Below are 57,671 nucleotides of genomic sequence, written 5' to 3' on the forward strand. Positions count from 1 at the left end.
TGAGCGACAGGTCGGTTTCACTGAGGATCGACAGCTGACCACTGGAAAAGGACGCGGTGACACCGTTGAAGTCGTTCACGAAGTCTTTCAGATCGTCAACTGTCGTGTCGTCCTCAATTTCAAGCGAGCCGAGTTCGAAGTTGTTTCCGTCCGTCAGGGTCAGCGTGTCCCCGACTGCAAAGGAACCGGAGTCGACCAGAACCTGGGTTGCTTGCGTAAAGGCTGTCGCGGCAACAGTACCGAAACCGGCGGCGCCTGCTGTCCCGGTGGTCAGTTTGAGGTCTTCATCACTGTAGACCGTCAGCTCTCCGGTGGTGTTGTCGAATTCGGCGCGGACGCCTGAAATGCCATTCAGATTGTCGACGAGGCTTTGCACCGTGTTGGTGCCGACACTCAGTGTGCCACCAGTAATCGCAGCAGCGGTTGCCTCGTTGTTGACGGACAAAATGGTGTTGCCCGCCGTGAACAGGCTGGAATCCGACAGCAGGGAGCTGGTGTTAAGGCCTGCACCGAGGGTGATGACCGTTTTGCCGCCCTGAAGGTCGAATGCGGTTGCACCGCCTTGCCCTTCGGCGAGATCCGACAGGTTGAGGCCGTTGGACAGGGTGGTGTCCGTATAGTCGACGGCTTCGATGGTCAGTTTGGAAGTGGCATCTTCGTTGAAGATTGTCGTTAGGTCGTTGCCATCACCGGCCAGAAGGTTCTTGCCCTTGTAGGAGCTGTCCTTGGCAACATCTTCAATCTGTTCCAGAAGATCGTTATATTGCTTGGCGAAGGTCTTGCGCTCGTACTGACTCTGGGTCTGCAGGGCCTGGTTGGCTTTAGCTTTGGCCGCTTCCACCAAATCGGTGATTGTCTGGATCCCTTTGTCGGCTGCCTTGATGGTCTGCAGGGACTGGCCCATGTCGTCCAGCAGGTTGCTGAGGTCACCTGCGCGGGAGTTCAGGCCGGAAGCCGTGAAGAAGGAATTCGGATTGTCTAGGGCCGAATTCACTTTCAGGCCGGTCGCCAGTTTGTTCTGGACACCGGACATCATGTCGGCTGTAGACTGAAGCGTGAGGAGGTTCTGCCGCACGGCAGCTGACAGGGTAATGTCCTGCATCGTAATATCCCTTTCCTGGGTCACATGTACTGCTGCTCGTCCTGAGCAGGTTGATTAGGATCATCTCCTGTTAACCCTAATCATTGGTTAATTGCATCGCATTTTAGGGTTAACGAGGTGTTAACGTGTTGATTTTTCGCGAGAAACAGCGAAAATCTGTGCGATTGCACTGAGCAGTGCGGGAGTGTGTTGGAAACGGGGAGGGGAGTTTTTTTGACGTGAGGTTACAAAAAAGGCGGGCCTGAGCCCGCCTTCTTCGATGCTTTGGAGTGTGTGGTGCGCTCTTTAGAAGAGCCGCAGCACGTTCTGGTCCGCCTGGGCTGCCAGGGACAGGGAGGTGGAGGCGAGGGACTGCTGGGTCTGCAGAGCCAGAAGGTTCGCGCCTTCCTCGTTGGTGTCCGCAAGGGTCAGCTTTCCGGCGCCTTCTTCCAGCGTGTTGATCAGGGACGTTGTGAAGTCCTGACGGTTTTCCACGATGGACAGGTTGGTACCGAATGTAGACGCCTGCGAACGCAAGGTGTCCTGGGCTGACTTCAGGTTGGTCAGCGTGCTTTCGATTGACGAGTCGGTTGCAAAGCTGGAATCCGTGCCGTTTGTGGTCAACGCAGCATTTGAGTTGAATGCCGTGTTGTCGGAACTGATCGACAGCTTGAAATCCGACGTGGTGGTCAGCGTGCCGCTGGACAGTGCAGCGCTGGCACCGTCAATGCCGTCAATGGCCGATTCCAGATCGGAAACCGTGGTGGTTGCCGTCACCTCAAGCGTGGCCAGCTCCGTGCCATTGGCATCGGTGAAGGTCAGGGTATCGCCTGCAGTGAATTCAGAATCAGCCGTCAGCAGGCTGCCAGCGGTCAGCGAGGTTGTCGCTGTGCCGTTGGTGAGCGTGATCGCGGAGGTGCCGGAGGTAGCTTCAGTCAGATCGGACAGGTTCAGACCGGTGGACAGGGTCGTGTCGGTATAGTCAACCGAAGAGATGGACAGGGATGAGCTGCCATCTTCGTTGAAGGTCACCGACAGGTCGTTGCCCGTGCCGCCGAGCAGGTTCTTGCCCTTATAGCCGGAATCCTTGGCGATATCTTCGATCTGCGTCAGCAGCTCGTTATATTCCTTTGCGTATTTGTTACGCTCGGACTGGCTGGAGCTCTGCTGGGCCTGGTTGGCCTTTGCCTTGGCGGCGTCAACGAGATCGGAGATGGCCTCAATCCCCTTGTCCGCTGCTTTCAGGGTCTGGACCGACTGGCCCATGTCATCAAGCAGGTTGGACAGGTCACTTGACCGGTTTTCCAGGCCCTTTGCTGTGAAGAAAGAATTCGGATTGTCGAGAGCCGAATTGACCTTCTTGCCCGTAGCAAGTTTTTCCTGCACGGAGCTCATCAACTGAGATGTGGACTGGAGAGCATTAAGGTTCGAGCGCACTGCGCTCGACAGAGTTACATCACCCATTTGAGTTTCCCTTCTAGGAATACGATTTACAAGGACCCTTCCTGGATCCGGGGATGATGAAACGGCTGAATCTGATAACAGGCCCTAAAGAAAGATGGTTAGCGTCATTTAACCTTAATGCTTTGTAACGAAAGGAAAAGCGGCAGACTAAGCTGCCGCTTTTCAGATTTTGTTCGGACCTTGCGATCCGCACTTGAGCTCTTAGAAGAGCCGCAGCACGTTCTGGTCCGCCTGGGCTGCCAGGGACAGGGAGGTGGAGGCGAGGGTCTGCTGGGTCTGCAGAGCCAGAAGGTTCGCGCCTTCCTCGTTGGTGTCCGCAAGGGTCAGCTTTCCGGCGCCTTCTTCCAGCGTGTTGATCAGGGCATTGGTGAAGTCCTGACGGTTTTCCACGATGGACAGGTTGGTCCCGAATGTGGACGCCTGCGAACGCAAGGTGTCCTGGGCTGACTTCAATGAGCTGATCGTGCTGTCGATTGACGAGTCGGTTGCAAAGCTTGAATCCGTGCCGTTTGTGGTCAACGCGGCATTTGAGTTGAATGCCGTGTTGTCGGAACTGATCGACAGCTTGAAATCCGACGTGGTGGTCAGCGTGCCGCTGGACAGTGCAGCGCTGGCACCGTCAATGCCATCAATGGCCGATTCCAGATCGGAAACCGTGGTGGTTGCCGTCACCTCAAGCGTGGCCAGCTCCGTGCCATTGGCATCGGTGAAGGTCAGGGTATCGCCTGCAGTGAACTCAGAATCAGCCGTCAGCAGGCTGCCAGCGGTCAGCGAGGTTGTCGCTGTGCCGTTGGTGAGTGTGATCGCGGAGGTGCCGGAAGTGGCTTCCGTAAGATCGGACAGGTTCAGACCGGTGGACAGGGTCGTGTCGGTATAGTCAACCGAAGAGATGGACAGAGAGGACGTGCCATCTTCGTTGAAGGTCACCGACAGGTCGTTGCCCGTTCCGCCGAGCAGGTTCTTGCCCTTATAGCCGGCGTCCTTGGCCAGATCCTCGATCTGCGTCAGCAGCTCGTTATATTCCTTGGCATACTGGTTGCGCTCGGACTGGCTGGAGGTTTGCTGGGCCTGGTTGGCCTTCGCTTTTGCAGAATCCACGAGATCGGAGATGGCCTCGATGCCCTTGTCCGCTGCTTTCAGGGTCTGGACCGACTGGCCCATGTCATCCAGCAGGGTCGACAGATCGCCCGCACGGTTCTCCAGGCCCTTGGCCGTAAAAAACGAGTTCGGATTGTCGAGAGCCGAATTGACCTTCTTGCCTGTCGAAAGCCGTTCCTGGACCGAGCTCATTAGCTCGGACGTGGCCTGTAGGGAGTTGAGGTTCGTGCGCACGGCGCTCGAAAGAGTAATTCCTGCCATTACAGAGTTCCTTCTGTTCTAAGACGCCATTCTTCCTGAATGACAGATGAACTCTGTCTCGTGACATTGTATTAACTGCTAATTTATTTGGTTATTACGACTTAACCTAAAGTACTTATGAATCAAGATCGTAAATATATTTGGTTAATTGGTTAATTTGTTTAAAATCAATGTTTTAAGTCGCCTTTTGCCGCAACTATAAATAAGCTTTCTTGCCGCATTTGCAACTAAAGCAGGGGGGTGGACCGGGTTCTTCGGGGTGGCTAACTTTAGGAAAAGTACGGTTGGGCGATGTGGTTGGTCAGGTGCGGTCCGTCGCGGGCCCCTGAATGTGGTGCATCAGGCAAAGCATGCGCTGGCGCAGGTCTGGTTTCCAGCCCTGTCCCGTTACAACTTCCTGTCTTTTTGCAAGGCGGCCGTTTGGGCTCTCAGCCTGGCCGGAAGGCTCAGCGGGCCCTTCTGCCGATGGGGCATGAGGTGAGGCTTGGGGGGGGCTACGGCCCTGAGCAAGAATGTCCTGCACTCGGGCAGGGCGCCGGCCTTTTGAGGGGAAGGGGCGGTATGGGAGGGCGCCGCTCGACCGCGGGATTGCGCCCGGGTTTTTGCAGGCACGGACCGCGTTCGCCCGGTTTCAGGCCGCTTTACCTTTTGCTGCCTGAAATCAGAGATTTCAACGCAAAAGACAAAGCAGTTTTAATCCGGAAAAACGCGACACGCTCCAAGCGTATCGCGCGACCTGGTCTGATTGACCGGATAGGCGGTGCAACGGCGTCCGTTGTCAGGAATTGGGGCACCGGAGGCCGCGCTCGGAGAGGCTCGCGACGTTGTCGCACGTCTGGCCCGAGACCCCGTATCGACCTGCGGCGCGCTTTTGGCCGAGGCCTCTCCAAGCGCGGTCAAATGGGTCGTGAGCAACTGCGCTTGGGTTTAGGCGGTCCGCTGGAAATTGGCGGTTGTGGTCTGGGCTGTCTGTGTCTCGATGGACTTGGTATAGGCCCGCAGGCGCCGCAAAGTCTCGCTCGGTACCTGCCGCACAACCTCACCGGTATCGGTGTTCGTTGCTGTATAGACAACGCTGTCGCTTTCAGGATCCACCACGTTGCGGCGTTCCAGTTGCGGAGCCACTGTTTCAAATAGCGACTTTGACTCGCGGCTGTTATTGGCCGCCCGCGTGTCTTCGCTTGTTTCCTCAGCCGGTTTGACTGTGTCTTCGACCGGCAAATCAGTATTCGCGGCGGGCTCGTTCTTTTCCGGGGCCCGCGCTACCGGCGTGATCGCCGTGTAGGTCGGCGATGGCGGCCGGGCAATTCCCGTATCCAACATCTCATCCTCCGGGGTACGCATTACAGTCCCGTATATTGTTGAATATAACGTAGGGGAATGAATCGTTTCTTAACGAAATGATTAGGATTTGATGTGTAGGCGCTTTTATTTTCAGATGATTCGCGCTGGCTGTCCCGAAGATAAAAAAGGCGCCTGAGCCGCTGCGGGGACAGCTCTGGACCATAACGGAAAAAGGCCCCTTCGAAAAGGAGCCGTTTTCTAGAAACTTACCGGGAAAGGGTCAGAGGGAATGGTTCACCGCGATACCGTGAGCTGAGTGCGGTCCGTTTGGTGCTGAGCCGGTGCGGCCATAGGTGGTTGGCGCATTGGCGTTCTTGGCGCCGGCGGCCTTCGCCACCGTTGAGACGAGGGAATTGGCCACATCCCGTGCCGTTGACAGGACGGCAAGATTGATCCTGAGGACCGGCTGGAACTCACCGTGCTGGCGGCGCAGGGACTGGGTGGCGGCTGGTGAGAGGTTGCCAAGCGCAACGGCATGTTCCTTCGCGGTCATCATGCCCTTGGTATATTCATGGATGAGCCGGGCCTTGTCTGGCTGCAGGTCTCCGGCTTCCTTCAGCCTTCCGGAGCGCACAAGATCTGTTTCCATCTCGATGACCGACAGAAGGGCCTCCATGGTTCCGGACAGGGCCGAGCAGAAGGCCTCGGCTTCCTGCTTGCTGGTGGGCCGGTCCAGGGAAAAGGGAAACGTGTGGGGGCTCGTCTGGGCGGTCATCTTGATCCCTCCTGCAGGGCGATCAGCTCCCGCTCGACACTGTCGGCGAGGCCAATACCACCTGCTTCAGAAATTGAATGGGCATATTCGTCGATCAGAAAGCTCTGCCAGGCGTCTGAGCCGGTGCCGCCGCCCCAGGTGCCGCCTTCCTGAAGGCCGGTGAACATGTTCTGCAGCATCGTGTTCAGGAACACGGCTTCAAACTCTTCTGCTGCGGCCCGCATGCTCGATTTGTCTGACGTGTTCACGCCGCGCAGCGAATCCATCGGATTGGGTTGGCTGGTGACCGGAGCAACAGCGTTGAGCATCACAGCACCTCGATTTCTGCTTGCAGTGCCCCTGCAGCCTTGATGGCCTGCAGGATGGAGATCATGTCGCGCGGGCCGATGCCCAGCGCATTCAGCCCGTCGACGAGCTGTTTCAGTGTGATCGTCTGCGGCACGATCGCAAGTTTGGAGCCGTCCTCGTTCACAGAAACTTCCGAACGCGGAACCACAACTGTCTCGCCATTGTCAGCAAAAGGCAGGGGCTGGGACACCTGGGGAGATTCTGCAATTGTCACGGTGAGATTGCCCTGGGCAATTGCGACCATGGAAACTTTTACTTCCTGGCCCATGACGATGATCCCGGAGTTTTCGTCGATGACGATTCGGGCGGCCAGATCCGGCTCGACAATCAGCTGTTCGATGTCGGTCAGGAGGTCGACGATGTTGCCGTCATACTGCTGGGGCAGGTCCAGCTGTACGGTGCCCGGATCCAGGGGCTCGGCGGTGGGCAGGCCGATCAGCTCGTTGATGGACAGGGCTACGCGCCGGGCCGTGGTCAGGTCCGGATTGCGCAGGGCCAGGCGCAAGGTGGTGAGGGAGGCCAGCTTGAAGTCCAGTTCCCGCTCGACCAGGCCGCCATTTGCGATCCGCCCGGCGGTGGGAACTCCGCGCACCACGGAGGCGGCGTCTGCCTGCGCGGAAAACCCGCCAATGGCAACGGAGCCCTGGGCAATGGAATAGACCTCTCCATCCGCGCCAACCAGCGGCGTGACCAGCAGCGTGCCGCCCTGCAGGGAATCGGCGTCGCCGAGTGCGCTGACATTCACATCAATGCGCGTGCCCTGGGTGGCAAAGGGTGGCAGGTTGGCGGTCACCATCACCGCGGCCACCGTGTTCGTGTTCAGCGAGATGTTGCGGGTGTTGACACCGAGCCGTTCCAGCATGGCCTGAAGGCTCTGCTGGGTGAAGGGCGTGTTGTTGAGGGAATCACCGGTGCCGTTCAGGCCGACCACAAGGCCGTAACCGATCAGCTGGTTTTCCCGGATGCCTTCGAAATCGGCGATGTCCTTGATGCGGGAGGCCGCCTGGGCGCTTGTCAGCCCGCCCCCCAGCGCAACGGTGGCCAGGACCGCAAGACGGCACAGCCCTGCCAGCCAAGAAGTATGAACATCACTCATGTGTCGCATCGCCTGTTCCAGCCCAGTTTTTCGAACCGGCCATGCGCCGGCTCAAGAGAATGCAGCATGCAGAATGCGAGAGGCGTGCCAGTTTGGTGAGGCGCAGCCGTCTTTTTTTAAAAATGGCAGCATTCGGCCGAAAAACCCGTAAACTTGCAGCTTGGCGCCGGGAAGATGAGGATTTAAGTTAATGAAACCTTTTTCCGGAGCGGCAAATATTGCCTGCCCTGCAAGGACTCATTTACCCTTCGGGGCAATTTCTGACAACGGGCGGCGCAGTTCGGCAAAAACTCCGGCAAGACCCAACGATGTCGGGCAAGGTGGAACAAGACATGCGCATTACAGGCAACAAACCGATTACCGGCGTTCAGGGCAGCAAGGGCGGTAAGAAGCGGGTGTCCTCCGGCTCCCAGGAATTTGCACCGGATCTCGGGGGCGACGTATCTCACTCGGCTCAAACCGCAGGCGGACCCTCCATTCAGGGGATGGACGCTCTGCTGGCGCTGCAGGAAGTTGATGAGCGGGAGGCCCGCCGCACCAAGGCGGCCCGGCACGGCCATACGCTGCTGGATTCTCTGGAGAGCATCCGGGCGGACCTGCTGGCCGGGGTGGTATCTGAGGACCGGCTGGAGGCCTTGGCCCGGCAGGTGGAGAACCGCCAGAGCAGTGGCGATGAGCGGGTTGATTCGGTGCTCGAAGAGATTGAATTGCGCGTGAAGGTGGAGCTTGCGAAGCTTGGGCGTTTCGTGGATCCGTGATTGCCGCAAATTGCGGAAAATCGCAGTAAAACGACCCCAATCTTACGCAACGAATTGAAAGATATGACGTTTCTTTAATGCTGTTTTTCAGAAATGAACCGTTGTCGGCTGGCGGAACCGGCTATATATTGCGCCCGGCCAAACGGTAATCCGGAGCTATCGATGACGGTTGAAATTGAGTCTGACTATCGACCCTCGGAAGACGAGCCGTTCATGAATGACAGGCAGCGTGAATATTTCCGAAACAAGCTGCTTGCGTGGAAAGACGACATTCTGAAGGAGAGCAAGGAAACGCTCACCAACCTTCAGGAAGAAAGCCAGAACCATCCTGATTTTGCCGACCGCGCGTCCTCTGAGACGGACCGCTCGATTGAGCTGCGGGCACGGGACCGCCAGCGCAAGTTGATCTCGAAGATCGATGACGCTCTGGAGCGGATTGCAGATGGGAGTTATGGCTATTGCGAAGAGACTGGCGAGCCGATCTCGCTCAGGCGTCTGGAAGCCAGACCGATCGCCACCTTGTCGATCGAGGCCCAGGAAGCCCATGAACGCCGCGAAAAGGTGTATCGCGACGACTGATTTCCAAAAAACGGCTGGCGTGCCCGCCCGGGGCGTCCGAGAACTTTTTCAGCCTTCCCGCCCGGGAAGGCTTTTTTCTTGGTCCGGGCGGGGGGGACAGGTGGCAGGTGGCGTCCGGCTGCTCCGGGGAGGAACCGGGCAACCTCAATTGCCGATTTTCTCGGCCATGACCGAAATGGTCTGCACGTAGACGCTGGCCTTGTTCCATTCCTTCAGAACCCGGTAATTCGCGGTTCCGGGCCCCCAGGGCTGACCGCTGCGCCAGCCTTTTTTCTGCAGGTAGTTTGCCGTGGATGCCAGGACATCGGGGATGGAGCGGATCAGATCCCGGCGGCCGTCCCGGTCGAAGTCGACGGCGTATTTGACATAGGACGAGGCCAGAAACTGGGTCTGGCCGATTTCACCGGCCCAGGCGCCGCGCATGTCAGCCGGGGCCATGTCGCGCCGCTGCACGATGATCAGCGCATTGATCAGCTCATTGGTGAAAAATGCGGACCGGCGGCAATCATAGGCAAGGGTGGCGAGGGACTGGAGGACCGGCATGTTGCCGGTATAGCCGCCAAAATTGGTTTCAAGGCCCCAGATGGCCAGAATGACCGGTGCCGGAACACCATATTTCCGCTCGATCCGGCTGAAGAGCCGTCGGTAGGTCTGGCCGAGCCTTTGCCCCTTGCGGATCATCGCTGTATTGACCCGCTTTGCATAAAATTGCTTGAAGCTCAGTTTGAAGGATTTCTGATTCCGGTCGAGGCGGACAACCTTGGAATTGTAGGTCACGTTCTGAAGCGCGTTGCGGACCGTACGGGTCTTGAGCTTGTACCGGGGCGCGCTTTCGACAAAGGCCTGTTTCCAGGCTTGGAACCCGTCCGGCCCGTTGCCGCAGCTGGCTGCTGCGGCGGGTCCGGCCGAGACAAGACATAAGCAAATGGCGGATGCAAGCAGACGGCGCATGAAACCTCCGGGCAAGGGGCAAATTTGATCCGGGGCTCAGTTTAGTCCGAAATTCCGCAACGGCATATCTTCTTTGCAAATCGGCTGATCACAAAAGAGAACGGGCACGGCACTCGGGGAGCGAGATGCCGTGCCCGTCATCAGCCGCTGCAGGAAAAGCTTCTAGAACACTTGGCCTGCAGCTGGCCGGGGGACTGAAAAAGAGACGCGGTCAGAAGGGCAGGAGAATGTCCATCACCTGATTGCCAACGCGCGGTTGTTGAACCGTGGTGATCTGGCCGCGGCCGCCATAGCCGATGCGCGCTTCTGCGATCTGCTCGCTGGCAATGCGGTTGTTGGCGGTGATGTCCTCAGGCCGCACGATCCCGGCGACGATCAGCTCGCGGATTTCGAAATTCACCCGGACTTCCTGCCGCCCTTCGATAACCAGATTGCCGTTGGGCAGTACCTGGGTCACGACGGCCGCGATGGTGGTCTGCAGGTTTTCTTCCCGGTCAACCTTGCCTTCGCCCTGGAAGCTGGAATTGCTGTTGACGCTGCCAAGATCGCTGGCGGCCATGCCTGCGGGCATGAAGATCGTGTCGATAGCCGTGCCAACCGCACCGCCGACGCCAGCGCCGCTTGATTCTGTGCGGCTGCGCTCTGTGCTGTTGTCGAACTGGGCTTCATCATCGATGGTGACCACAACCGTCAGGATGTCACCCACCTGGCTGGCCCGCTGGTCCTTGAAGAAGGCGCGGCTGCCCGACTGCCAGAGGGAGTTCGGATTGTAATGCGCCTGTTGCGGTTCCGGCATGGGCATTTGCACGGGCCGGTATCCCGGTGTGGTGGTCGGGTCCTGGATGGCATTGAGGGCGGGCTGCTTGCCCACTTGGGCGAGCTGGTCAGCCGTGCCGCAGCCTGCGGCCAGAGCCGCCAGGGTCAGGCTGGTCAGCACTTTGCTTGTAAGAGAAAACGGCATCAGTTGGTCTCGCTGTTCAGGCTGGCGACAAGGGGGCTTGCGGTGTGAACGCGTACTCGACCGCGGGAGACGACAGTTGCCGGCACAACGCGCCGGGATTGCAGGTTCATCACGTCGATCACGTCGCCTTTGGCGCCGCTGTCAAGCGCCTTGGCCCGCGAGGTGAGCTTCAGGCCCGGCATGTCGAATGTGACGGTGACCTTGTCCCCACGGCTGATAAGAACCGGACGCTGAAAGGTTCTGCGGGAGAGGGGGGAATTGGAGCGGATATTCGTGGTCGCTTCCTTGCCGACAATCTCCTGCGCGCGGGTGACGGCGCTTGAGGGGACACGGGCCCTGGCCATGCGGATCGTGGTCAGGTCGTCTTCCCGCAGAATGTCTCCTCGGCGCAGGGGCTGAGCGAGGGCGAGCACTTCCGTCATTTCCTGGGCGATGCCGGTCAAAGTGAGCTGCCGGGTGCCTGTCTCAACGGCCACCGTGGCCCGGAGAACAAAATTGCCGCTGGCGTCGGACCAGTCGACGGAGGTGACCCGTATGGGCTCCTCAACGCTCGGATCTGCGAGCACCCGGTCCGGGGCTTGCAGCAATTTGATGTCAAGGTTCTCCGGCTGAAGGCCTGCGTGGCGTTCTACCAGAGCCTTGCGTACAAGCCCGGCCAGCTGGTCGCGTTCGAATTTGGCAGCGCCCCGGTGGACAACGACGGTTCTGAGACCGTCGGTTCCTGCGCTGTCCAGGCCCGCCGCCCGGGCGCGCTCGGCAACAAGGCTGGCGGGCACATTGCCAGAGGTGCCCATGTCCGGTGAGCGGAACAGCGGTTTGGCCGCAAATGCGCCTGAATTGGAATAGAAGTCGCCAACGGTGACAATGTCCGACAGGGTCATGACCTGTGAGCGCAGTACCGGCGGATCTCCAGCGGCTGCCGGGCTGCCGGCCAGGGCCAACAAGGCCAGGCCGAGGGCGGATTTCAGAAAAGTCTTCATCATTTCAAGCCCCCTGATCAGCGCAGGTTGGTCGTGGTGGAATACATCTCATCGGCGGCCTGGATGATCTGCGAATTCATTTCATAGGCGCGTTGGGCGGCAATCAGATCGGAGATCTCGGTCACCGCATCGACGTTGGACATCTCCAGGAAATACTGCTGGACGCTGCCGAAGCCGTTGTCATCCGGATTGCCGGTCTCGGCGGCCCCGCTGGCGTCGGTTTCCAGGAAGAGGTTGTCGCCGATGGCTTCAAGGCCGGCCTTGTTCACGAACCGCGCAAGTTGAACCTGGCCAAGTTCCTGTGTGGCGCCCGTGTCGTCCACGCCCTGAACCGTGCCGTCATTGGCGACCGTCAGATCCTGAATGTTTTCCGGAATGGTGATGCCCGGATTGACCGGATAGCCATCGACGGTCACCAGCTGGCCATCCGCGTCCCGCTCGAACGAGCCGTCCCTTGTATAGCCTGTGCGTCCGTCCGGCAGGTCGATCTGGAAAAAGCCTTCGCCGCGAATGGCCATATCCAGAGGATCGTCCGTCTGCTCCAGCGAACCCTGGGACATGATCCGGGTCGTGGAGGCCAGTTTCACACCGGAGCCGATCTGAACACCGGTCGGCACGATCGTGCCCGCATCGGAGGTTTCCGTACCCATGCGGCGCAGGTTCTGATAAAGCAGATCCTGAAAATCCGCCCGCTGTTTCTTGAATCCCGTCGTGCGCATATTGGCAACGTTGTTCGAGATGACTTCAACGTTAATTTCCTGCGCCTTCATGCCGGTCGCGGCGATCTGGAGTGCTTTCATGGTCTTGGTTCCCTAAAGCCGTCAGGTCTTGATCTGTCCGAGTGTGGCGATGGCCTGCTGGCGCAGTTCATTGGCATCCTTCAGCATCTTCGACACGGATTCGTATGATCTTGTGATTTCAATCAGGCGCGTGACTTCAAAGACGCCATCCACGTTGGACTGTTCCAGAGCGCCCTGAACGACTTTGGTATTGGCCGGGACAAGGGGGTTCTCACCGGTAAAGGCCGTCTCCCCCAGTTTCTGGAGGGCCTGCGGATCTTCGAAACTGGCAATGCGCACCTGGCCGCGAATGCCGAGATCTGTGGCGATGGTGCCATCAGACGCGATCTGGATCTGGCCATCTTCCCGGCTGAAGGTCAGCGGACCGGCAGATGTGAGGACCGGCCGTCCTTCAGAGGTGACCAGCTGGCCATTGGCGTCCAGATGAAAGGCGCCGTTGCGGGTATAGGCCTCGGTGCCGTCATCCATCTGGACGACGAAGAAGCCTTCTCCTTCAAGGGCCATGTCCAGCTCGTTGCCGGTCATCTTGAAGCTGCCATTTTCAAAGTCGGTATGCGTCTGATAGTCCAGCACATAGGACAGGGTCCGGTCTTGTGCCTCAAACTCGGTCGCTTCGGCGACCGGCATCAGATATTCCTCAAACAGCAGGTTCTGCGACTTGAAGCCAGCCGTGTTGATGTTCGCCATGTTGTTGGCGACGACATCCAGCTGATTCCGCAGGGCGGTCTGCCGTGACAAGCCAATAAGCTGTGCGTTCTCCATATGAACGGTTCCTTTTGCTCCCCGATGAGCCGTCCGGTCTCCCCAGACCTGCGGGCTCGGTTATGGTTAATGCACGGGGCATGCCAGTTTTTAAATCCTTGGGAAATCTGGGTAAAAACGAAAGGGGGAGGATGCGCGCGGCAAGAGATTCCGGCAGAAGTTAACCACTTGGCAATTTTTGCCCGGTGACTCGCGTTAATGGGGCGGTAACCATTCGTTAACCATTAACTCTTTAGTAATAAATAACGCGCGCGGGCGTTGTTTTAATGCGGAGTGCGGAATGGCTGATGAAAGCACTGCTGCCGGTGATGAAGCCGAAGAAGGGGCTGATGGCGCCGCAGGAGGCGGAAAGAAAAAGCTGTTTCTGTTTGGTGGGATCGGACTTGTTGTCCTGCTCGCCGCAGGCGGGGCTGCTTATTATTTCCTGATGGGCTCGGACGCTCCGATGCCTGCGCTGGGAGATGGTGAGGCGCCGGCCGAGGTTCAAAAGCCGGTCGTTTTTTACGACCTGCCGGAAATGACCGTCAATCTGGCCACGGAAGGGCGGACAACCTATCTGAAGGTACGCATCGCCCTGGAGGTTGAGAACCGGGCAATGATCGATCAGATCCAGCCGTTCCTGCCGCGTATCCTGGATGCGTTCCAGATCTATTTGCGAGAGTTGCGCCCTGCGGACCTGGAAGGGTCTGCCGGTTTGTTCCGCCTGAAGGAAGAATTGCTCAGACGGATCAACATGTCGGTCTATCCGGCTAAGGTAGAAGGGGTTCTGTTCAAGGAAATCCTTGTGCAGTGACATGATGCATGGCTGACGTCGACGACGATGATCTGTCCGAAGAGGACATGGCCGACGCCTGGGGAGCTGCCCTGGCTGAGCAAGGCGCTGGGGACGAAGATGACGACCTGGCCGCGGCCTGGGGGGCTGCCCTAGAAGAGCAGGGGGCGGGAAGCTCCGACGATATGGCTGCGCAATGGGCGGCCATGATCGATGACAGTGAGCCCGACCTTGAAAACGCGACCCGTGGGGCCGACCGTGTCCTGAACCAGGAGGAAATTGACAACCTCCTCGGCTTCAACATCGAGGATACGATTGCCGGTGACCAGAGCGGGATCCGGGCGCTGATCAATTCGGCGATGGTTTCCTATGAGCGTCTGCCGATGCTCGAAATCGTCTTCGACCGGCTGGTGCGCCTGACCACGACGTCCTTGCGCAACTTCACCTCTGACAATGTGGAGGTGTCGCTGGATTCCATCAGCTCCGTGCGTTTTGGAGATTATCTGAATTCCATTCCGCTGCCGGCCATCCTGGGGGTGTTCAAGGCAGAAGAATGGGACGGTTTCGGTCTGATTACCGTTGAATCCAGTCTGATTTATTCCATCATCGACGTTCTTCTGGGCGGCGGGCGTGGTATCTCGGCCGTGCGTGTTGAAGGGCGTCCTTATACGACCATTGAAACCGGCCTTGTCCAGCAGATGGTTTCGCTCATCCTGCAGGACGCCGAACAGGCCTTTGCACCGCTGTCGCCGGTTCATTTCAATCTGGAACGCCTGGAGACGAACCCGCGCTTTGCCGCGATTTCCCGTCCGGCCAATGCGGCGATCCTGGTGGAATTGCGCATCGACATGGAAGACCGGGGCGGCTCGGTCGAGATCATGATGCCCTATGCAACCCTGGAGCCGATCCGCGATCTGCTGCTTCAGATGTTCATGGGGGAAAAATTCGGCCGGGATCCGATCTGGGAAGGTCACCTTGCCAGTGAAATCCATGCGGCCGAGGTCGCGGTCGACGCGGTTCTGCATGAGACCTATCTGCCGCTCAGCCGAGTGCTGAGCCTTGATGTCGGCCAGACCCTGGTCTTCGACGTTGATCCGGCCGATCCGGTGACCATCAAATGCGGGAACGTCCCACTGACCGAGGGGACCCTCGGCAAGGTGGAGGATTCCATTGCAATCCGCGTTGCAAAGAACTTGCGCAAACCCAAGATGACACTGGCCGCGTTTGAGCGTGCCATGCAAAACGAAATGGAGCAGCCATGAGCACTTTGCCAATCGGGATGATCATTGAAGCCTTGGTTTCGGTGCTGTTGCTGATCACGATCGGGTATTGCTGGATGCTGAACCGGCGGCTGCAACGGCTGCGGGCCGATGAAGAAGTGCTGCGGGCAACGATCTCTGAATTGATGACAGCAACGGAAATTGCCGAACGGGCGATTCTGGGCCTGAAAACCACCGCGTCGGAAGCGGACAAGGTTTTGGGTGGCCGTCTTAAGCAAGCGGAAACCATGTCGCACACTCTGGCTGATCAGATCGGCGAAGGTGATAAAATCTTTACCAGGATTTCCCAGATTGCAGAGGCTGCGCGGTCCGTGTCCCAGCATCCGGAACCGGCTCCGCGCAGCGATCCATATGCTGTCAGGCCTCAGGCCGAACAACCGGCTTATGCGCGCCCGTCAGGTCAATATGCTCCGGCCGCTCCGCAACAGGCTGAACGGCAACAGGCCGCACCGCAGGCGCCGTCCTATGAACAGGCTCCTGTTTATGAGCCGGAGCGCAAGCGCACCAGCCGGGCCGCGGATATCCGCAGTGCGGCGGCAGAGGCGACAGCACGGCTTGAGCAATTCCGCAGACGAAACGGTGCTGCTGCATGAATTTGAGACTGCTGCCATTGTTGGGAATTTCGGCAAGCGCCTTGCTTGCCCTTAAGCTGCTCGGCCTCGCTATAGGCCCCAACCACAGCGCGCTTCCTATCAAGGGCGCAGTCGCCCAGGAAGCTGCCGGGGACGCGACAGCGCCAGCAGGTGAAGAAATTACGGCAGACCTTCCCGACATGGCGGCTTCCAAAGATGGTGCGCAGGACGGAAAGGAGGCTGACAGTGAGCCTCCGGTCCTGCCGTCCTCTTTGGAAATCGGCGGATCGGCTGCGGAGCGCGCCGTTCTGGAAAGCCTCGGCAAGCGGCGGGAGACCCTGCAGCAGCAGGAAGGTCAGCTGGATCTCAGGGAAAAGCTGCTTAAGGCGACCGAGGAGCGCATCGAAAAGCGTGTTGATGAGCTGAAAAAGCTCGAGCAGCGGATCGAAGAAGCGGTCGACAAGAAGAAGAAACAGGAAGAGCAGGAAGTGGCTGGGCTCGTGACCATGTATGAGACCATGAAGCCAAAGGATGCGGCCCGCATCTTCAACCGGTTGAGCCTGCCGATCCTGCTCAAGGTGGTACGCCAGATGAAACCCCGGAAGATGGCTGCCATTCTGGCGAAAATGTCTCCGGAGACGGCAGAACGGCTGACGGTCGCGATTGCCAGCAGCGACAAGGATGGCGCGTCCGCGGGCCGTCCTGTCCAGGCGCGGGCGCCGGCGCAGCAAAACTTACCGAAAATCCCGTCAAACTAGGCGGTTTGGTCCGGTTTTAAAGGCATATGTAAGGGCGCGTTAAGGACACTTATCTTAAAATAGAGTGTTGGCGCCATCTAAGGACAGATCGACTTGCAGGCATCCGGCCCGAGACTGAGACCAAGCTGTATGACCGCCCGCGCCTGCCGCGTGTGGGGGGCTTGGATCTTTCTGGTCCGGGCCCTGGTTCTGTGCGCGTTTCTGGCTCCGTGTCTGCCCCCTCAGGCATCTGCCCAGACGCTGGAGCCGGTGGACCTGCAAGTGTCGCCTGAAGAGGGCTACGGCCGCCTCGTCTTGACCTTCAAGGACCGCACTTTGCTGCCGGTCTATGATGCGGTGATCACCGGCGGTGTTTTGAGGATTTCCTTCGAGGAACCAGTCGATATCAATGTCGATGACGTACCGCTGGAACTGGGAGACTATGTCACGATTGCCCGGCGGGACCCGGATGGCAGCGCCATCCGCTTCGCGCTGAAAAACCAGTTTCAGATCAACACGCTTGAAGCGGGTGAAAAGCTGTTTGTCGATATTCTGCCGATGAACTGGCAAGGGCTGCCGCCGGGGCTTCCCGATGATGTGGTGCGCGATCTGGCCAAACGGGCCGAGGCGGCGATGCGCAAGGTGCGGGCGCTGGAACAGGCGCGCCTGAAGGCCCAGGAAGGCCCGGAAGTGACCTTGCATGTGGGCGAGCATCCAACCTTCACCCGGCTCGTGTTCGACTGGTCGATCAAATTCGATACGGCCTTCGTGCGGGAAAACGACATCATCAAGCTGACCTTCAATCACCCGGCCCAGCTGGATATCTCCCATTTGCGGGCGCATTTGCCCCAGGGGGTGATTGATGCGACTTCCTTCCTGGACAAGGGCAAGCTGAAATTCCTGATGCGTGTCGAGCCGTCGGTCGATATCCGTGCTTTCCGGGAGGAAAAGACCTATGTGATCGATGTGACGCCGGAAAATATGGAAGTCAATGACCCGGCCAATGCGCTGATCAACAAGGAACTCTCCGTTGCGGACAACGAGAACCGCAAGAACATGATCACTGCCCCGGGCCTGAGGGACACCCGTGAGGTCGAAGACCCGAGGGGGCTGCCGCCGGTGCCGAGCGGCCGGTCCTCTTCCGGCGTTCTGAAGGAATCCCGGGCCGACGAATCTGCCGCGTTTACCGCAGTTCCGATCGGTGGGATGGCCGAAAAAGACAGCACGCGGGCGCCGGACCCGGCTGAAGGGGCTGGCCTTGTGCCGGAACAGGCACCCGGTCAGGCCGCCCAGCAGGTGCCGCGGCTGGCCCCGCAACAGAACCCGTCCGGGACAACAGCTCAAACCGCAGAGCTTGCCCCGGAAAATGGGGTGCAGCAGCCCGTTCAGCCTCAGAACCTGGAGCAGGCAGTGCCTGAGGCGGAGCCGGAGTTAGCGGGCACAAGGGCAGGCAGTGAGGCGGCCATGACACCGCGCCGCAAGCCACCGCGGCAGGCTCAGGGTCCACCGGAGCCGGAACCGGTCAATCTGGCCGAAGCTGCGGCCGGAGAACCTTTCCCGGAAGACCCTGTCACACCAGGACAGACTGATCTGGAACAGACCGCTTCGGCGGTCGAAACGCTTCCGGCTCCTGAAGTGGCGGAGGTAGCTGAGGCGCCGCAGGCGGCGGCGCTGGTCCCGTCGGAGCGGCAAGCAGATCAGCTTCTGACCGCCGCTGTGCCCCAGACCGGGGCTGAGGCCGAGGCAGAGCCTGTGGCTGCGCGGGCCGCGCCACACCAGGAAACGCCGCCCGTCACCACCGTTGCGCAGGCTGATCCCGGCGCCATGCCTTTGACCGAGCTGCCCCCTGAAGAGAAAGAAGTGGTCCGGCAGGCTCCGATGCTGGACCTATCAAAGCAGACGTCTGCGTCCCCTGTGGCTTCCAGGGGCGAGAAGGCAGGGCGTGCAACTGACGGCATTCCGACGCTGACCCCTCAGACCGCCTCAAGTCTTGAGGCCCCGCAAACCGGTGCGCAGGCGGGGCAGCCGGTCCGGGTCGACGAGACCCCGTCCCTGGGCGGAAGCAGTGTTCCTGCGGCCATTCAGCTTCCCAAGCGGCCAGAAACGGATGTGCCGGAAGTGTGGCGGGCCACAGGCGGGGCCGACTTTGGCAGGAGGCCGTCCCCGGAGCAGCCGCCGGACAACTTCGCCGATGAAGTCCGCAATTTTGTGTCTGCGGAAGCGCGCCGGATCGGCAAGACCGTCCGGGTCGTTTTTCCCTTCTCCGAGCCGGTTTCCAGCGCGGTCTTTCGCCGCAACAACAGTATCTGGCTGGTGTTTGATACGGATGCCACGATCGATACCCGGGGCATGATCTCGGCGCTGGCTGAAATGTCCGATCATATTGATGTCCAACAATTCGATGACTACCAGATCCTGCGGATCGACATGAATGACCCGTTGCTGGCGACTGTCGGGGTGGACGGCAATGCCTGGTCACTGGTCATCGGGGATATGGTTCTGGAGCCATCGGTGCCGCTCAGTCTGGAGCGCAATATCCGGGGCGATGGCGAATCTGTTTTGCGCGTCTACTACAAGGCCCCCCAGAATATCCGCAAGATCGAGGACCCGTTTGTCGGAGACACCATCTCTCTGGTGACCGGTTTCGGACCGCCCCGTGGGTTGTTGAAGTCCCAGAATTTCGTGGATCTCGAAGCGCTGAGCTCTGCTCAGGGCATTGCCATTGTGCCGCGGGCCGATGGGGTCAATATGCAGATCCTCGGCAATGACGTCATCATTGAAAAGGATGGCGGGCTTGCCGTTTCGAACCAGCATTTGAGGGGCGGAACCGGTGCTTTCAACACTATCGTTGACCCGGACGAAGGTAAGCTTGAATTCGTGTCCCTGAAAGCGGAAGGGCCGGAAGCTTTCCGCTCCCGGCTGATGGAATTGCAGGACAAGCTTGCGCGGGCGCCGGCCGGCAAAAGGCGCAATGCCCTGATCGATCTGGCCCGGTTTTATCTGGCGCAGCAATTTGCGCAGGAGGCACTCGGCTGGATGAATCTGGCTATGGAAGAAGAGCCGGCGCTGGCGGAAGATCCCTCGTTTAATCTGATGGTGGGGGCGGCCCACACCCTGGCAGGGCGCCCGGAAGAGGCTTACAAGTTCCTCAACCGCCCTGATTTGAAACACAGTCCGGATTCGGCGATCTGGCAGACCATTGTGGATGTTGCTCTTGGCAACTGGACCCCGGCCCGGATCGCTATGCCGCGCGGGCGTGCCGTAATTGGCAACTATCCCTCTGCGATCCAGACAGAATTCAGACTGGCGGCGGCCAAGGCGCTAGTGGAGGTGAATGATTTCGGTGCCGCGAATGGAGTTCTTGCAGAGATCGAGCCAAGCGAAGTGACCAAAGCGCAGGCGGCCCGCTACGATATTCTGCGGGGCCGGGTGGCCGATGCCTCCGGCCGGTCCCAGGAAGCCCTGACCGTGTTTGATCTGGTAACCCGGTCCGATGACCGGCCGCGGGCGGCCGAGGCCGAGTATCGTGCCTTACGCATCCGCTACCGGGACGGCGAGTTGAACATAGATCAGGCCATCGACCGGCTGGCGGGTCTTGCCACCGCATGGCGCGGCGACGAGATCGAATTGAAGACCTTACGCTTCCTGGCGCAGCTTTATGCGGAAAAAGGCCAGTACCGGCAGGCCTTTGAGGCGATGAAATCTGCGGTTCAAGCTGATCCTGAGTCCGATACGACCCGTTTGTTGCAGGAGGAGATGAACGGCTTGTTCAATTCCCTGTTCCTATACGGCAAAGCCGATGACATGCCGCCGATCAAGGCCCTGTCCCTTTTTTACGATTTCCGCGAACTGACGCCAATTGGGCGCCAGGGCGACGAGATGGTACGGCTCCTGGCCAAGCGCCTGGTGGAGGTCGATCTTCTGGATCAGGCAACGGAATTGCTGCGCCATCAGGTCGACAATCGGCTCAAAGGGGCTGCTCGTGCCCAGATCGCCGCCGATCTTGCCGCAATCTATCTGATGGACCGGAAACCGGATGAAGCCCTCCGGGTGCTGAACCGGACCCGTCAGGCGAGCCTGCCGTCCACATTGGAGCGGCAGCGCAATATTGTTGAAGCGCGGGCGCTGACAGAAAGTGGCCGGCCGGATCTGGCGCTGGAACTGGTGCGCAACATGCGGGGGTCTGATGTGGACCGGCTGCGGGCCGATACTTTCTGGGCCGCTGAAAGCTGGAGGGATGCGGGCGAGCAGCTTGAAGCCATGCATGGGTCGCGCTGGTCCGACAATATTCCGCTGGATGAGCTTGAACGCCGGGACATCCTGCGCTCCGGGATTGCCTATTCGCTTGCCGGCGATCAGCTCAGCCTGAAGCGGCTGCAAACGAAATACCTGAACAAGATGTCCAACAGTCCCGAAGCCCTGGCCTTTGAGGTGGTCACACGTCCGATTGAATCCCAGGGTGTGGAATTCCTGGAAGTTGCCAACCGGCTGGCGGATACGGACAGTCTGGAAACTTTCCTTAAGGAATACCGGCGCCAGTACATGTCTCCTAACCGGACATCGGAGAATCAGGCTGCCGACGATCAGGCCGTGGCTGCCCCAGCGGACGGTGCACCTGCCGGGTAGAGCACATCGCTTTTCAGCGGCTTTGCCTTTCGCGGCCTGACAGCAGAGATTTCGCCGGGTCCACCACATTGTGTTTGCGGAATTGTGGCGGCCAGACGCAGCGGGCTTTCAGGAAGTCCCGGTAGGTCTTGTCGTCAAAACCGGTTTGCAGCACTAGCCGCATGATGGCGCCATCGGCGTCTGATCTCAGGGTGTCGGCCACAACGTCATCGGCCTGATTGATCTTCCGGGCAATCAGCCAGATGGCGGCGTCGACGCGGGCATCTTCGAACAGCTTGCGCAAGATGGCGTCAAAGGACACTTCACCATTGGCAATTTGAATGCTGGCTTCGTGGCGGGAGTAGTGAACCCCGTCGAGTTCGATATCGCCGTCCCTTTCCAAATCGCCAATGGCCGACGATTGCACGCGATTTGGGCTATCCGCCGCCGAAACTCTTGACCAAGGACCCAGCCACCAGGTTCCAACCATCCACAAGCACAAAAAAGATCAATTTGAAGGGCAGCGAAATCACCACGGGAGGCAGCATCATCATACCCATAGACATCAGAACCGAGGCGATGACCAGGTCGATGATCAGAAACGGCAGATAAAGCAGAAAGCCGATCTCGAAGGCCCGGCGCAATTCGGAGATCATGAAGGCAGGGATCAGTGTCGCCATGGACAGGTCTTCCGGTCCTTCGGGGGCGTCCTCACCGGACAGCTCCTGAAACAGCGCCAGATCCTTTTCCCGCACCTGGGAGAGCATGAATGTGCGGAAGGGGGCGGAGGCCTGTTCATAGGCCTGATCGAACTCGATATCGCCGTCGATCAGCGGCTGCACGCCGGCATCATATGACTCCTGAAGGGTCGGCATCATGATGAAGGCGGACAGGAACAGGGCGAGGCTGATCATCACCATATTGGGCGGCGCCGTCTGCAGGCCGATGGCCGAGCGCAGCAGGGACAGCACCACGACGATCCGCGTGAAGCTGGTCACCATGACCAGGATGGATGGGGCCAGCGACAGCACCGTCAAAAGGATGACAAGCTGGACCGCCCGTTCCGTCAGGCTGGCATCTTCACCAAAGCCAACGGAGATTTCCTGTGCAGAGGCAGCGCCTGCCATAACCGTGAGCACAGGCAGAAGCGCAAGCGCAATCTTCAGGGCCCGGGACAGGGCCCCTGCGCATCGGAGCTTGATCATTGGTTCGGCTGTCCGCCCAGTTCGTTGAGAATTTTCGCCATCTCATCCTCAATCGGATTGCGGTCTCCCAATCCCTGCACGACACGCGGGGGCTTTGGATCGCTGGCCTTTCCAGCAGAAATGTCCAGCCTGCCAGCGGCGCTGGAGGTCAGGCCGGGGGAGGCCGGTTTGATCTGGCTCTGCGTCTGGGCCGCGGGCTGTTCGGTTGCGGTCACACTCTCCAGCTTGCCGGCGGGGGCTTTTTGAACCTCTTCCGTTTCCGTTTCGATCAGGTCGCCGAGTTCCAGGTCCAAATCGACCTGTCCGGTGGCAGCGTCTTTGGGGGGCGGCTCAGATCCGTTTGAAGCGGCCGCAGCTTCTGGTGCGTCCAGGGGCGCGGCGGGGCGGGCGCTGCTTTCAGACGCGCCGGTCTCTGGCTGTGCTGGATTTTCGGGGGCCAGAGTTTCAGGGACCGCTGTTTCAGGGATCGCTGTGTCAGCGGTTGCCGGACCCGTGTTCTCGGCAGCACTTGCGCCGTTGAGGGAGGGCGCGCCGTCATCCGGCGTGTCTTGCGCTTTCGGGGCTTGTAGTGAGGCCGGAGACGCGCTCCCATTTGCCGTGCCGCCGACCAAAGCAGGGTCAGAGGCTGGGCCGGTCTGGGCGGCTGCAACATCTGATCCATCAGTTGCAGCCGTTGCCGGGCCAGCGTCAGGAACTTTGATCTCCGGAGTGTCTTTTTCCGCTGCTGCCTCTGTGCGGAATGCAGGGGGCACAACGGCGGGGCTGGCTGAAGCGGCAAGGACCGGCTCAACCTTCTTTGCCTGGGCTGGTTCCACTGGCTTTAGCAGTGCGGTTTTCGCCCGCGCGGCAGGGCCGGAGGCAGGGGGGGTGATGGAATGGCCGCTCTGGGGCGCGCGTTCGCGGCCGCCAAGGGTTTTGGCCAGGGACTGGAAAGCCGCCCCGGCCGCGCCGCCCTGCTGAGAGGACGTTTCTGCAGGCTTGCCGGAAGGAGCCGGGATGATGCCAGGCATTTTCGGGACGCTGCCCTCCGCGTGAACGGCGGTTTCGGCTGGAGCCGGGGTTTGACCGTTTGCGGTCTTGCCAGTGGCCGGACTGGCGCGGTTGAACCCGTTTTGCGTGGCGGCCCGCAACAAGGCGGCGGCCCGGGTGAGAGGTTGCGGCGCGTCTGTCTCTTTTTCCGGTGTGGCCTTGGCAGCTGCAGGGGTGGCTGCGACGGGGGCTTTGGGCGCCCCGGCAAGGCCGTTGCGCTGTCGGTTGGAGGGCCCATTGACCACGGGGGCCTTCAGCCGGGACGCGGACGGCGTGTCTTCTTTCGGAGCGGGTTCCGGCGTGGGGGCGGAAGATATCTCCAGGGCCGGGCCGGCTGGCGCCGGACGAGCCTCGACCGGGCTTGCTTGCGCAGGAGCATCAAAGGAGCGTGGCTCCGGCTTGGGCGCTTTTCTGGGCAGGTCCAGTTCGGGAACCGAGGCCTTCAAAGCGATGGCGGCGCGGGCAGAATCGGCGAGGCTGCTGCTTTGCAGGGTGTCCTCTGCCGATGAAGCGCCTGACAGGCCGCTTTGAGGGGCGGACGGGCCCGCCGCTTGAACGGCAGTCTCATCCGGGCGCAGCGGAATATCCGGTCCCGGAGCCATGGGCATCTTGAGGGCGCCGGGCAAGGTTGAGGCTGCCTGCTGGGGCAGGGGGGGCTGTGCCTGGGCGTTCGTGTGCTGTCCGGCACGGGGCTGGACAATGGGCGCGCTACGGATGATCTGCTGTTCTACCACCACATCGCTCGGGCCACCGATCAGGATCAGGTGTTCGACATTGTCCCGCCGGATCAGAACCAGGCGCCGCCGGGCATCGACTGCGGTGCTGTCCATGACCGCCACCCGGGGTTGCCGGTTCTTGGGATGGGGCAGGTTTGTGCCCATCAGCCGTTTGAGCACAAACACAAAGAGGCTGAAGAGCAGCAGTACGGCCGCCAGCGCCAGAACCACCGCGATTGCCTGGGTCACGCCGCCGCTCACGTTGAAAGTCGATTCAATCCAGTTGTACATCTTTTCCTCGTGCCGCCCCGCCTGCGGACGTCAAGTCGATCGCCTGTTATCTGGGCCCTTCGCCGGATGTGGGGAACGATCGGTTTATCCCCAGTTCTTCCGGTGGACGTCCCGGGGTGCCCCGCTCGCCCCGATTGGCTTGCACTTTTTTGTCTTTCCGCAGTCCGGCCGGTCGTTTCGGCGCCTCTGGCGCCGTTTCTTCTGTCGACAGGTCCGCTGATGTGCTTGCTGACGCCCTTCGAATCTCACTACTCCTGAAAGTTAACAGAAGCAGGCAAATATTGCCCGTTCCAGAGGGCTTGATTTTGCGAAATGCAAAGGAAAGTTGATCTCCTCCACCGGTTTCTGAAGGGTTTCGTGCGATGTGTGTTTTTGGCGTTAACCCTTCATTAACCATTTGGTCGGCAATGATTGCCTATCAGGTTAACGAATGGTGAATGACATGGGTGCGATGGATCTGCCGCTGTTTCAGGCCTTGAAGTCAAAAATGCAGTGGCACCAGACACGGCAAGGGGTTCTGGCGGAGAACATCGCCAACGCCAACACCCCGGGATACCAGTCCCGGGACGTGAAAAGCTATTCGTTCGGTGATCATATCGGTCTGCAGGAAGCTGGCCTGTCCACGGACGTCACGGAGGTTGGCCACATTTCAGGAGAAATGACCGGAACGATTGCCACGAAGGTGGAAGAACGGGATGGCTTTGAAATCACACCGAACGGGAACAGCGTCAATCTGGAAGAGCAAATGATGAACATCACGCAGAACCAGATGGACTTCCAGGCCGCCACGATGCTGTACACCAAAGGGCTGGGACTGATCCGCACCGCGCTCTCCAAGAACGCTTGAGGCTGATGATTTATAAGAGGAGATCTGCACGATGGATCTGATCAAATCCCTGTTCATATCAGCCAGCGGGCTGAAGGCACAGAACGGGCGCATGCGAGTCATCGCGGAGAACATCGCCAACGCGAATTCGACCGCGCGCACCCCGGAAGAAGAGCCGTACCGGCGCAAGATCCCGACCTTTCAGAGCCATTTCGACAAGGAAATTGGTGCTGAAACGGTCGAACTGGGCAAGATTGCCGAGGACACGTCCCCGTTCAAGTCCACCTATATGCCGGGCCATCCGGCTGCGGATGAGAAGGGCTATGTGTTGCAGCCCAATGTGAACACGCTGATTGAGACCACGGATATGCGCGAAGCGCAGCGGTCTTACGAAGCGAATCTGAACGTCATCGAATCGACGCGGCGCATGCTGCAGCGGACCATCGACATCCTGCGGGCGTGACCCGGTAAATTCAGTTAAGAGGGCATGGGGCTATGAGCACGCCGTCAATTGCAAACAATGCGTATCAGATGGCCGCACGGCTGCAGCAGCAGGCCAAGGCCATTGAGGACAGCCCGGCGGACCGGTCCGCCATGGATTTCGGCCAAATGGTGAAAGATGCGGTTGAAACGGTTGTCGACCAGGGCCAGCAGGCCGACCAGAAGGCCATCGGCATGATCGAGGGCAAGACCGGTGTGGTTGACGTCGTGACAGCTGTTGCGGAAACCGAAGTGGCTCTTGAGACCATGGTGACGGTCCGCGACCGGGTTATTTCCGCCTATGAGGAAATCATGCGGATGCCGATCTGATCTTGCCTGGAAGGGGCCGTGCAATGACATCTGGTGAAGTTCTTGATCTGGCCCGCGAAGGCGTCTGGACCATGATCCTCGTGGCCGGTCCGGTCATGGTGGTCGGTCTTGTGGTCGGTGTGGTGATCGCACTGTTTCAGGCCTTGACCCAGATCCAGGAAATGACCCTTGTCTTTGTTCCCAAGATCCTGGCGATTTTCGTGACCATTTTGATCACGCTGCCCTTCATGAGCCAGCTTCTGGAAGCGTTCATGGGGCGGGTGACCGAATTGATCCTGACAACGGGGTAGGGCTGTGCCGTCTGCCATTGTGAGCGCGCGCCCATGACGGTCACGCTCGACTTCCTGCCCGATGTGGCGGCTGCCTTCATGCTGATCTTTGCCCGACTGGGCACCATGGTCATGCTGCTGCCGGCCCTTGGGGAAAGTTCGATCCCGACCCGGTTCCGCCTGACCATTGCCCTTGCACTTACGCTTGTCATGTATCCGGTTGCCGCATCGCTTTATCCTGCGGACCTGACCTCCAATTTTCCGCAGCTTCTGGCCCTTGTGTTCGGAGAGCTGGCCATCGGCTTCAGCATTGGATTATGTGCCAAGCTGATCACCTCGGTGCTGCAGATTGCCGGTGTCATCATGGCCAACCAGTCCGGTCTGGCATTCGCGCTTGGAACCGATATTGCCAATGAGGGGCAGCAGGGCGCGCTTTATGGCAACTTCCTGGCTGTTCTGGGCATCACGCTGGTGTTTGTCTCTGATTCCCACTACCTGGTCATCGCGGCCATCCACGACAGTTTCACGATTTTTCCGCCTGGAAAATTGCCGCCGGTCGGGGATTTTGCCCAGAACGCGACCGAGACGGTCGCCCATGTGTTTACGATTGCGGTGCGCATGAGCGCGCCGTTTCTTGTCATCGGACTGGTCTTCTATTTCGGCCTTGGCCTGCTCAACAAGCTGATGCCGCAAATGCAGATCTTCTTTATCGCCATGCCAGTGAATATTGCCATCGGCTTTTTCCTGCTTATGGCACTGATCGCAACCCTGATGATGTTCTATCTCGAGCATTTCCAGAGTGCGCTCGGCAAATTCATAGTAGGGTGAAGCTGCGCCATGGCTGACGACAGCGACGACTCAGAAAAGACAGAGGACCCCACGCAAAAGCGCTTGAAAGAAGCGCATGACAAGGGGGACGTTCCCAAATCGCAGGAAGTCAGCACCTGGTTTACCCTGGCCGGAGCGACCCTGATGATCGCGATCTTCGCGCCGGGCGCTGCCTCGTCCCTTGGTGAGTTGATGAAGGGATATCTGGAACATTCGCACCAGATCGCTGTGGACGGTTATGCCCTGAAAGCCCTGTGGCGCGATACGGGACAGTCGGTTGCGCTCATTGTCGGCTTGCCGCTGATTGCGCTTGTCATCATGGCGGTTGCGGGAAACCTTGTGCAGCATCAGCCCTTGCTGACGGCGGAAACCATCAAGCCCAAATTGTCCAAGGTGTCACCGGCCTCCGGTTTCAAGCGGCTGTTCTCCGGGGACAGTCTGGTCAATTTCGCCAAGGGCATGGCGAAGATCCTGCTTGTCGGGGCGGTCATGGTGGCGGTGATTTGGCCGCACCGGGACGAGGCGGAAATCATCATCTTTGCCGAAACCGGCATCATCTTGCAGGAAACCCGGGTTCTGGTCCTGCAGATGCTGGCCGCGATTCTGGCCGTGATGACTGTGGTCGCGGGCGCGGACTTCATGTATCAGAAGCACAAATGGTTCAATAAGCAGAAGATGTCCCTTCGGGAAGTGAAGGAAGAATACAAGCAGAGCGAAGGGGATCCGCAGGTCAAGGGCAAGATCCGCCAGTTGCGCATGGAGCGCTCGCGCAAGCGGATGATGTCGGCGGTGCCGCAGGCGACCGTGGTTGTGACCAACCCGACCCACTATGCGGTGGCCCTGCAATATGAACAAGGCATGGGAGCGCCCTTGTGCCTGGCAAAGGGCACGGATGCGGTTGCCCTGAAAATCCGTGAGGTTGCCAAGGAGAACGAGATCCCGGTCGTGGAGAACCCGCCGCTGGCCCGTGCGCTATATGCTACGGTTGAGATCGACCATGAAGTGCCCGAAGAGCATTTCAAGGCGGTTGCCGAGGTGATCGGATTCGTCTTCAGGATGCGCCGCCGCGCCGCGTGGCGGGCCAAATAGACCGCAGCGCCGCGCTTTGCCGGTGACGTATGTGGCGCCAGGGCCTCTAAACGCGTGAATTTCAATCGGCGCAGCTGTCATACCGGTTGAAATCGGGTGGCAAGCACAGAATGCTTATACATGGCCGTTTCTAAGACGAATCGGTCCGGGGAGACTGGATGAATGAGTGATTTGGACGGGGCGCCAAGCGGGCCGATGATCAATCGGCCGGAGCGGTCCGGCAATATTGGCCTGCTGATCGGGCTGGCGCTGCTGCTTGTGGGCGCGGCGGCCGCCTTTACGGTTATGGACCGGGACGTTGCCCAGCCGTTCATTCTGGCGCTGCTCGGCATCCTGGCTGTGGTCGGCGTGTTCTGCCTGTTTGCCGGGGCCATTGGCTTTCTGCGCCTGTCCGCCCGTCCGGGCGAATCCAATCCGCTGGCCTCCACCTTTGTCGACACCATGGATGACGGCGCGCTGATCACGGATATGGACGGCCGTCTTGTTTATGCCAACAAGGCCTATGCGGATCTGACCGGGGCGGATACGGCCGCGGACATCCGCGTTGTCGAGCGGGTGTTTTCCTCCGATCCGGATGCGGCGGATGCTATTTTCCGTCTGTCCCAGGCCATGCGTGACGGCCGCAAGGCCCAGGAAGAAATCCGCATGTCGGTGCCGCTTGGCCGGGTTGAAGGTCAGGCCCGCTGGTACCGCGTCTCTGTACGCCCGCTTCCAGCTTCTGCGGAGCGCGGCGGCAAGCCGATGGCTATCTGGCAGATTTCCGACATTACCCGGGACCGTGCGGAGCAGGAAAATTCTTTCCAGGAATTGCAGCGGGTTATCAATTTCCTCGACCATGCCCCGGCCGGGTTCTTCTCCTGTGATGCCAGCGGCCGCATTGTCTATCTGAACGCAACGCTGGCCGACTGGCTTGGCTATGATCTGGCCCAGTTCGACGCGGGCGATCTGGATCTGAGCGAAATCGTGCGCGGCGACGGCACAGAGCTGATCCGCTCCGTGAAGGGGCAGGCGGGCGAGGTCAAGAGCGAAACGTTTGATCTTGATTTTGTCACCCGAAATGGCCGGGGGCTGGCCGTGCGCCTGCTGCACCGGGTGCCGTTCGGGGAAAACGGCCTGGCGGGCGACAGCCGCACGCTCGTGCTCAACCGGTCACGCGGCGAGGAAGCCTCCGAAGCGCTGCGGGCGGCCGAAGTCCGCTTTGCCCGGTTCTTCAACAACACGCCGATTTCCATTGCCTCGCTGGACAGTGAGGGCCGGGTGCTGCGCACCAATGCACCGTTCCTGAAACTGTTCGGGGCGGTCGATTCCACGGATGGCGCGCCGAAGCTGGAAGCCTATATTGCCGAAAGCGGCCGGGAAGAGCTGTCCAAGGCCCTGTCGGCTGCTGCCAAGGGAATCGGCGAAATCGCTCCTATCGACATTCCGCTGGTGGAAGGCAACGATCCGCGCTCCGCAACCTTCTATGTCTCTGCGGTGCAGGAAGGAGAGGGCGATGGGGAAACGGCCATCGTCTATGCCCTGGAGACGACCCAGCAGCGCGCCCTTGAGGCCCAGTTCGCCCAGAGCCAGAAGATGCAGGCCATCGGCCAGCTGGCGGGCGGGGTCGCCCATGACTTCAACAATGTTCTGACGGCGATCATCGGCTTCTCTGATCTGCTCCTGGCGAGCCACCGGCCGACCGATCCGTCTTTCCAGGACATCATGAACATCAAGCAGAATGCCAACCGGGCAGCGGGCCTTGTGCGCCAGTTGCTGGCCTTCTCGCGCCGCCAGACGCTCCGTCCGCAACAACTGGAACTCAACGATGTGCTGGCAGATCTGTCGATCCTGCTGGACCGGCTGCTGGGCGAGAAAGTGGAGCTGAAAGTGATCCATGGCCGGGACCTGTGGCCCGTTATGGCCGATCTCAACCAGCTGGAACAGGTGATTGTCAATCTGGCCGTGAATGCGGGCGACGCCATGGCCGAGGGCGGGCGCCTGACCATCCGCACACGCAATGTGTCGGCGGACGAGTCGACACAGTTCGACAACACACGGGGCATGCCTGCGGGCGAATATACGCTGGTGGAAGTGGAAGACACGGGCCACGGTATGCCGCCGGAAATCATGGAAAAAATCTTCGATCCGTTCTTCTCCACCAAGGAAGTCGGCAAGGGCACCGGCCTTGGCCTGTCCACGGTCTATGGCATCGTGAAACAGACCGGCGGGTTCATCTTCTGCAATTCGGAAGTGGATCTCGGCACGACCTTCCGTTTGTTCCTGCCGCGACACATTCCCGAATTCGTGGAAGAAAAGAAGCCGGAGCCGAAGGAAGCCGAGACGGAAAAGGTGGCCGACCTGACCGGGTCCGCCTCGATCCTGCTGGTCGAAGACGAAGAGGCTGTCAGGGCCTTCGGCGCCCGTGCGCTCGCCTCGCGCGGCTATACGGTCTATGAGGCCGGGTCCGGCAACGAAGCCCTGGAAGTGATGGAAGAGACGGATGGCCAGATAGATCTGGTGGTCTCTGACGTGGTGATGCCGGAAATGGACGGGCCGACGCTTCTGGTGGAGTTGCGCAAGACCCAGCCGGACCTGAAGATCATCTTTGTGTCCGGCTATGCGGAAGATGCCTTTGAGGAAAACCTTCCCGAAGGCGAACAGTTCTTCTTCCTGCCCAAACCCTTCACGCTCAAGCAGCTGGCGACCACGGTGAAAGATGTCTTGAACGGCTAGACGTCAAAGGGCACTCTGGCCGGATTGAAACATCTGTTCCGGCTGGAGGAAACTCATGCAATTCCCTGATTTTATTAAGAATTTTCCTGCTCTGGATATTCCGTTTCCAGAGGATGTGGTGACTTCCCACGCGATCCGCTCAGAGGCCGGTTTGGTCGTGTTTTTCGAATTTCACAAGGACATGGTGCTGCCGCCCCATTCCCATCTGGCTCAATGGGGCACACTTGTGGACGGCGAGATAGAATTCACCATTGGCGGTGAAACGAAAACCCTGGGTCCCGGTGCGGTCTGGGACATTCCAAGCGGCACGGAGCACGGGGCGGTCATCAAGGCCGGATCCAAGGCCATTGATGTGTTCGAGGAACCGGACCGCTATGGCCTCAGGGGCTGATGGTCAGGGTTGCTCAGATAAGGGGAGTGGCAGAGCGGCCGGACGCTCCCGGGCCCGGCCGCGTCTTTTGGACGGGTCCTTCAGAGGGCGCCAATCTCCCTGTAGTAACGGGCGGCGCCCGGATGCAGCTTGATGGTGCCTTCCGCCTTTGCCGCGTATTCCGGTGTCAGGGCCTTGGCCCAGGGCGCGTCGGAGGTGATGGAATCGATGTTTTCCCAGAAGGTCTTTGTCATTTGATATACCAGTTCCTCGTCCAGATCCGTTCTGACGGCAATGCTGACGCCCGTGTCGTTGGATTTGACGGGGCCTTCATTGACCTGGTTGGCGTAAAGCCCTGACGGGACCTCGGCCCGGTGGCGGAATTTGCCCAGGAAAGTGTCGACGGCCGCACCGCTGTCATCTTCCGGGCCGATAAAGCGGACCTTTTCCGTTTCCGTGAACTGGATGAATTGCTGGCACGGATCGATGCAGCCATTCACATACATGTCGATCTTGCCGTCCAGAAATGCCTGGAAGCCGGTTTTCCAGTTGGCTTTGATGGCGTCATAATCCTCGCCTTCCTTAAGGCCGGTGGTGGCCTCAATCCATCCCTTTGCCGCGTTGAAAGCACCGCCGCCTTGCGGGCCGAGAAACACTGTGGTGCCTTCAATGTCGTCCAGATAGTCGATGCCGCTGTCAGCGCGCACCGCAAAATGATAGGCGCCCCAGGGAAAGGCCATCAACTGGCTGACATTTTGGGCCAGCTCTTCATTGTTCTGCGTGTTCTTGTACATCGCCTTCTTTTGGCTGAGCAGCATATGGATCGTCGGGGATCCCATGGACATATCCAGGTTGCCTTTGGCAACCTCCAGCATATGCACGGTGGCCGCGCCGCCTGCCGCAACTTCAATCGTGACGCCGTCGAGCTTTTCGGTCACGATATTGGCGAAGGTGGCCATTGTAATGGCTTGCCCGAGGCTTGGGGCAATGGTGGCCATTTTCAAGGTGATGTCTTCTGCCTGTGATGGGGTTGCAAAAAGCGCTGCTGCAAGAGCAGCCGCAAGGCTCAGTCTGCGCATGATATGTCCTCCCTTGGTCATGCGTATGTTGTCTGGTCTTTGGGCTCCGGCCGGGCCAGCAGATAGTGCCTGGCTAGGACCAGGGCACTTAAAGTCACGGCGCTGCCAGCGGTAAAGGGCTCTGGAACCAGAACAAGAAGGCCGAGCCCGGCGCGGGCGATGCGTTCGGGAACCGGCAGGGATTTGCGGTCAAAGCCCGTCAGCGCTGAGGCGAGCATCCACATGGCCAGGGCAAAGGCTGCAATGATCCAGAAGAACCCGTTCCAGCCGACACTGGCAATGTCCAGCATGGCCCGGCTGTCTGGTGCGTCCTCTCCGAACCAGACAAACAGAACCTGAAGTTTGTACAGAACGGCCGGATGATAGACGAAGACAAAGGGGATCAGGAAACCGGCAATACCGATGCGGGCAGCCTGAAATCCGGTCCGCACCGGATCGGCTCCGGCAATAGGGGCCGCAGCGAAGGCCGCAAGGGCGACCGGCGGCGTGACCGTCGACATGACGGCAAAGAAAACGACAAACAGATGAAGGGTAAGCGGAGGAATACCTATGGTCTCGATTCCCGAACTGAGCGCAATCACGATGATGAAATAGGTGGCTCCAGGGGGCAGCCCCATGCCCAGCACGATGGAGCCAAGCGCGACCACCGCAAGCACCATGGGCAGTGGGCCGCTGGCCAGCTCGGTGAGCAGCTGGGCAAGACGTCCGGAGAATCCGGACACCTGGATGAGGCCTACGATCAGCCCGATCGCCGTCACAATGACAACAATGGAGGCGGACATGCGCCCGGCGGCCACAAAGGCTGCCCAAAGGGCGCGGCCGGAGCGGAAAACGGGAAAGAGAACAAGCGCGGTGGCAAGCGCTGCAACCAGGCCGAAGAACCCTGCTTTGGGTACAGATGGCTGGGCAAACAGAAAATAGGTAAGCACGCCAAGGGGAATGATGAAGACCAGGCACTGGACCCGGTCCCGGCCGGTGAGGGGCGGCCGGTCTGACAGCGGCAGTTTGCCGATCTCGAGTTTCCTGGCTTCAAAGAAAACCGTCAGGAAGGTGCCGAAATAATAGAAGATGGCGGGAAGGATCGCTGCGACGACAATGTAGCGGTACTCCAGCCCGATTTGACCGGCGACAAAAAACGCAACGACGCCCATGACCGGCGGCATCACCTGCCCGCCGGTCGATGCGGCCGCTTCCACGGCCCCCGCAAAGGCGGGCCGGAACCCGGATTTCTTGATCACCGGAATGGTCATGACGCCGGTCGAGACGACGTTGGAGATCGCCGCGCCGGACAGCGTGCCGAATAGGGCCGAACTGGCGATGGCCGCATGGGCGGCCCCCCCGACCAGTCCGCCGGTAAGCCGGTTGGCGATCTTGAGCAAAAGGTCCCCGGCGCCGGAGGCCATCATCACGGCGCCAAACACGATATAGATCAGCACATTGCCGGAGACGACCTGCAGGGGCTGGCCGAACATGCCGCCGGTCTGGGCCCAGAAATTCTGGACCATGGCCAGCAGGCTTTGCTGAAAGGTTGCCTCCGACCCGGCAAGGATGCCTGTCCAGTCCGGGAGGACGCCGCGGATGAAAAAATACACGATCCAGAACAGGCAGAACGCCACGATGAACCCGCCGAACAGACGCCAGGTCAAATAGAGCGTGATGGCGGTCGCAAGCGGGAACATCACATAGTCGAGCGGCTCGGCAGCGGGAAGGGCGCCGCCATCGGTGGCGAAGATCTTGACGATCCAGGACAGATAGGCGGTGAGGGCCAGGGCTGTCAGAGCCCAGTTCGCCCAGTGCCAGGACGGCTTTTTGTGCAAGGTCAGCAGGCAGGTGGCATAGGCGAACAGGATGGGCAGGCCCAGAATGAGGCCGGTCGGCAGCAGAAAGCTCTTTTCGAAGCTGCGATAGCTGCTGCCCAGCCAGTGCGCGCGCAGGAGAAGCCGCTGGTCCCGGCGGGAGAGCTCGTCAAATGCCGGTGTGGTCACCTCGATGACAAAGCGCACGAATTCCGATATCGGCCCGGAGGCTGCGTAGAGGACGATCACCAGCGCAAAGCAAAACGCAAGCCCGTCTGAGAGGCGTTCGTTGAGGGGGCGTGCGGGGAGCTGGGCCGGGGTCGTTACCGGTCTGTCCTCTTCTTTGGTCACATCACTCTCCACCCGGGGCCGTCTTGCGCGTGTGGTCCTGCGCGACTGGCCCGCGATAGGCTTGTGTCATCTCGTCCGGCACTTCGCTGCCATCCTTCAGGAAAGGCAGGATGCCCTTTCTGGCGGATTGTCCGCGCATGGCCTTGATGGCGTCTTCTGACATGGTCACCCGCTGGGCAAGCCGCCGTCCCCAGTCCGCAAGATAGCCATAAAGACGGTCGATTGCGTCCTGGTGCTCCGGCTGGCCGGCCAGATCATGGAATTCCTGAGGGTCGGTCTCAAGGTCAAACAGCATGGGGCGGAAGCCGCCTTCGGCGTGCATCATCTTGTAGCGCCCGTCAAAGACCATGAACAGGCGCGCATCACGCGGCTCCAGGCCCAGTTTGACGCATTGCGGGGTGGGCGAATAGTCATATTCGCTGATCACATAGTCCCGCGTCTGCGGGGCCTGGCCGTGAAGAAAGGGCTGCAGGCTCCGGCCTTCGAGTATATGGCCGGGCACCTGGCCTCCGGCGGCTTCCACAAAGGTTGGAGCAAGATCAATCGCCTCCACAAGGGCTCTGCAGGTGGTGCCCCGGGTGCCCTCGGCCTGCGTGCGGGGATCGTAGATGATCAGGGGCACTTTCACCGACGGTTCGTGAAAGAGGTCCTTTTCGCCCAGCCAGTGATCGCCCAGATAATCGCCATGGTCGGAGGTCAGGACGATCATCGTGTCTTTCATCTGGTCCGTTGCCTCCAGATGATCCAGGAGCCGCCCGAGCTGATCATCGCATTGTTTGATCAGGCCCATATAGGCGGGAATGACCTTGTCGCGCACCTCGTCCTGCTGAAAGGCTTTGGCGATGGCATTGTCCATATAGGCCCCGTAGACCGGATGCGGTGCGGTGCGCTCTCCCGGATGGCGGATGGCCGGCTGAATGTGCTCCTTGCCGAACATCTTGTGATAGGGGGCCGGAACGATATAGGGCCAATGGGGCTTGATATAGCTGACATGGGCGCACCAGCGCCCCTTCGCGCGGGTCAGGAAGTCAATCGTCTGGGTGGTCAGCCACGGGGTTTCACTGTCTTCTTCCCGGATATTGGCGGGCTTGTCGGCATTGTCGAACATCCAGCCGCTCGCCACTTTGCCCTCTTCAACGCCCGCATTGGCAAAGTCGGCCCAGGGGTTCTGGCTCTCATAGCCTTTCGATTTCAGATATTCGTTATAGGGAGAGCGTTTTTCATCATAAAATCCGTCCGGGCCCTGGCCCCAGAGACCGTCATCGCGGACCCAGACATCGAAGCCGCATTCCTCCTGGCGGGCGCCAATCACGCTGTCCGGACTGAGGCCGAGCCGCGCCATGCCTTGCCGGTCGGCGGCCATATGGGTCTTGCCGATCAGCCAGCAGTCCATGCCGAGCGCGCGTAGGTGGTCGCCCATGGTCAGTTCGCCTACGCGCAAGGGGAAGCCGTTCCACTGAGCGCCATGGGACGAGGTGTAGCGGCCGGTATAGGTGCTCATCCGGCTGGCGCCGCAGATCGGCGACTGGACATAGGCGTTGGTGAAGCGGACGCCCAGGCTGGCAACCCGGTCAAAATTCGGCGTCTGCAAATGCGGGTGACCTGCACAGCTCAAATAGTCAAAGCGCAGCTGGTCATACATGATGAAAAGAATATTCAGCGGATCCCTCCCAAGTTCCACATCCGGGAGCATACGCAAAAAGACTCATATCCAACAAATAACTACTTTTCCAAAACTGGAGAAAAAGTTATGGGCTTGTGGCTGCACCTTGAGCCCACGCCTTGCAATGGGTTTTGACCAGATCTGCAAAGGCGATGGCGGCGGGGGTCAGAATGCGGTCCCTGGCGCTGGTCAGGGCAATTGAGACCCTGGGCGGCGGCGCCGCAATCGGAACGACATCAACATCCCACTTCGTGCGTAGTTCCTGGATCGGCAGGGACGGAAAGGAACACAAGAGCTCGGTTCCCTCCAGCATGGCCAGAATGCTGAGGACGGAGTCGGAGCGGGTAAAGGGTTCTGGGGGCTGGAGCCCGCGCTCTTCAAAGAACTGATAATAAACGGGACGCCTTTCCTTGGGGCCGATCATGATCCAGCGGCCGTCTTGCAGATCGGCAGGATCCCGGGCCTTCAAAAACCGCGATCCGTGCCCCGTCAGGATGGAAATCGAGGTCTCAAAGAGCGGGGCCGGATCCAGGCCGGGCAGATCTGACGGCCCGGGAGAGGGGCCCAGGACAAAATCGGCTTCGCCCCGGCGCAGGGGCGCAAAGGCGGCCGGGGCATGGCCGCCCGAAATCCCGATTTTCACATTGGGAAACCGGTGCTGGAACCGCCGCAAGACCGGCGGGACAATCTTCATGGCGGCCAGGGGCGAGACAATGATGTCGAGCGCGCCCACATAGTCTCCCTGGACCTGGGCGACTTCCTCTCTGAGCTTCCGGATGTCGACGGCAATCTTCTTGCAGCGTTCGACAATCACCTGACCCTCGGACGTCGGCACAACACCATAGGAGGCCCGGAAGAAAATCGGAGCGCCGAGTTCCGTTTCAACGGCCTTCAAGGCCTTGGTGACGGCTGGCTGGGTTCTGTTCAGCCGGGTTGCGGCGGCCCCCAGGCTGCCCATTTCGGCAATAGCCACGATCAGTTCAACATGCTGAGGTTTCACCTGAGGCTCCTGACAAGGCGGGCAGTGCTGACAAAGCATAGGGGCTCGCAGCGCGGAAAAGAAGCGCTGCAATTGCCGGAACCTGTCCTGTGAACCGGGTTTTCGGCTCATGGCCGTCGGGCTCAGAACCTGGCAGCAATTCCGGCCAGAGGGCCTTGTGGGATGGCGTAATAGGTAAAGCGCCTGGCTCCGGAGCATCACGCCGAAGCGCAGGGGTCAAAATGTAACCGGTGCGCAAGGGGTTTTTGGTGTTTTTGAGAGAATTTCCGTTCTGGAATTTGATATGTTTATGTCATTGTTTTGTTTTATGTATTTATTTTGAAATAAAAATAGAACAAGAATCGTTGATTATTTATTTTATATTTTAAAGTGGTGTAAATTTATTTGTTTTTCACTTGAGTTCTTGCCGTCCTCTTCCTAGGCTGCGCCCGATGAAGTGCAATCCCTCTGAGGTGGGAACATCCCACGGGAGCGGATGGCGAGGGTGAGCTTTATAACCGGATCTGCACAGACAGGGCCGGTTATCCGTGGCCGGAGGTTCAAGCGCCCTGCAATTCATCGGATCTGACACAGTCACATGAGGCAAGATCGATATGTGTGAACTTTGTTCCGCCACCGGCCGAACCAAAGACTTTCCGGTCGTGGCCGGGTTCAGCTGCGATGACGGCAGCGGACCCCAGGCCAATGAGGGCGCCCCATCCAGCGGCGTGTCGTCGGCTCCGCTGCCCGTCTACACCAATGACCAGATTGCAAATGAGCTGAAACAGCAAACCTCCAGCGGGGCGCCGATTTCGTTCAATGCAGGACCCGGTAGCACGATCACGGTTGATATCACCGGCCTGACCAGCGCCGCCAAGACCCTTGCGACCTATGCTCTGGAAGCTTGGGAGAATGTCACCGGACTGACGTTTTCCTTTGTCAGCAGCGGGGCGCAGATCACGTTTGATGACGAGGACAGCGGGGCTTACGCCAATTATTCCTGGTATGGCAACGGGGATCTGATTTCCGCAAATGTGAACGTGTCCAAGGCCTGGCTGAGCAATTACGGGACGAGTGTCAACAGCTATTCCTTCCAGGCCTATATTCACGAAATCGGCCATGCGCTGGGGCTTACCCACGCGGGCAATTACAATGGCTCTGCCACCTATGGCGTCGACAACCACTATGCCAATGACAGCTGGCAGGCCAGTGTGATGTCCTATTTCAGCCAGACGGCAAACACTTCCGTCAATGCCAGCTTTGCCTATACGGTCACGCCCATGGTCGCCGATATCATCGCGGTTCAGGATCTGTACGGCACGCCAACCACCATTCGCACCGGCGACACGGTCTATGGCCTGAATTCCAATGCCGGTGGCTATCTGGAGGCGGTGTTCGACTCCGAAGCGGCCTCCGGATTTGATCCGAACTCCGCGGTGGCCCTGACGATCTATGACAATGGCGGGACGGATCTTCTGGACTATTCGCACTATTCGGCCAGCCAGAAGATCGATCTCAACCAGGAAGCCATTTCCAATGTGGCCGGAAAGACGGGCAACCTGATCATTGCGCGCGGTACGGTGATTGAAAATGCCAATGGCGGCTCGGGCAATGATGTTCTTGTCGGCAACAGTGCCAGCAATATCCTGAACGGCAACAGCGGGGATGACACGCTGACCGGCGGGGCGGGCAATGACATTCTGCGTGGTGGCTATGGCCGCGATGACATGTCTGCCGGGGCAGGCGACGACACAGTTTATTACACCAATGGCGATTATTTCTGGACCAATGGCACCCCCAAGGATGTTGGAGGGGCCGGAACCGACACGCTGATCATCGAAAACGGGTCCGTCTTCAACACCTCGGGCCTGTCCTGGTACGGCTTTGAGAAATTCATCGGCGCGGGCCGCGACGACCGGGTGACCGGCAATGATGGCTCCGTGGACTATGTGATGGAAGGCGGCGGCGGCAACGACACCCTCACCGGCAATGCGGGGGATGACACGCTTTTGGGCGGGGCCGGGAATGATATTCTGCGCGGCGGCTGGGGCAGCGACACGGTCTTTGGCGGCGCCGGGGATGACACCGTCTATTATGCCAGCGGCGACAAGTTCTGGGACAATGGCACACCGCTTGATATTGGCGGCACGGGTACGGACACGCTGATCGTTGAGGCAGGGTCCCGGTTCAACACAACCGGCCTGTCCTGGTACGGCTTTGAAGTGTTCCAGGGGGCTGAGAAAGACGACCGGGTGGTCGGCAATGATGCCAGCATCGACTATGTCCTGGACGGAGGCGGCGGCAATGACATTCTGACGGGCAGCGGCGGTACAGATACGCTGGTTGGCGGGGCGGGCAATGACCGGCTGGAAGCCGGCGCTTCGTCTGGCGGCTGGCAGAAGATGGAAGGCGGTGCTGGCGATGACACTTTTGTGGTCAGCGCTGACAATGGCTGGATCGACATTGTCGAACTGGTTGGAGATGGCCTCGACAAGCTGCTGTTCACGGATCTGACGCTGGATGATCTTGTGGCCACCAAAGATGCGGCCAACAACATGCTTCTGAGCTGGGCAAACGGCGCCGGGCAGCTTCGGGTCAATGACCTGGGCGCTGAAATCGACAATTACGAATTCGCCGATGGCACGGTGATGCAGGCAGATGATTTTGCGTTTGTGTGATCCGGTTTGAGACACTGAATCCCTGCGCATGCCTGATGGGGCTTGCGCAGGGTTTTTTTTATTTAGAACAGGTTTCTCATTGGTTTTCCTAAAAATTTACTTCAAGTTTCTTTGCGCAGGCCAGCAGGTTCTCGTCCCGACCCCCCGGTGCAATCAGCATGGCGCTCAAGGTTGTGCCCGCATGGGTGTAGGGCAGAGCGATGGCGCAGGCATCGGCCACATTGGCAAGAGACGGATTGCGCAGGGCCAGAAGATTGAGGCGGTTGAAGGCATCATCGTCTGACAGATCGGAAATCTTCGGCGGCAGGATGGGCGTTGTCGGCAGCAGCAGCATGTCATTGCCGAGTTCTTGCGCAAAGGCTGCAATGAACTCCGTCCGCCGGTTCAGCGTCTGGCGGTATTCGATGGCGGAGATTTCCGCAGCCCGGCCCATGCGCGCATGCACCCGCGGGTCGAACTGGCCGGGGGAGGCCTGGAAATGGGCTTCATAATGCGCGCGCGATTCCACGGACGTCATGTGCCAGGTCGGGACCGTGTCATAAAGGGCGATGGTATCCAGCGGCTTTTCGATGATGTCCAGCCCGGCTGCGCGCAAGGCCTGCACCGCCGCCTGAAACCCTTCGGCAACGGCTGGTTCCATCTCGGTAAAGCCGAAATTTGACGGAATGATCAGCCGGGCTGCGGCGGGGGGCACGGGGACCGTGTTCCTGCCTGCCATGACCTGCCAGGCAAGCTCGCAGGCCGCAACGGAGCTGGCCATCGGCCCGAAACTGTCGAGACTGTCCGACAGCGGCTTGCCGCCGGTCAGGGGGACCGTGGCCTGGGTCGGCTTGAAGCCCGTGATCCCGGTGAAGGCGGCCGGAATGCGCAAGGATCCGCCAGTGTCGCTGCCAATGGCAATATCGGACAGGCCCAGCGCAACGGAGACCGCGCCGCCGCTGGTGGACCCTCCGGGCGCACAGCCCGGAAAAACCGGGTTGGCCGGGGTGCCGTAATGGGGGTTGAGACCAAGTCCGGAATAGGCGAATTCGGACATGTTGGTGAGGCCGGTCAAGACCGCTCCAGCCGCGTCCAGGCGGGCGATGGCAGGCGCATCGGCTGTGGCGGCGGGATCGTCTGCCAGCACTTTCGTTGCCGATGTGGTGACCTCGCCGTCCACATCGAACAGGGCCTTCACGCTGACCAGGGCGCCTGCCAGAGGGCTGTCTGTGCGAACAGCCTCTTGGGCCTGTGTCCGGGCGCGCCCGGACAGGAGCTTCAGGAAAACGCCCTTTGCCGCGTCCCCGCAGGCTTTGTCCAAAGCCTCCTCCAGCCGGGCAGGGGTGGTTTCAGGTGTCCAGGGAAACGCTGCGCTCATGGGTTATTATCCTGTCAATGCCTTGGGGGTGATTTGGATATCACGAAATGATCTCCAGGGAAGCGGTTTGATATTGCGCTTCCATCGACCGGTCCCGCACCGGGTCGGTCAGGGACATTTTGAAGGTGGCAGCCGGACGTACACCACCGATCGCCGGCAAGGTTCCGCATAAAAGGGCTGTGCCATCGGCCAGAGCGGCCCCCTCCATGAGCTGGACCAGCGGCAGGATCGAGGCCAGGGTGCCGTCCTGATAGGCCACCCAATTGCCGTCCTCCTTGATCCAGGAGCGCAGCTCAAGCTGGTCAAGATGGGGGGCAACCTCGTCAAAGGACCAGAGTGTCTTTGCGGCAGGTTTGGCACAGATCTGTTTGGAGGCTGCGACGGAATGGGCTTCCAGTGCCCGGTCCGTATGGTCGGAGGCGAGCCCCAGCCAGGTGGTTTCCTCATGGCGCAGAACAAAGGGCTCTGCCTCGCCGGAGGTCTGCGTACCCAGAACCTGTATGTGCTCCTCCTGGGTCAGAAGAGACGGGGCGCATTGATAATAGAGTGGCACTGTTGAGGGGGCGGGCACACCGATGGCGGCCAGTTCCTCGATATGATGGTCCACGGCGGCCCGGTCCCGGCCGGTCCAGCCTGCCACAACGAGCCGGTCTGGGGTGCAGGTCAGCGCTCCGGTGCTGGTTTGAAAAATCATGAAAGGGTCTCCGGACGTCTTAATTTTATAGAAGCCGGGCCGCAGCCGGGCGCGCTTCGCGCCGCGGCTTAGGCAATCCGGTCAGAGTGTTGAGGGCAGGAACAAGGCCAGTTGAGGAACCAGGATCAGCAGTCCGACCATGGCCAGCATGGCCAGTGCATAGGGGATGCAGCCCAGCATGACATCACTGAAACTGCCGGATTTGCGCGCCGACTGGACCACATAGAGATTGAGGCCGACAGGCGGTGTGATCAGGGCCATTTCCACCAGAATGATCATCAGGATGCCGAACCAGATCTTGTCATAGCCAAGCTGAACGATGATCGGCACGACGATCGGAATGGTGGCCACCATCAGCGACAAGGTCTCGATGAAGAAACCCAGAATGATGTAGATCAGCACAATAACCAGCAAGGTTTCCAGAGGGCCGAGGCCGAGATCTGTCAGCAGGCCCTGGAGCGCCCGGCTGACGCCGGCGGCTGTCAGCGCGAAATTGAGCACATAGGCGCCAATCACCACCAGTGAGATCATGGCCGAGGTCCGGACCGAGCCGCGCAGGGCATCTGCGAGCATGGCAAAGGTCAGCGCCTTGCGCTGGGCCGCAATCAGGAGGGCGATGGCAACGCCCACGGTGGCAGCTTCTGTGGGGGTCGCCCAGCCCGCATAGATCGAGCCGACAATTGCGGTGAAAAGACCCAGGATGGGCAGAAGGTCGCTCAGGCCCTTGAGCTTTTCGGACCATGAACTCTGGCGGCGCGGTCCGCCAAGCGCCGGATGGAGTACACACAGGATCACGGTGATCAGCATGAACAACCCGGCGAGAAACAGGCCCGGGATCAGCCCGGCCAGAAACAGCTGGGGAATGGAGCTTTCGGTCAGAAAGCCATAGACAATGAGGTTGATCGACGGTGGGATCATGATCCCCAATGTGCCGCCCGCAGCAATCGCGCCGGAAAACAGCTTCTGGTTATACCCCAGTGCTTGCGCCTGGGGCATGGCCACGGTTGCCACGGTTGCCGCCGTTGCCACCGAGGAGCCGGACGTGGCTGAGAACATGGTCGAGGTGGCAATGTTGGCGTGGATCAGGCCGCCCGGCATCCAGGCCACCCATTTTTCCAGAGCTGCATAGGTGCGTTTGGCAACACCGCTGCGCACCAGGATCTCGCCCAGCAGCACAAACAGGGGAATGGCGATCAAGGTGGCGCTGTTGGACGAGGACCAGACCACCTGGCCAAGGCCGCGCATCAGCGGAAACGGGCTGAAGAAGGTGTCTATGCCGAAGGCCAGAAGAAAGAGCACAATCCCGACAGGGATCGAGAGGGCCAACAGGCCGAGCAGACCAACAGAGGTAAAGGCGATCATGCTTCCCCCCGGGCGCCGGCAATGGCATCAACAGCTTTGTAATCGGCGCGGACCAGCTTCACGGCAACGGATACAAGCAAGAGACTGGCGGACAGGGCAAACCAGAGCCAGCCCCCCCACCAGAGCATTTGGGGAATCCACAAGGGCGTCTCCAGCGGGGTGTTGGCGCGAGCGCCGGTGGCCAGGGTTTTAGCCACAACATCCCAGCCCCGATAAGCTACGACGATGGCGGTTCCGGCCAGACAGGCCAGTGACAGCAGGTCGAAAACGGCCCGGCCCGGTGGGACCAGGCGCTGGCGGAGCAGGTCGATGCGCACATGGGCCTGTTCCGTCAGGGCGTAGCTGATGCCCCAGCTTGTGGTGACAGCCATGACATAGCCGGAGATTTCGTCAACGCCCCCGAGAGAGCCGCCCAGTTTGCGGGCGGCAATCTCCACAAGCGTGAATATCACGCATCCGAGCAGGATCAGACCAACCCCGATGGCGAGACGGTCATTGATCCGCCGAATGAGGGATACCAGGGACGTCATCTGGCTGGCCTCAGTTCGCGTTCAAAGTGACGCCGGTCACTTTGCCAACCGTATCGCTCCAGCGCTTGCCCCAGTCGCCGCCCGCACGTTCCGCCCAGTCCGGCAGAACCTGGGTGATCAGGACGTCCTTGGCCTTGGCCTCGTCAGCCGCACTGGCTTCGACCAGTGTCATGCTATGTGCTTCCCCATAGGGGCATTCGCCATTGCCGGTCAGACAGGCCACGTCGTTTTCCAGCGCGTTCTGTGCGGTTTCCCAGGCCGGGGCTTCCAGATTCTCTTTGACGCCTTTTTCCAGAATGTCTTTCTGGGCGTCGGTGAGGCTGTTCCACTTGTCCAGATTGATGGCGGTGACCACCGGATCCCAGCCGCCAAGCGGCAGCGGCATCAGATGGGTGGAGACTTCCCACCAGCCGGCATTGTAGCCCGACCCGGCGCCGGTGATGGCGCAATCGACAACACCGCGCTGCAAGGCGCCAGGAACTTCCCCGAAGCTGACATTGACGCCTTCCGCGCCCAGAGCTTCCAGGAACTTGGCGGTCATGCGGCCGGAAGCACGCACTTTCTTGCCTTTCAGATCATCCAGCGAGCTGATCTCCGCGTTGCAGAAGACCACCTGCGGCGGATAGGGAGCAATGCCCAGAACCTTGGCGTTGAAAACATCGCGGTAGATGTCGTCCACCATCGGGCGGGCTGCTTCCACGGCCTTTTGCGCGGTGGCGGCATCCGTGGCGATCAGCGGCACGTCAAGCCCTTCAAGGGGAACACTGTCGGAAACGGCGTAGTCGGCCACGGTCATGCCCACATTGAAGACGCCTTGGGACAGAAGGCGGAAAACATCGCCACCGGAAATGCCCATCTGGTCATGGGTGGTCAGTGTGGCGGTCAGATCGCCACCGGAGAGTTCCGGAAGCTTCTTGGTCCAGAACGGCGCTTCATATTCCTTGTGCAGCGGCAGGCCGCTCCAGCTGCCGACAACAGAGAGCTCTTCAGCCTGGGCGGCGGTGCCTGCGGTGACTGCAATCAGTGAGATTGCAGAAACAAGTGCCAGTCTATTCATGATGTTGGTCATCCTCTGGTTTGGTGATCTTGAAGGTTCTTGTCGTTGTAGGCGTAAAGGGGCGCCGTGCCGCTGCCGACATCGGCAATCAGCATGGCACCTGGTGCGTGGGTGATGGAGAGCGGCGGGCGGGCTTCCATGATGGCAGCTTGCGGGGTGACCCCGCAGGCCCAGAAGACCGGGATCTCGCCGTCTTCCACCGGAACGGCAGTCCCCCAGTCAGGCGCAGCCAGATCGGGAATGCCGATGTCTTCCGGCGCGCCAGTATGGACAGGGGTACCATGGGCCAGCGGGTAGGCTTTGCAAATGGCAAACACCTCTTCCATGCGGTCCGCGGAGACGGGCCGCATGGAGACAACCATACCACCTTTGAACGGGCCGCTTTCCTGTGTCGCGATCGTGGTCCGGTACATGGGCACCGTCACATTGCGGTCGATATGACGCATGGCAATTCCGGCCTTGCGCAGGGCGGTTTCAAAGCTGAAGGAACAGCCGATGGCAAATGCGACCAGATCCGCGCGCCACAAGTTGTGCAGGTCGCGCACCTGACCGTCCAGAACACCGTCGCGGTAGATGTTGTAACGGGCTGCATCGGTTCGGATGTCCACATCGGCGCCGAGCCTTGGAATGAAGGGGCTGCCCGGCTCGGACACACCAGCCAGCGGGCAGGCTTTCGGGTTCAGGCGGCAAAACGTGTGAAAATCGTCTGCGAAATCTGCAGGCAGAATTGCCAGATTGCATTGCAGCTTGCCTTTGGCGAGCCCGGCCGTGTGGCCGTCATAGTGCCCATCGCGGATCAGCTGGCGCTGGGCCGCTGTCTCCATGTCAAACAGATCGGGAAGCTCGGCAAGGCCGCAGGTCATGGTCACCTCAAAAGTCAGTGGCAAAATGCTGCGGCGGATCTATTATCAAGTCAAATCGTGTTTTTTTGTAAAAAGTGATCAAAAAATATGATCACCTCGCCTTTAGGGGACAGCATGACATTTGAACAGCTCCGGACGTTTCTGACTGTTGCGCGCATGGGTGGTGTGCGCAAGGCTGCCGAGCAGATGAATGTCTCCCAGCCCGCCGTGTCCTCGCGCATCTCCAGCCTGGAAACATACCTTGGAACCCCGCTTTTCAGCCGGGTCTCCACCGGGGTCGTGTTGACGCGCAAAGGTGTGTTGTTGCGCAATCATGCCGAGCAGATCATGGATCTGATGGAGCGGATCAAGGGCGACGTGATGGCCGATGACAGCATCAGCAGCCTGTTGCGTCTCGGGGTGGCTGAAACCGTCGCCCAGACTTGGCTGCCGGATTTCCTGCGGGCACTGCACCGCAGCTTTCCCAAACTGACCATCGAGATCTCGGTGGACATTTCCCACAATCTGCGGGAGATGCTGCTCGACCGGTCGCTCGATCTGGCGATTTTGATGGGACCGGTTTCCGACTACAGTGCAGACAATCTCGACCTGCCGCCCTTTGAGCTGGCCTGGTACCGGCCCATCGATCTGGAAGAGCCGGATCTCAGCGTGACACCGGTGATCACCTACAACCGCAATTCGCGTCCGCACCGGGAACTGACCCAGGAACTGCGCGACCGCTATGGCAATACCGCGCAGGTGTTTCCGACCAATTCCCTGTCGACCGGGTTCGATATGGTGGCCTCGGGCATCGGAGTTGGCATTTTGCCCCACATTCTGGGCCGCAGACTGGTGGAGGAAAACCGGATTGCGACGTTTGATCCGGGCTGGCAGGCGACGCCGCTGCGCTTCACCGCCACCTATATCGGCGAGCCGCGCAATGACCTGATCGCAAAGGCCGCCCGTGTCTCTCAGGAGGTTGCCCGTTCCTATGGAAATTCCCTTTAGGCACCCCATACCAGCCTGTGATTGGCCTGGGTTGGCCGGGCAAGCGGCGTGACACAGCCGGCGGGCGTGCGGATCTAAAAAAACGATGAAGATCCGCTACGGCAGGCTGCTTCGGGACTGTGCGTTAGGACGCAACCGGCGGGCAGGAGCTGGTTTGCTCAGCCCGCGACTTTAGCCCTTGCAGACTTTGCAATGTGTTGGGGTTGCCTGGCAGCACGAAGCTTTGCTCCAGGGCGGTGCGGACATTGTTGATGACTGCGAGATCCTGCACCGCCAGGGTCTGGCAGGGTGTTCCGGTGAAGCGGACCCTTATGCGGATCACCCGCTGGCCATTGTCGGACGGGCCGAATTCTGAATCCAGGGTCGGGTTCGCCCCGGTCATCGGACGCTCAAGCACGACCATGTTCGGCTGATCCTGAAGGACAATCGTTCCGCGTTCCTGGGCGCTGGAGACAAGGGCGCTGCGCACGGCGTCCGGGCTTGCGGCGATCTTCACGCTCTGGGCGCCAGCAGGGACTTCCAGCCTGGGCTGATCCCCGAGTGACGCCGACCGGTTGGAGCCGGACTGGCAGGCGCTAACGGCAAATGCGCAAAGGCCGAGAACGAGAAAGTGTCGCATTTGAGAGTCCAAAGTAAATATCCGTTGCTACAATCGGTCATACCCAAGTTTTCGGTCAGGTCCAGACCTGAGCGAACCAAAACCGGCATTTCTTGCGGCCACAAGCCCGATCTGCGGGGAAAAGCTCTGGAAACGGCCTGTGAGATGTCCAGGCTCCTTTTCGGTCAGAACCGGTCGCCGGTCTTGAAGCCGCCCCCGCCAAAGCTGCCGCCGCTTTTGAAGCCGCCGCCGCCAAACGAGGAGCCTCCGCCTGCGCGCCTGCGGCCAGCGCGGCCAAAACCACCCATGGATTTCGGCAGGCCGGTGCCGTTTGGAAAGGCAACCTTGCGCCCGCGCGGCTTGCGGCGCTGGCGGGCCCGTTCCGCCCGGGACCAGTAGTCTGCGCCGCTGATCGCCCCCTTGACCAGCTCACCCAGCAGAACCGTGGCCAGATTGTCGTCGGAAAAGGTCGTTTCCCAGTTGCCATAGCCATTTGAGCGGAAGCGGCTGATGACTTCGGACAACTCCCCCCGCCGACGGCTGATATCCCGTTGCAGTTCCCGGTCCTGCCGGATTTCCCTGGACACCTGCTCGATCCGATCCCGGAAATCCTCGATACGCTGGACGATTTTCTCGTCCTCCGGGGAGGGGGTGTTGAGCGCGGTTTGCCACAGGTCGTGGAGGTCGTCAGCCTGCAGGGACCTGGACAAAAAGTCTTCCGCCTTTTGAAAGTCTGTGTCTTCGCCGCTGGAAAAATCGGCGAGCGCTCCGGCAAGGGTCTCTATCTGCCGGTCCAGCTTGTCCAGATCCGCGTCGATCTGGCCGATCTCGTCGCTATAGGTCTCGATCGTTCCCACCAGATCGGTTCCGGCCGCGTCGGTCATGGCGTTGCGGCTGAACTCGGCGAGCTTGTCCTCTTCCCGGTCCGCGATGTCCGCACAGCGCTCAGCATGTCTTGCCATCCGCTCGGGAATGCCGGTCAGCATGGCGTAATTGGCCCGGGCGTCCTCAAAGCGGATCAGTCCGGCCACCCAGCGGTCAAGGGAGCGGATCAGCCCGCGATGGTCGTAGGTGGGCGTGCCATAGCCGCGTTGCCACAGATAGACAAAAAGCGGGTCCGCATCATAGGCCTTACCTTTTTCCAGCCGGGCTTCTTCCGACGTTCTGGCCTTTTCCGCAGCCGCTTCGGCGGTCCTGTGCGCCTCTTCGGCAGCCTCCCGCTGGGCCAGATAGGCGCTGTCCTGTTCCAGGCGGCTGTCCACCGCCTCCATCAGCTCATCCATCTGGCCTTCGGCGGCATCGCGCGCGATGTCGAGGTCCTGGCGCTTTTTCTGGTGCTGGCTGCGTTCAGTTTCACTCTGGCGCAGCTGCTCGCTCAAGACCTTGTAGTCGTCGCTGCGCTTGTCGAGCAGGCGGCGGGCTTCCCGCGCCGCGCTGTCCAGACGGGTGTTGAGCGTACCGGCGGCGTCCGTGTCGAGCCGGAACCGGGCCAGATCCCGGTAGGCTTCGCTTTGCCGTTCCTGCAGGTCGGTCAGGGCCCGGGTCGAGCGCTCAATGCGCTTGCTGAGCTCGGCCTCTTCCCGTTTTAGGTCGGACAGGGATTGTTCAATGCTCCCAAGGGTCTGGCGGCCGCTCAGCATGAGGCCTCCTCCGGCTGCCGCCCCCGGTCATGCAGGCGAGCTTCCTTCAGATGTCTGACGAACGGGTCCGCCTTGAGCCTTACTGCCATTGCGTAATCGCTCCTTCCTGCACACCGCTGCGCCATTTGATCTCCAGATCGCCCCGCCGTTTGTGGCCGAGCACGCCTTTCTGGACGATGCCGTCTTCCATTTTGTCCCGCCGCACCGCGTCATAGATAGTCTTGGACACCCGCTGGCCCCATTTGTCGACCGTCTCGGATTTGCCGGTTTCTTCGGACTTGATGGTCTGTTTCAGCACCTTGCCGTCCGGGGCGATGGCCTCCACGAAGATGTAATAGTTTTCAGTACTCGGATTGGCTTCCGGAACGCGGCTGAGACCGGTCGGCTCGCCTTCGCGCGAGACGATCTGCACCTCAAAGACCTCCTGCAGACGGGCGGCCAGCTGGCGCAAATCCGCTTCCGCTTTGAAAGCCGCCTCGTTTCGCCCGTCGGCGAGGGCAAGGCTGCCGTCGTCGCCAAGGGTCTTGGCCTTGGCTTCAATGGCCTCATCGTCTGTGAGCGTATCGATCCGCGTCACCAGCTCGTTCAAGGTGCCCGGAAGCGCCTTCAGGTGGGCGGCCAGATTGGCGGCGGCCCGCTGCTCGGGCAAGGAGACCAGCACATACCAGGCAGTCACGGCCACGATCAGCACGGCGGTGGCGGCCGCCAGCCATTTCGACCAGGTGCTGCGGGAAATGTAGATCATGGCCAGGCTGCGCTGCAGGCCGGCCTTGGGCGGGACATAGACGAACCGGTCGCGCTTGAGATCCTCAACGCCTGCTTTCAGGATATGGTCCGGAACCTCGATCCCCTGGGACGCATAGACCTGGCGCAGACGCTCCACCATGGCGGCGTCGCGGTCATCGGCTTTCAGTTCCCGCGCAATCTGGCCCTCTTCGTGGCGCAGCGTGTCGACCACGTCCATCGCCATCATCAGATCATCGAGGGGAGCGTCAGATGTGTCTGCCCTGCTGTCCATCAAAACCTGTCTTTTGTGAAAGGGAAAAGGGCCGGTGGAGCACCGGCCCGAAACCGGCCTTTGTTAGAGCCCCTGACCCTGGGCGGTCAGTTTGGCCAGACGGCGTTTGCCATCCTCAACCGCCGAGCGGATCTCTTCGGAATTCTTGGTCGACATCTCGCGCATTTCGGTGATGATCTCCCGGGACTGAACCTGGAAATTGACGACTGAATCCACCAGTTTCTTGACCGAGGCGGCCGCCACGGTCGGTCCGTATCCGGCTTTCAGGGCTTCCTGCTGCACAGCGTCGCCGATTTCGGCCAGGGTTTCCAGGCTTTTGTTGATGCCGTCCTTCATCGCGTTCAGCGTTTCGGTCGATTCATGCAGGCCCTGCAGTCCGGTGAAGGACGCGTTAAGGGCAGTCAGAACGGATTCGTTGGTGGAGAAGAAGCTGACGGACTGGGCATAGACGCGCTCCTTGGCATTGGTGGTCTGCACCAGCCGGGCCATAATCACTTCTGAGGTGTTGTAGCCGATGGTCAGATTGTCCGACAGATCCTTGGCGATCTGGTAGCGCTTTTCCTCGTCCTGCATTTCGCGCATGCGTTCATCGCGCGCCAGTTCCAGGCGGGCCTTCTGGGCCGGATCATCGCCCGCATAGGCTTCGACCTCGCCGGAGGCGGCTTCCAGGGCCTTTTTCTTGCCGCCCAGCGTTTCGGTGGCCATGTTGAGCAGCTCCAGCGCGGTCACCTCGGCCTGTTTCAGTGCGCCGCGGAAATCCCGGTACGCTTCCAGGATTGTCTGCTCCCGTTCAATCTGGTCCTTGGTGGCGCTGGCCACCTCCTTATAGGTGCTGCGAATATCCTGGAACCGGTCGGAAATCGTGCCCCGGCGCATGTCGCGCCATGTGTTGGCAAGGTTTTCGGTGAAGGAGATCTTGCCGTCGGCCAGCTGGTCAACCAGCGCCTTGGCATCGTCCCGGATCGAATTGAACGCGTTGGTGATGTCTTCATAGCGCTCTCCAATGTCCATCTGCTGGACCTGGGTGCGCACGACTTCGTTGAAATTGGAGGCCTGGCTGAGGGGCCGCGAGATCACCAGAACCTTGTCCGGCGACAGGTCGGAGATCTGTTCCAGCAGGGCATTGATCGGCGCATCGGTTTCCGACTGCGGCGTGATGCCGATGTCCCGCAAGGTGGAGAGCGCCCGGTCAAGGTATTGAAGCGGCGAAAACCCGCCTGCCGGGGCTGTTTTCGGGGTGCTGTCTTGGGCTGCGGACGCATCTGTCATAGTCTGGCCTCCTTGTGGGCAACGGCTCTGCCTTCTGGGGCAAGTCTAATGGGTCTGCCCGGCCGTTCCCGTTCCTGTCAATTCATGCCGTCAGTAAGGGCAGGCTAACGCCGCTCTGTCAACGGCTTAGGGCCCCTGCGATTGCCTCAAAGCCTCGAAGCCGTTCGGGCAGCTCCATCCTTAGGGGGAAATTGCGACAGAAACATATCGATGGCGCGTCTCAGGTCGGGCCAGCCTGGCAAGCCCTCCCGCATGGTGCGGGACCGCCGGTTTTCCTGCCGTTTGGCCCGTGTCAGCAGACCCGCTGTCTCCATCATTCAAGGGGCGCGCTCAGGCGCTGCCGTTTTGCGGCCAGCGGCGTGCTGTATTGTCCTGGCTTTTCCCGGGCACGGCGGAGACAAGGGGCCGGGGGCGTCAGGCCCCGGCAAGCGAGGTGGCGATTTTGGCTGCCAGACGGGCGTTGTTGCGCACGAGTGCGATATTCGTGTCAAGGCTGCGCCCATCGGTCAGATCCAAAATGGTTCCGAGCACGAAGGGGGTGACCTCCTTGCCGGTAATCCGCTCCGCCGCGGCTTTCTTAATGGCAGTGCTGATATAGCCAGCCATCTCGGCGCGCGGAATTTCGTCTGCCAGGGGCACCGGATTGGCAATCAGAACACCGCCATGATCCGTAAAGTTTTCGCGCATCTTCAGAAGATTGCTGATCTCGGCGGCGCTGGCGAGGCTGTAGGGAGCCTTGAGGCCGCTCTCGCGGGACCAGAAGGCTGGCAATTCTTCCGTGCCATAGGCAATGACGGGCACGCCCCGGGTTTCCAGCACTTCAAGGGTCTTGGGAATGTCGAGCAGAGCCTTGGCCCCCGCGCTGACAACACAGACCGGAGTGCGGCCGAGTTCATCCAGATCAGCGGAAATGTCGAAGCTCTCCTCAGCGCCCTTGTGAACGCCGCCGATGCCGCCGGTGGCAAACACCTGGATGCCGGCCAGATGGGCGGCCATCATGGTGGCTGCCACGGTGGTTGCTCCGAAAGCGCCGGTGGCAAGCGCGAAGGTGAGATCAGCGCGCGAGCATTTCATCACGGAACCGGCCTTGGCCAGCCGGTCGAGCTCCGCATCGCTCAAACCGATATGGATCTTGCCGTCCATGACCGCAATGGTTGCGGGCACCGCCCCTTCTGCGCGGATATCTGCTTCCACCTGCCGGGCGGTTTCCACATTTCGCGGAAACGGCATGCCATGGGTGATGATGGTGCTTTCCAGGGCAACGACCGGGGCGGAGCGGTCCAAAGCGGCGTGGACCTCGTCACTATAAACGAGAAGAGACTTCAGGGCGGCGGCGTCAGGTTTGCGTGTCACAGGGTCTGGCCTTCTTTGAAGAGGAAGCAGCAGCTTCGGTCTGCTGCCCTTTTGAGCGCTTTATAGGAGCCGGGCGCCGCAGCGCCAAGCTTACAATTTGTCCGTATGGTCAAATCTTTGGATCTGATCCCAGCGGAGCCCTTCGGCAAGGGCGCCTGTCGATTGCAGCGTCAGGGTTGCCGCCTGAAGGCCGCAGCGGGCGGCGGTGAGAAGACCGTGGCCCCGGGCCAGGGCCGCCAGAACGCCAGCTGTCAGGGCATCTCCAGCCCCGGTCACATCCACAATGGCGGTCTTGGGTGGCGCAAGACGGTGCAACACCCCTCCGGACGAGACCAGGGCCTCACGGCCGCCATCGGTCAGGACAAAAGCTTTCAGACCCTGCTGTGTGAGGGCGTTTGCCAGGGTGTCGGCGGGCAGGGTGTCCGCAAGGCCGGTCAAAGCGGCGGCTTCCCCCCGGTTCAGGGTCAGGCAGTCCAGCTCTGCCAACAGGCCTTTGAGCCTCGGGGCCTTGGCATTGGAGACCGCATTGGCGGTCAGGACCCCGCCGTGCTCGGGGCGGGAGCTGCGAATTTGCTGAACAAGAGCGTGCAGCATCGGTTCGGGCAAGTTGGCATCCAGCAGCCACAGAGGGGCAGGCGCCGTCCGTTGCAGCTCCTGTGCCAGGGCGGCGGCAAAAAAACCGGCCGGGGCTTCGCTCAAGACCTGGTCATCGACGCAGGCGGCCGCCAGGCTGCCATCAGGATCATGCAGGGCCAGATATTGCCCCGTCGCGCAGCCGGACCGGGTCTGAAAGGCCAGATCAAGGCCTTCTGCGGCCAGCAGCTCCTTCAAAAAAGCGGCGGCCCCATCGGTGCCGACCGCGCCGATGAGTGTGGTCGCAACCCCAAGACGGCAGGCGGCCCGGGCAATATTGGTGGCGACCCCGCCGGGTTTTGCGGTAAAGCGGGCCGGGGTTGAGGTGTCCCGGCAGATCCTCTCGCGGCCATGGGCGATCGTGTCATAGTGAACCGCGCCGATGGCAACCAGTCGCTGGGAAGGAAAGTCAGGCACGGGGATCGCTCTTCCGGTTTCTTTCAGGACGCACTTTAAGGGACGCCCGTGTCAGCAGCTGTCAGGTCTTTCTGACACGCGGTGTCGTTCGGTGATGTCGGGCCGCGCGGGATCAGCCACCGGCCACGCCGTGGGGCGGGCTATCAGATCCGGCCTGGCCGGGCAACCGTACCGGATCTTGGCTCCGGCCCGGGCGATTCTGGTTTGCCACGGGAAAATCGTATGTTTCCAGATTTTTCTAACGTAACGTAATTTTCTTTGTTGGCTTTAAGAACATATTGGAAACAAAGTTAAAATCCTGCTTTGAAAACAGATGCTTTTAGAAGATTGCAAAAAGAGAACAAATAAGGTACAAACCCTGTCATTGAAACAACGCGTCCGTCGTGGAATAAGGAGCGTGACCCATGTCGCAAAGTACACTTCGTCTCGTAGAAAGCAGCCAGATGGATAAGACAAAAGCGCTGGATGCAGCGCTCAGCCAGATCGAACGGGCCTTTGGCAAGGGCTCCATCATGCGGATGGGGCAGGGGCAGGCCGTTGAGATTCAAGCCGTCTCGACCGGGTCTCTCGGACTGGACATCGCTCTTGGGATCGGCGGGTTGCCGCGTGGCCGGATTGTGGAGATCTATGGACCGGAATCCTCCGGTAAGACAACGTTGGCCCTGCACACGGTGGCCGAGGCCCAGAAGGATGGGGGTATTTGCGCCTTTGTGGACGCGGAACACGCACTTGATCCGGTCTATGCGCGCAAGCTCGGCGTTGATATCGACAATCTCCTGATTTCCCAGCCCGATGCGGGCGAGCAGGCGCTGGAAATTGCCGACACGCTGGTGCGCTCCGGGGCAATCGACGTTCTGGTGATTGATTCCGTGGCCGCCTTGACCCCCAAGGCCGAACTGGAAGGTGAAATGGGCGACAGCCTGCCGGGCATGCAGGCACGTCTTATGAGCCAGGCGCTGCGCAAACTCACCGCGTCGATTTCCAAGTCCAACTGCATGGTGATCTTCATCAACCAGATCCGCATGAAGATCGGTGTGATGTTCGGATCTCCGGAAACGACGACCGGCGGCAACGCACTGAAGTTCTATGCTTCTGTCCGCCTCGATATCCGCCGGATCGGCTCTATCAAGGACCGGGACGAGGTGGTCGGTAACCAGACACGGGTAAAAGTGGTCAAAAACAAGCTGGCCCCGCCATTCCGTCAGGTTGAATTCGATATTGTCTATGGCGAGGGTGTGTCCAAGATGGGCGAGCTGATCGACCTGGGCGTGAAGGGCAATGTGGTGGAAAAGTCCGGCTCGTGGTTCTCCTATAACAGCCAGCGGCTTGGTCAGGGACGCGAGAATGCCAAGCAGTTCCTGAAGGACAATCCGGAAATTGCCGATGAAATAGAACTCGCGATTCGCCAGAATGCGGGCCTGATCGCTGAAGCGATCATTGACCCGGAAGGCGGGGACGAAGAGCAGGGCGACTGAGACCGCCAAAAGACGTGCTCTCAGACGCCCCTCGGCCCAGACGGGGGGCTGTCCTTACCCGTCATTTGCGGCGGGCGGACCGGGAACCCGGCTGAAAGATGTATCACCAAGAGGCAAAGCCCTTTCCGGACGGGAGAGGGCTTTTCTTTTGGCCGCCATCCAGACCGGCGCTGGGAGATCTGGAGGCAAGGTCAAAACACCCGGAAAGACCGGTGGAGCGCCTTTGCGGCAAGCGGAAGCCGTGGCTCCCGCCCCGCAGACTTGCCCAGAACGCATGCAACCGCTGGACAGGGTTTGAGCGCAAAGTTAAAAGGCTGTTCCGGCTGCGGGGCCTCAGGGGTTCTGTCCGGCTGGCTGACTTTCACTAGGCCCGATTTTCCGGGCAAGGACGTAATGCGAGACCCGAATGACCGGCGTAAATGAAATCCGCTCCACATTTCTGGACTATTTCAAGAAAAACGATCACGAAGTGGTCGAGTCCGGGCCTTTGGTTCCGCGCAATGATCCCACGCTGATGTTCGCCAATGCGGGCATGAACCAGTTCAAGAACGTGTTCACCGGTCTGGAGACCCGTCCCTATTCCCGGGCAGTCACCGCGCAGAAGGTGGTGCGGGCCGGCGGTAAGCACAACGATCTAGACAATGTCGGCTATACGGCCCGGCACCACACATTCTTTGAAATGCTGGGCAATTTTTCCTTTGGCGACTATTTCAAGGAACGGGCGATCGAGCTCGCCTGGGCCCTGATCACCAAGGAATATGGCCTGCCCAAGGACCGGCTGTTGGTCACGGTCTATTCCGAGGACGAGGCGGCGGCCGGGTTCTGGAAGAAGATTGCCGGGCTCGGCGACGACCGGATCATCCGTATTCCGACGTCGGACAATTTCTGGACCATGGGCGACACGGGCCCTTGCGGACCGTGTTCGGAAATCTTCTATGACCATGGCGATCACATCTGGGGCGGCCCTCCGGGCACGCCGGAAGAAGACGGGGACCGGTTCATCGAGATCTGGAACCTGGTTTTCATGCAATATGAGCAGACACCGGAAGCCAGGCTGGATCTGCCGCACCCCTCGATTGACACCGGAATGGGGCTTGAGCGGCTGGCTACCGTGCTGCAGGGTGTTCACAACAACTATGACATCGACCTCTTCCGGGCTCTGATTTCCGCCTCCGAACATGAAACCGGTGTTGAGGCTGAGGGCGATGCGCTTGGCAGCCACCGGGTGATTGCCGATCACCTGCGCTCCACCAGTTTCCTGATTGCAGATGGGGTTCTGCCTTCCAATGAAGGCCGTGGTTATGTGCTGCGCCGGATCATGCGCCGGGGCATGCGCCATGCGCATCTGCTCGGGGCCGGCGAGCCGCTGATGCACAAGCTGGTGCCGGCGCTGGTGCGGGAAATGGGCCGTGCCTATCCGGAACTCGGCCGGGCCGAGGACCTGATCACCGAAACTTTGAAACTGGAAGAAACCCGGTTCCGCAAGACCCTGGAGCGGGGCCTTGGCCTTTTGGATACGGCCACGGAAGACCTGTCGGCCGGTGGCCAGCTCGACGGCGAAACCGCTTTCAAGCTCTATGACACCTATGGCTTTCCGCTTGACTTGACCCAGGACGCCCTCAGGGCCCGGGACATTTCGGTTGATACGGACGGCTTTGACGCGGCCATGGACCGTCAGAAGGCGGAAGCCCGAGCGGCCTGGTCCGGATCGGGCGGGGCTGCGACCGAAGCCATCTGGTTTGCGCTGAAGGAAAAGCACGGTGCCACGGATTTCCTCGGCTATGAGACAGAGACTGCGGAAGGGGTTGTCGCAGCGCTCGTTGCAGATGACGCGGAAACGGTCAAACTGACGGCAGGCACCAGCGGCTTCCTGATCCTCAACCAGACGCCGTTTTACGGCGAGAGCGGTGGTCAGGTGGGCGATACTGGCAAGATGCTGGCCCCGGGCCTGCACATCACCGTGACCAACACCCAGAAAAAAGCTGACGGCCTGTTCGTGCACAGTGTCACGGTGGTCGAAGGCGAGGTTACGCCCGGCACGGCGCTGGAGCTGAAAGTCGACCCTGCCCGCCGTGGCGCTATCCGATCCAACCATTCCGCCACCCATCTGGTGCATGAGGCGCTGCGTGAGGTGCTGGGGTCCCATGTGGCCCAGAAGGGCTCTTTGGTGAGCCCGGAGCGCCTGCGTTTCGACTTCTCCCATCCCAAGCCGGTCAGCGATGCGGAACTGGCTGAAGTGGAAACCTTTGCCAACGAGATTGTCCTTCAGAATGCCCCGGTCGACACCCGCCTGATGGCTGTCGATGACGCCATTGAAGCCGGTGCCATGGCGCTGTTTGGCGAAAAATACGGTGAGGAAGTCCGGGTTGTGTCCATGGGCACGGCGCTGCACGGGGACAAGGCCGGCAAGCCTTATTCTCTGGAATTGTGCGGTGGCACACATGTTTCGCGTACGGGCGATATCGGCCTGGTGACGCTGGTCTCCGAAGGTGCGGTTGCCGCTGGTGTGCGCCGGATCGAGGCGTTAACTGGCCCAGAAGCCAGGGCCTATCTCGATGCCCAG

The 57,671-nt window shown here is 60.2% G+C and carries 50 protein-coding genes (2 of these 50 only partly in view); 19 read left to right on the forward strand and 31 right to left on the reverse strand.

Features of this window, described 5'->3' with window-relative positions; translation table 11 throughout:
- The 7 genes from ACXAIC_RS01505 to ACXAIC_RS01535 all read right to left on the reverse strand — a co-directional run.
- On the reverse strand, positions 1-1,102 hold the 5' portion of the coding sequence (locus ACXAIC_RS01505) for a flagellin N-terminal helical domain-containing protein (RefSeq protein WP_475172835.1). It extends 374 nt beyond the left edge of the window; 1,102 of the gene's 1,476 nt are visible here — the first part of the coding sequence; its start codon is at positions 1,100-1,102; its stop codon lies off the left edge, out of view.
- Positions 1,103-1,387: 285 nt separating this feature from the next.
- Complete coding sequence (locus ACXAIC_RS01510) at positions 1,388-2,545, reverse strand: flagellin N-terminal helical domain-containing protein (protein WP_475172836.1); 1,158 nt, start codon at positions 2,543-2,545, stop codon at positions 1,388-1,390.
- A gap of 201 nt (positions 2,546-2,746) precedes the next feature.
- Entirely contained in the window at positions 2,747-3,904 is a 1,158-nt protein-coding gene (locus tag ACXAIC_RS01515; protein WP_475172838.1) for a flagellin N-terminal helical domain-containing protein, read from the reverse strand.
- Between the two features lie 927 nt (positions 3,905-4,831).
- On the reverse strand, positions 4,832-5,227 hold the full coding sequence (locus tag ACXAIC_RS01520) for a flagellar protein FlaG (RefSeq protein ID WP_475172840.1): 396 nt from the start codon (positions 5,225-5,227) through the stop codon (positions 4,832-4,834).
- 241 nt (positions 5,228-5,468) lie between these two features.
- The gene (locus ACXAIC_RS01525; RefSeq protein ID WP_475172843.1) at positions 5,469-5,963 is read right to left on the reverse strand and encodes a flagellar protein FlgN; all 495 of its coding nucleotides are present in this window, start codon (positions 5,961-5,963) and stop codon (positions 5,469-5,471) included.
- Positions 5,960-6,271 carry a rod-binding protein gene (locus tag ACXAIC_RS01530; RefSeq protein WP_475172845.1) on the reverse strand — a complete coding sequence of 104 codons (312 nt, stop codon included), beginning with the start codon at positions 6,269-6,271 and terminating at the stop codon, positions 5,960-5,962. The genes ACXAIC_RS01525 and ACXAIC_RS01530 overlap by 4 nt, the downstream gene beginning before the upstream one ends.
- Positions 6,271-7,407 (reverse strand): flagellar basal body P-ring protein FlgI, encoded by a 1,137-nt coding sequence (locus tag ACXAIC_RS01535; protein WP_475172848.1) that lies wholly within the window; start codon positions 7,405-7,407, stop codon positions 6,271-6,273. The genes ACXAIC_RS01530 and ACXAIC_RS01535 overlap by 1 nt, the downstream gene beginning before the upstream one ends.
- A 332-nt stretch (positions 7,408-7,739) precedes the next feature.
- On the opposite strand from ACXAIC_RS01535, the gene ACXAIC_RS01540 reads away from it, so the two are divergent.
- On the forward strand, positions 7,740-8,165 hold the full coding sequence (locus tag ACXAIC_RS01540; RefSeq protein ID WP_475172851.1) for a flagellar assembly protein FliX: 426 nt from the start codon (positions 7,740-7,742) through the stop codon (positions 8,163-8,165).
- 162 nt (positions 8,166-8,327) lie between these two features.
- A complete protein-coding gene (dksA, locus tag ACXAIC_RS01545) occupies positions 8,328-8,744 on the forward strand; it encodes an RNA polymerase-binding protein DksA (RefSeq protein WP_475172853.1) in 417 nt (138 codons plus the stop codon).
- Positions 8,745-8,888: 144 nt separating this feature from the next.
- Here the strand turns inward: dksA and ACXAIC_RS01550 are convergent, their stop codons facing one another.
- The 5 genes from ACXAIC_RS01550 to flgF form a co-directional block, all read right to left on the reverse strand.
- Complete coding sequence (locus ACXAIC_RS01550) at positions 8,889-9,695, reverse strand: lytic murein transglycosylase (protein WP_475172855.1); 807 nt, start codon at positions 9,693-9,695, stop codon at positions 8,889-8,891.
- Positions 9,696-9,906: 211 nt separating this feature from the next.
- Positions 9,907-10,656: a flagellar basal body L-ring protein FlgH gene (gene flgH / locus ACXAIC_RS01555; RefSeq protein WP_475172858.1), complete on the reverse strand. Its 750-nt coding sequence runs from the start codon at positions 10,654-10,656 to the stop codon at positions 9,907-9,909.
- Positions 10,656-11,639, reverse strand: coding sequence for a flagellar basal body P-ring formation chaperone FlgA (flgA, locus tag ACXAIC_RS01560; RefSeq protein ID WP_475172864.1), 984 nt, complete (start codon positions 11,637-11,639; stop codon positions 10,656-10,658). The genes flgH and flgA overlap by 1 nt, the downstream gene beginning before the upstream one ends.
- A gap of 14 nt (positions 11,640-11,653) precedes the next feature.
- A complete protein-coding gene (gene flgG / locus ACXAIC_RS01565) occupies positions 11,654-12,436 on the reverse strand; it encodes a flagellar basal-body rod protein FlgG (RefSeq protein ID WP_475172865.1) in 783 nt (260 codons plus the stop codon).
- A gap of 21 nt (positions 12,437-12,457) precedes the next feature.
- On the reverse strand, positions 12,458-13,198 hold the full coding sequence (gene flgF / locus ACXAIC_RS01570) for a flagellar basal-body rod protein FlgF (RefSeq protein WP_475172868.1): 741 nt from the start codon (positions 13,196-13,198) through the stop codon (positions 12,458-12,460).
- Positions 13,199-13,478: 280 nt separating this feature from the next.
- On the opposite strand from flgF, the gene ACXAIC_RS01575 reads away from it, so the two are divergent.
- From ACXAIC_RS01575 to ACXAIC_RS01595, 5 genes are all read left to right on the forward strand, one after another.
- On the forward strand, positions 13,479-13,991 hold the full coding sequence (locus ACXAIC_RS01575) for a flagellar basal body-associated FliL family protein (RefSeq protein WP_475172870.1): 513 nt from the start codon (positions 13,479-13,481) through the stop codon (positions 13,989-13,991).
- Positions 13,992-13,999: 8 nt separating this feature from the next.
- Positions 14,000-15,232: a flagellar motor switch protein FliM gene (gene fliM, locus ACXAIC_RS01580; protein ID WP_475172872.1), complete on the forward strand. Its 1,233-nt coding sequence runs from the start codon at positions 14,000-14,002 to the stop codon at positions 15,230-15,232.
- Positions 15,229-15,843, forward strand: coding sequence for a DUF6468 domain-containing protein (locus ACXAIC_RS01585; protein ID WP_475172875.1), 615 nt, complete (start codon positions 15,229-15,231; stop codon positions 15,841-15,843). Before fliM ends, ACXAIC_RS01585 begins: the two co-directional genes overlap by 4 nt.
- Positions 15,840-16,580: a MotE family protein gene (locus tag ACXAIC_RS01590; protein ID WP_475172878.1), complete on the forward strand. Its 741-nt coding sequence runs from the start codon at positions 15,840-15,842 to the stop codon at positions 16,578-16,580. The genes ACXAIC_RS01585 and ACXAIC_RS01590 overlap by 4 nt, the downstream gene beginning before the upstream one ends.
- 129 nt (positions 16,581-16,709) lie before the next feature.
- Entirely contained in the window at positions 16,710-21,185 is a 4,476-nt protein-coding gene (locus ACXAIC_RS01595; RefSeq protein WP_475172880.1) for a tetratricopeptide repeat protein, read from the forward strand.
- A gap of 13 nt (positions 21,186-21,198) precedes the next feature.
- Here ACXAIC_RS01595 and ACXAIC_RS01600 read toward each other — a convergent pair whose 3' ends face one another.
- From ACXAIC_RS01600 to ACXAIC_RS01610, 3 genes are all read right to left on the reverse strand, one after another.
- Complete coding sequence (locus ACXAIC_RS01600) at positions 21,199-21,591, reverse strand: hypothetical protein (protein ID WP_475172882.1); 393 nt, start codon at positions 21,589-21,591, stop codon at positions 21,199-21,201.
- A gap of 10 nt (positions 21,592-21,601) precedes the next feature.
- Positions 21,602-22,291, reverse strand: a complete 690-nt coding sequence (gene fliP, locus ACXAIC_RS01605) for a flagellar type III secretion system pore protein FliP (RefSeq protein ID WP_475173011.1) — start codon at positions 22,289-22,291, stop codon at positions 21,602-21,604.
- 74 nt (positions 22,292-22,365) lie between these two features.
- Positions 22,366-24,405, reverse strand: coding sequence for a DNA polymerase III subunit gamma/tau domain-containing protein (locus ACXAIC_RS01610; RefSeq protein WP_475172885.1), 2,040 nt, complete (start codon positions 24,403-24,405; stop codon positions 22,366-22,368).
- A 442-nt stretch (positions 24,406-24,847) separates the two neighbouring features.
- On the opposite strand from ACXAIC_RS01610, the gene flgB reads away from it, so the two are divergent.
- The 8 genes from flgB (at position 24,848) to ACXAIC_RS01650 (ending at position 31,330) form a co-directional block, all read left to right on the forward strand.
- Complete coding sequence (gene flgB, locus ACXAIC_RS01615; RefSeq protein ID WP_475172888.1) at positions 24,848-25,252, forward strand: flagellar basal body rod protein FlgB; 405 nt, start codon at positions 24,848-24,850, stop codon at positions 25,250-25,252.
- 31 nt (positions 25,253-25,283) lie between these two features.
- Positions 25,284-25,694 carry a flagellar basal body rod protein FlgC gene (gene flgC / locus ACXAIC_RS01620; RefSeq protein ID WP_475172890.1) on the forward strand — a complete coding sequence of 137 codons (411 nt, stop codon included), beginning with the start codon at positions 25,284-25,286 and terminating at the stop codon, positions 25,692-25,694.
- Positions 25,695-25,726: 32 nt separating this feature from the next.
- Positions 25,727-26,041 (forward strand): flagellar hook-basal body complex protein FliE, encoded by a 315-nt coding sequence (fliE, locus tag ACXAIC_RS01625; RefSeq protein WP_475172893.1) that lies wholly within the window; start codon positions 25,727-25,729, stop codon positions 26,039-26,041.
- A 23-nt stretch (positions 26,042-26,064) separates the two neighbouring features.
- On the forward strand, positions 26,065-26,331 hold the full coding sequence (gene fliQ, locus ACXAIC_RS01630) for a flagellar biosynthesis protein FliQ (protein ID WP_475172895.1): 267 nt from the start codon (positions 26,065-26,067) through the stop codon (positions 26,329-26,331).
- 33 nt (positions 26,332-26,364) lie between these two features.
- Positions 26,365-27,138, forward strand: coding sequence for a flagellar biosynthetic protein FliR (fliR, locus tag ACXAIC_RS01635; RefSeq protein WP_475172898.1), 774 nt, complete (start codon positions 26,365-26,367; stop codon positions 27,136-27,138).
- Positions 27,139-27,147: 9 nt separating this feature from the next.
- A complete protein-coding gene (flhB, locus tag ACXAIC_RS01640; protein WP_475172900.1) occupies positions 27,148-28,227 on the forward strand; it encodes a flagellar biosynthesis protein FlhB in 1,080 nt (359 codons plus the stop codon).
- Between the two features lie 162 nt (positions 28,228-28,389).
- Positions 28,390-30,939 carry a cell cycle histidine kinase CckA gene (gene cckA, locus ACXAIC_RS01645; protein ID WP_475172902.1) on the forward strand — a complete coding sequence of 850 codons (2,550 nt, stop codon included), beginning with the start codon at positions 28,390-28,392 and terminating at the stop codon, positions 30,937-30,939.
- A gap of 55 nt (positions 30,940-30,994) precedes the next feature.
- Positions 30,995-31,330, forward strand: a complete 336-nt coding sequence (locus ACXAIC_RS01650; RefSeq protein WP_475172904.1) for a cupin domain-containing protein — start codon at positions 30,995-30,997, stop codon at positions 31,328-31,330.
- Between the two features lie 80 nt (positions 31,331-31,410).
- Here the strand turns inward: ACXAIC_RS01650 and ACXAIC_RS01655 are convergent, their stop codons facing one another.
- The 4 genes from ACXAIC_RS01655 to ACXAIC_RS01670 are packed head-to-tail and all read right to left on the reverse strand — an operon-like array spanning position 31,411 to position 37,198.
- Positions 31,411-32,388 (reverse strand): TAXI family TRAP transporter solute-binding subunit, encoded by a 978-nt coding sequence (locus ACXAIC_RS01655; protein ID WP_475172906.1) that lies wholly within the window; start codon positions 32,386-32,388, stop codon positions 31,411-31,413.
- Between the two features lie 17 nt (positions 32,389-32,405).
- A complete protein-coding gene (locus tag ACXAIC_RS01660) occupies positions 32,406-34,535 on the reverse strand; it encodes a TRAP transporter permease (protein WP_475172908.1) in 2,130 nt (709 codons plus the stop codon).
- A gap of 1 nt (position 34,536) precedes the next feature.
- Positions 34,537-36,228, reverse strand: coding sequence for a sulfatase-like hydrolase/transferase (locus ACXAIC_RS01665; protein ID WP_475173013.1), 1,692 nt, complete (start codon positions 36,226-36,228; stop codon positions 34,537-34,539).
- Between the two features lie 55 nt (positions 36,229-36,283).
- Entirely contained in the window at positions 36,284-37,198 is a 915-nt protein-coding gene (locus ACXAIC_RS01670) for a LysR family transcriptional regulator (RefSeq protein ID WP_475172911.1), read from the reverse strand.
- 593 nt (positions 37,199-37,791) lie between these two features.
- Here ACXAIC_RS01670 and ACXAIC_RS01675 point away from each other — a divergent pair.
- Complete coding sequence (locus ACXAIC_RS01675; RefSeq protein ID WP_475172913.1) at positions 37,792-39,855, forward strand: M10 family metallopeptidase; 2,064 nt, start codon at positions 37,792-37,794, stop codon at positions 39,853-39,855.
- An 88-nt stretch (positions 39,856-39,943) separates the two neighbouring features.
- Here ACXAIC_RS01675 and ACXAIC_RS01680 read toward each other — a convergent pair whose 3' ends face one another.
- The 6 genes from ACXAIC_RS01680 to ACXAIC_RS01705 form a co-directional block, all read right to left on the reverse strand.
- Positions 39,944-41,212, reverse strand: coding sequence for an amidase family protein (locus tag ACXAIC_RS01680; protein ID WP_475172916.1), 1,269 nt, complete (start codon positions 41,210-41,212; stop codon positions 39,944-39,946).
- A gap of 40 nt (positions 41,213-41,252) precedes the next feature.
- Complete coding sequence (locus ACXAIC_RS01685) at positions 41,253-41,906, reverse strand: DUF2848 domain-containing protein (RefSeq protein WP_475172918.1); 654 nt, start codon at positions 41,904-41,906, stop codon at positions 41,253-41,255.
- An 81-nt stretch (positions 41,907-41,987) separates the two neighbouring features.
- On the reverse strand, positions 41,988-43,268 hold the full coding sequence (locus tag ACXAIC_RS01690) for a TRAP transporter large permease (RefSeq protein ID WP_475172921.1): 1,281 nt from the start codon (positions 43,266-43,268) through the stop codon (positions 41,988-41,990).
- Positions 43,265-43,798 (reverse strand): TRAP transporter small permease subunit, encoded by a 534-nt coding sequence (locus ACXAIC_RS01695; RefSeq protein ID WP_475172923.1) that lies wholly within the window; start codon positions 43,796-43,798, stop codon positions 43,265-43,267. Before ACXAIC_RS01695 ends, ACXAIC_RS01690 begins: the two co-directional genes overlap by 4 nt.
- Before the next feature lie 10 nt (positions 43,799-43,808).
- Positions 43,809-44,855 carry a TRAP transporter substrate-binding protein gene (locus ACXAIC_RS01700; protein WP_475172926.1) on the reverse strand — a complete coding sequence of 349 codons (1,047 nt, stop codon included), beginning with the start codon at positions 44,853-44,855 and terminating at the stop codon, positions 43,809-43,811.
- A gap of 8 nt (positions 44,856-44,863) precedes the next feature.
- Positions 44,864-45,718 carry a putative hydro-lyase gene (locus ACXAIC_RS01705; protein ID WP_475172929.1) on the reverse strand — a complete coding sequence of 285 codons (855 nt, stop codon included), beginning with the start codon at positions 45,716-45,718 and terminating at the stop codon, positions 44,864-44,866.
- 114 nt (positions 45,719-45,832) lie between these two features.
- On the opposite strand from ACXAIC_RS01705, the gene ACXAIC_RS01710 reads away from it, so the two are divergent.
- Entirely contained in the window at positions 45,833-46,705 is an 873-nt protein-coding gene (locus ACXAIC_RS01710; protein ID WP_475172931.1) for a LysR family transcriptional regulator, read from the forward strand.
- A 124-nt stretch (positions 46,706-46,829) separates the two neighbouring features.
- On the opposite strand, the gene ACXAIC_RS01715 is transcribed toward ACXAIC_RS01710, so the two are convergent.
- From ACXAIC_RS01715 to ACXAIC_RS01740, 6 genes are all read right to left on the reverse strand, one after another.
- The gene (locus tag ACXAIC_RS01715) at positions 46,830-47,324 is read right to left on the reverse strand and encodes a hypothetical protein (RefSeq protein WP_475172934.1); all 495 of its coding nucleotides are present in this window, start codon (positions 47,322-47,324) and stop codon (positions 46,830-46,832) included.
- 164 nt (positions 47,325-47,488) lie between these two features.
- Complete coding sequence (locus ACXAIC_RS01720) at positions 47,489-48,943, reverse strand: hypothetical protein (RefSeq protein WP_475172937.1); 1,455 nt, start codon at positions 48,941-48,943, stop codon at positions 47,489-47,491.
- Between the two features lie 79 nt (positions 48,944-49,022).
- Complete coding sequence (locus ACXAIC_RS01725) at positions 49,023-49,961, reverse strand: DUF6384 family protein (protein WP_475172939.1); 939 nt, start codon at positions 49,959-49,961, stop codon at positions 49,023-49,025.
- Between the two features lie 63 nt (positions 49,962-50,024).
- Entirely contained in the window at positions 50,025-51,230 is a 1,206-nt protein-coding gene (locus ACXAIC_RS01730; protein ID WP_475172942.1) for a cell surface protein, read from the reverse strand.
- A 414-nt stretch (positions 51,231-51,644) separates the two neighbouring features.
- Positions 51,645-52,583, reverse strand: coding sequence for a pseudouridine-5'-phosphate glycosidase (locus ACXAIC_RS01735; RefSeq protein WP_475172945.1), 939 nt, complete (start codon positions 52,581-52,583; stop codon positions 51,645-51,647).
- Positions 52,584-52,673: 90 nt separating this feature from the next.
- Positions 52,674-53,633 carry a carbohydrate kinase family protein gene (locus ACXAIC_RS01740; protein ID WP_475172948.1) on the reverse strand — a complete coding sequence of 320 codons (960 nt, stop codon included), beginning with the start codon at positions 53,631-53,633 and terminating at the stop codon, positions 52,674-52,676.
- 404 nt (positions 53,634-54,037) lie between these two features.
- On the opposite strand from ACXAIC_RS01740, the gene recA reads away from it, so the two are divergent.
- Both recA and alaS read left to right on the forward strand, forming a co-directional pair.
- Positions 54,038-55,108 (forward strand): recombinase RecA, encoded by a 1,071-nt coding sequence (gene recA / locus ACXAIC_RS01745; RefSeq protein ID WP_475172951.1) that lies wholly within the window; start codon positions 54,038-54,040, stop codon positions 55,106-55,108.
- 406 nt (positions 55,109-55,514) lie between these two features.
- Positions 55,515-57,671: the 5' portion of an alanine--tRNA ligase gene (gene alaS, locus ACXAIC_RS01750; protein WP_475172953.1), read on the forward strand. The gene runs 501 nt beyond the window's last position; only the first 2,157 of its 2,658 coding nucleotides appear in the window; the start codon lies at positions 55,515-55,517; its stop codon lies beyond the right edge, outside the window.

Source organism: Roseibium sp. AWQ4_254, assembly GCF_056161025.1.

Coding starts and splice junctions, on each gene's coding strand:
- flhB (WP_475172900.1), top strand. CDS start 27,148: ATGGCTGACGACAGCGACGACTCAGAAAAGACAGAGGACCCCACGCAA.
- ACXAIC_RS01705 (WP_475172929.1), bottom strand. CDS start 45,718: ATGACCTGCGGCCTTGCCGAGCTTCCCGATCTGTTTGACATGGAGACA.
- flgA (WP_475172864.1), bottom strand. CDS start 11,639: ATGATGAAGACTTTTCTGAAATCCGCCCTCGGCCTGGCCTTGTTGGCC.
- flgC (WP_475172890.1), top strand. CDS start 25,284: ATGGATCTGATCAAATCCCTGTTCATATCAGCCAGCGGGCTGAAGGCA.
- ACXAIC_RS01710 (WP_475172931.1), top strand. CDS start 45,833: ATGACATTTGAACAGCTCCGGACGTTTCTGACTGTTGCGCGCATGGGT.
- flgH (WP_475172858.1), bottom strand. CDS start 10,656: ATGCCGTTTTCTCTTACAAGCAAAGTGCTGACCAGCCTGACCCTGGCG.
- ACXAIC_RS01535 (WP_475172848.1), bottom strand. CDS start 7,407: ATGAGTGATGTTCATACTTCTTGGCTGGCAGGGCTGTGCCGTCTTGCG.
- flgF (WP_475172868.1), bottom strand. CDS start 13,198: ATGGAGAACGCACAGCTTATTGGCTTGTCACGGCAGACCGCCCTGCGG.
- cckA (WP_475172902.1), top strand. CDS start 28,390: ATGAGTGATTTGGACGGGGCGCCAAGCGGGCCGATGATCAATCGGCCG.
- ACXAIC_RS01685 (WP_475172918.1), bottom strand. CDS start 41,906: ATGATTTTTCAAACCAGCACCGGAGCGCTGACCTGCACCCCAGACCGG.
- ACXAIC_RS01715 (WP_475172934.1), bottom strand. CDS start 47,324: ATGCGACACTTTCTCGTTCTCGGCCTTTGCGCATTTGCCGTTAGCGCC.
- ACXAIC_RS01730 (WP_475172942.1), bottom strand. CDS start 51,230: ATGACAGATGCGTCCGCAGCCCAAGACAGCACCCCGAAAACAGCCCCG.
- ACXAIC_RS01575 (WP_475172870.1), top strand. CDS start 13,479: ATGGCTGATGAAAGCACTGCTGCCGGTGATGAAGCCGAAGAAGGGGCT.
- ACXAIC_RS01550 (WP_475172855.1), bottom strand. CDS start 9,695: ATGCGCCGTCTGCTTGCATCCGCCATTTGCTTATGTCTTGTCTCGGCC.
- fliR (WP_475172898.1), top strand. CDS start 26,365: ATGACGGTCACGCTCGACTTCCTGCCCGATGTGGCGGCTGCCTTCATG.
- flgB (WP_475172888.1), top strand. CDS start 24,848: ATGGGTGCGATGGATCTGCCGCTGTTTCAGGCCTTGAAGTCAAAAATG.
- ACXAIC_RS01595 (WP_475172880.1), top strand. CDS start 16,710: ATGACCGCCCGCGCCTGCCGCGTGTGGGGGGCTTGGATCTTTCTGGTC.
- ACXAIC_RS01665 (WP_475173013.1), bottom strand. CDS start 36,228: ATGCTCCCGGATGTGGAACTTGGGAGGGATCCGCTGAATATTCTTTTC.
- ACXAIC_RS01680 (WP_475172916.1), bottom strand. CDS start 41,212: ATGAGCGCAGCGTTTCCCTGGACACCTGAAACCACCCCTGCCCGGCTG.
- recA (WP_475172951.1), top strand. CDS start 54,038: ATGTCGCAAAGTACACTTCGTCTCGTAGAAAGCAGCCAGATGGATAAG.
- ACXAIC_RS01610 (WP_475172885.1), bottom strand. CDS start 24,405: ATGTACAACTGGATTGAATCGACTTTCAACGTGAGCGGCGGCGTGACC.
- ACXAIC_RS01690 (WP_475172921.1), bottom strand. CDS start 43,268: ATGATCGCCTTTACCTCTGTTGGTCTGCTCGGCCTGTTGGCCCTCTCG.
- ACXAIC_RS01520 (WP_475172840.1), bottom strand. CDS start 5,227: ATGTTGGATACGGGAATTGCCCGGCCGCCATCGCCGACCTACACGGCG.
- ACXAIC_RS01655 (WP_475172906.1), bottom strand. CDS start 32,388: ATGCGCAGACTGAGCCTTGCGGCTGCTCTTGCAGCAGCGCTTTTTGCA.
- ACXAIC_RS01725 (WP_475172939.1), bottom strand. CDS start 49,961: ATGGACAGCAGGGCAGACACATCTGACGCTCCCCTCGATGATCTGATG.
- fliQ (WP_475172895.1), top strand. CDS start 26,065: ATGACATCTGGTGAAGTTCTTGATCTGGCCCGCGAAGGCGTCTGGACC.
- ACXAIC_RS01720 (WP_475172937.1), bottom strand. CDS start 48,943: ATGCTGAGCGGCCGCCAGACCCTTGGGAGCATTGAACAATCCCTGTCC.
- ACXAIC_RS01675 (WP_475172913.1), top strand. CDS start 37,792: ATGTGTGAACTTTGTTCCGCCACCGGCCGAACCAAAGACTTTCCGGTC.
- ACXAIC_RS01590 (WP_475172878.1), top strand. CDS start 15,840: ATGAATTTGAGACTGCTGCCATTGTTGGGAATTTCGGCAAGCGCCTTG.
- dksA (WP_475172853.1), top strand. CDS start 8,328: ATGACGGTTGAAATTGAGTCTGACTATCGACCCTCGGAAGACGAGCCG.
- ACXAIC_RS01510 (WP_475172836.1), bottom strand. CDS start 2,545: ATGGGTGATGTAACTCTGTCGAGCGCAGTGCGCTCGAACCTTAATGCT.
- ACXAIC_RS01695 (WP_475172923.1), bottom strand. CDS start 43,798: ATGACGTCCCTGGTATCCCTCATTCGGCGGATCAATGACCGTCTCGCC.
- ACXAIC_RS01540 (WP_475172851.1), top strand. CDS start 7,740: ATGCGCATTACAGGCAACAAACCGATTACCGGCGTTCAGGGCAGCAAG.
- fliP (WP_475173011.1), bottom strand. CDS start 22,291: ATGGCAGGCGCTGCCTCTGCACAGGAAATCTCCGTTGGCTTTGGTGAA.
- ACXAIC_RS01700 (WP_475172926.1), bottom strand. CDS start 44,855: ATGAATAGACTGGCACTTGTTTCTGCAATCTCACTGATTGCAGTCACC.
- fliM (WP_475172872.1), top strand. CDS start 14,000: ATGGCTGACGTCGACGACGATGATCTGTCCGAAGAGGACATGGCCGAC.
- ACXAIC_RS01525 (WP_475172843.1), bottom strand. CDS start 5,963: ATGACCGCCCAGACGAGCCCCCACACGTTTCCCTTTTCCCTGGACCGG.
- ACXAIC_RS01515 (WP_475172838.1), bottom strand. CDS start 3,904: ATGGCAGGAATTACTCTTTCGAGCGCCGTGCGCACGAACCTCAACTCC.
- flgG (WP_475172865.1), bottom strand. CDS start 12,436: ATGAAAGCACTCCAGATCGCCGCGACCGGCATGAAGGCGCAGGAAATT.
- ACXAIC_RS01650 (WP_475172904.1), top strand. CDS start 30,995: ATGCAATTCCCTGATTTTATTAAGAATTTTCCTGCTCTGGATATTCCG.
- ACXAIC_RS01530 (WP_475172845.1), bottom strand. CDS start 6,271: ATGCTCAACGCTGTTGCTCCGGTCACCAGCCAACCCAATCCGATGGAT.
- ACXAIC_RS01585 (WP_475172875.1), top strand. CDS start 15,229: ATGAGCACTTTGCCAATCGGGATGATCATTGAAGCCTTGGTTTCGGTG.
- fliE (WP_475172893.1), top strand. CDS start 25,727: ATGAGCACGCCGTCAATTGCAAACAATGCGTATCAGATGGCCGCACGG.